This window comes from Streptomyces musisoli, assembly GCF_016741855.1.
Lineage (GTDB): Bacteria > Actinomycetota > Actinomycetes > Streptomycetales > Streptomycetaceae > Streptomyces > Streptomyces musisoli.
In genome coordinates, this window is the sequence record NZ_JAERRH010000017.1 from 1 (window position 1) to 57,671 (window position 57,671).

A 57,671-nucleotide genomic window follows, 5' to 3' on the forward strand; every position below is an offset into this window, starting at 1 on the left:
CGTCGTCCCGTGCCAGGAGGCGGCCCGGGACAGCGGCCTCGAAGCGGACCACGTGGGCGAGTGGCGGGACATCTACGACGCCCTGCCCATCGTTCCCCGGGAAGCCGCCTTCGGGCAGAACTTCGTGGGCTGGAACAGCAGTTACGACGCGAGCCCGATCCCGGTCGAGCAGATGCGGGAGTGGCGGGACGCCACCGTGGCCCGCATCCTGGCCCTGCGGCCCCGCCGGGTGCTGGAGGTCGGCGTCGGCACCGGCCTGCTGCTCTCGCAGATCGCACCGCACTGCGAGGCCTACTGGGCGACCGACTTCTCCGCCACCGCGATCGACGCGCTGGCCGGCCAGGTGGCGCGGGAGGAGCGGCTGGCCGGGCGTGTGGTGCTCCAGACCCGCCCGGCGCACGACACCGACGGGCTGCCGGCCGGGCGGTTCGACACCATCGTGCTGAACTCGGTGGTGCAGTACTTCCCGTCCGCCGACTACCTCGCGGACGTGATCGACCGGCTGATGCGGCTGCTCGCCCCCGGCGGCGCCCTCTTCGTCGGCGACGTCCGCAACCTGCGGCTGCTGCGCCCGCTGGCGACGGCCGTCCAGCTCCACCGGGCCGACGACGGTGCCGACCTGTCCTCGGTGCGCCGGGCCGTGGAGCAGGCCCTCCTGGTGGAGAAGGAACTCCTGGTCGACCCGGACTTCTTCACCGTCCTGCGCGACCGCGGCACCGTCGGGGCCGTGACCGTGGAGGTAAAGCGCGGCCGGCACCACAACGAGCTGACCCGCTACCGCTACGACGTCACCCTGCACGAGCGGTCGGCCGTCCCGGCGGCACCGGCCGCGGCGCGGGAGCTGGCCTGGGGCCGTGAGGTCGCCGGCCTCGCGGAGGTGCGCGAGCTGCTCGCCCGGCCCGGCGCGGACCCGGTGCGCATCACCGGGGTGCCGAACCGGCGCGTCGCCCGCGAGGCGGCGCTGGCCCGGGCGGTGCAGAACGGGGACGGCACGCTCGCCGAACTGCTGGACCGGCTGCACGGCCCGGACGGCGGCGACCTGCCCGACCCGGAGGACTTCCGTGCGCTCGGCGACGAACTCGGCCGCCGGGTGGACGTCACCTGGTCGGCCGGCGCACCCGACGCCCTGGACGTCGTCATCGGCGGCGCGCCGGGAGCGGCCCCGGTCGAGGCCTACCGGCCGCTGCGGCCGGCCGGCACCGCGCTGTCCTCGCTCACCAACCGCCCGACCGGAAGCCGCGCCACGGGCGCCCTCGTCGGCACGCTCCGCGACCGGCTGCGCGACCGGCTGCCCGACTACCTCGTGCCATCGGCCGTGGTCGTCCTGGACGCACTGCCGCTGACCCCCAGCGGCAAGGTCGACCGCCGCGCACTGCCCGCCCCCGACCTGGGCACGGCCGCGATCGGGCGGGCGCCGCGGACCCCGCAGGAACAACTGCTCGCCGACCTCTTCGCCGACGTGCTCGGGCTGCCCGGGGTCGGCGTCGAGGACAGCTTCTTCGACCTCGGCGGGCATTCCCTGCTGGCGACCCGGCTGGCCTCCCGGGTCCGGGCGGCCTTCGGCGCGGAGCTAGAGGTCCGCACGCTCTTCGAGCACCCGACCGTGGCGGCCCTGGCGGCCCGTCTCGACGGCGCGGTCACGCAGCGGCCCCCACTGACCGCCCGTCCGCGGCCCGTGGGGGCACCCCCGGACGGTGACGGGGGGAGGATCCCGCTGTCCTTCGCCCAGCAGCGCCTGTGGTTCCTGCACCGGATGGACGGGCCGAGCGCCACCTACAACATGCCGCTCGCGCTGCGCCTGGACGGCGAGCTGGACCGGTCGGCGCTGCATGCCGCGCTCGCCGACGTGGTCGCCCGGCACGAGAGCCTGCGGACGGTCCTGCGCGAGGCGGACGGGGTGCCGTACCAGCTCGTGCTGGGCGCGGACGAGGCCCGCCCCGAACTGCCCGTCGTCGACGTCGATGACACGAGGCTGCCCGGCCGGCTGGCGGAGGGGGCCCGGCGCGGCTTCGACCTGGCCGCCGAGCCACCGGTCCGCGCGGAGCTCCTCGCGCTCGCCCCCGACCGGCACGTGCTGCTGCTCGTGGTGCACCACATCGCGGCCGACGGCTGGTCGATGGGCCCGCTCTCCCGCGACCTGGCGACGGCCTACGCGGCCCGCTGCCGGGGCGAGGAACCGCAGTGGTCCCCGCTGCCGGTGCAGTACGCCGACTACACCCACTGGCAACGCGATCTGCTCGGCGACGCCGCCGACCCGGACAGCCTGTTCGCCCGGCAACTCGCCTACTGGCGCGCGGAGCTGACCGGGGTGCCGCAGCGGCTGCACCTGCCCACGGACCGGCCCCGGCCGGCCGTGGCCTCCCAGCTCGGCGGCAAGGTCGTCGTCCGGCTGGACGCCGAACTGCACCGGGCGCTGCGGGACCTGGCCACCGCGCGCGGCGCCAGTATGTTCATGGTGCTCCAGGCCGGCCTCGCCGCGCTGCTCACCCGGCTCGGCGCCGGCACCGACATCCCGATCGGCAGCCCCATCGCCGGGCGCACCGACCAGGCCCTGGACGACCTCGTCGGGTTCATGGTCAACACCCTGGTGCTGCGCACCGACACGAGCGGCGACCCCTGCTTCGACGAACTGCTCGGCCGGGTACGGCAGAAGGCCCTGTCCGCGTACGCCCACCAGGACGTGCCGTTCGAGTACCTGGTCGAGGTGGTCAACCCCGCCCGGTCGCTGTCGCACCACCCGCTGTTCCAGATCATGCTGGCCTTGCAGAACGCGCCGTTGGGCGAGTTCACGCTGCCGGGTCTGTCGACCGCCTACCTGGAGGCCCCGACCGGCACCGCGCGGGTCGACCTGACGTTCAGCCTGGCCGAGCAGTACCGGCCGGACGGCGGCCCCGACGGCATGGTCGGCGCGGTGGAGTACGCCACCGATCTGTTCGACCCGGCCACCGTGGAGTCGCTGTTCGACCGCTGGGCACGGCTGCTGCGCGCGGTGGTCGCCGACCCCGGCCGGCCGATCGGCCGGATCGACATCCTGTCCGGCGAGGAGCGCCACCGGCTGCTGTCCGAGTTCAACGACACCGCCGTGGAGCTGCCCGAGGCCGGGCTGCCGGAGCTGTTCGCCCGGCAGGCGCGAGCCACCCCCGATGCGGTGGCCGTCGTGGCGGGCGGCACCGAGCTGACCTACCGGGAACTCGACCTGCGGGCCAACCGCCTCGCCCGGGCGATGATCCGCCAGGGCGTGGTGCCGGAGACGCCGGTGGCGGTACTGCTGGAGCGCTCGGCCGACCTGGTCGTGGCGGTCCTGGCGATCATCAAGGCGGGCGGCGCCTACGTGCCCCTCGACTCGCGGTTCCCGCAGTCCCGCATCGACCTGATCCTCCAGGAGGTCGGGGCCTCGCTGGTCCTGACCGAGGACGTGCTGACCGCACTGATCCAGGCGGAGACCGACTCCTCGGACCCTGAAGTGCCTTGTCACCCGCAGCAGTTGGCGTACGTTATGTACACCTCCGGCTCGACCGGGCGCCCGAAGGGCGTGGCCGTCACCCACCGCGACGTGGTGGCCCACGCCCTGACCCCCTGCTGGCGCGACGGCGGACACGAGCGGGTGCTGCTGCACTCCCCCACCGCGTTCGACCTCTCGACGTACGAGCACTGGGTGCCCCTGCTCGGCGGCGGCCGGATCGTGGTCGCACCGCCCGGACGGCTCGACCTCGACCAGCTCCACCGGACGGTCGAAGAGCACCAGGTGACCGGGCTGTGGCTGACGGCCGGCCTGTTCCGCCTGGTCGCCGAGGAGCGGCCGGACCTGCTCGCGGGAGTCCGCGAGGTGTGGACCGGCGGTGACGTGGTCTCCCCGGCCGCCGTCGCCCGGGTGCAGGCGGCCTGCCCCGGCCTGCTGGTGGTCAACGGCTACGGCCCCACCGAGGCCACGACCCTGGCCACCTGCCACCCGGTGCACACCCTCTCCGAGCACGCCGCGACCGTGCCGATCGGCCGGCCGATGGCGAACATGCGCGCCTACGTGCTCGACGCCGCGCTGCGGCCGGTGCCGCCCGGCGTGGTCGGCGAGCTGTACCTCGCGGGGGTGGGCGTGGCCCGGGGCTACGCCGGCCGGCCCGGCCTGACCGTACAGCGGTTCACCGCCGACCCCTACGGGCCGCCCGGGAGCCGGATGTACCGCACGGGCGACCTGGCGTGGTGGACGGCCTGGGGGTCCGAGCGGCCGGAGGCCCAGGAAGGCGTGCTGGAGTTCGCCGGACGGGCCGACGACCAGGTCAAGCTGCGCGGCTTCAGGATCGAGCCCGGCGAGATCGAGGCGGTGCTCGCGAGCTGCCCGGGCGTCGCCCAGGCCGCCGTCGTCGTCCGCGAGGACCATGCGGACGACAAGCGGCTCGTCGCCTACCTGGTGCCCGCTCCCGAGGGGGCGCCCGAGGCGGTCGAGCTGTCCGACCGGATGCGCCGCGAACTGCCCGAGTACATGGTGCCGTCGGCGTTCGTCGCCCTGGACGCACTGCCGTTGACCGCCAACGGCAAGCTGGACCGGGCCGCCCTGCCGGCCCCCGACTACGGCGCGCCGGGCACCGGGCGCGGCCCCCGGACACCGCAGGAAGAGCTGCTGTGCGACCTCTTCGCCCAGGTGCTCGGCCGGGAACAGGTCCACATCGACGACAGCTTCTTCGACCTGGGCGGGCACTCGCTGCTCGCCGCCCGCCTGGTCTCCCGCGTCCGCGAGACCCTCGGCGTCGAGGTGGGCCTGCGCACGCTGTTCGAAGCGCCCACCGTGGCCGGGCTCACCGAACGCCTGGTCATGAACGATCCCGACGACGCGTTGGACGTGGTGCTGCCGCTGCGCACGACCGGGAGCAGGACACCGCTGTTCTGCATCCACCCCGGCGGCGGCATCAGCTGGTCGTACAGCGGGCTCCTGAACCACATCGGTGCCGAGTACCCGGTCTACGCCATCCAGGCGCGCGGCCTCGGCCGCCCCGAGCCCCGGCCGGAGTCCTTCGAGGAGATGGCGGCCGACTACGCCCACCAGATCCGCAAGATCCAGCCCGAGGGCCCGTACCTGCTGCTCGGCTGGTCCGCCGGCGGGCTGATCGCCCACGCGATCGCCTGCGAGCTGCAGGCGCAAGGCGAGCGGACGGCGCTGCTGGCGATCCTCGACGCCTACCCGGTGAAGGACGTGGCGTTCGAGGAGGTGCCCGTGCCCACCGAGCGGGACGTGCTCGTCGGTGTGCTCGACTGCGACCCGGACGAGCTGGGCGACCGGCCGCTGACCTATGCCGAGGTCGCCGACTTCCTGCGCGAGCGGGGCAGCGCGCTGGCCGGCCTGACGGGGCAGCAGATCGAGATCGTCGTCCAGATCATGATCAACAACGCGAGGCTGGCGGTCGACTTCGTCCCGGGCACGTTCGACGGAGACCTGCTGCTGTTCAACTCCACGATCGACCGGGACCGGGACGACGCCGGGCCCGGGACCTGGCGCCCGTACATCACCGGCCGCATCGAGTCGCACGAGATCACCACCCGGCACGACCGGATGACCCAGGCCGGCTCCCTCGCCCAGATCGGACCGGTTCTGGCCGCCAGGCTGGCCGAGGCCACCGGTGACACCCCGACCCGCAACCAGGAGGACTGATTCCCATGACCAACCCGTTCGAGGACCAGGACGGCACCTTCCTCGTGCTCGTCAACCACGAGAACCAGCACTCGCTGTGGCCGCAGTTCGCGGACGTCCCCGCCGGCTGGACCGTCGCCCATGGCCCCGGCACCCACGCCGCATGCCTGGAGTACGTCGAGCAGGCCTGGACCGACATGCGGCCCAAGAGCCTCGCCGACGCCATGGACGCCCAGCGGTAGCGCGACCGACGTGACCTCCACCGACACTCTGGGCGGGGCCCGCGGCGACGCGGGCCCCGCCCGGCCCGGCGACCTCGCCGCGGCGCTGCACACGCCCGAGGCCCGCCGGGACCCGTACCCGCTCTACGCCCGCATGCGCCGCGAGAGCCCGGTCCACCGCAGCGCCCAGGGCATCTGGTACCTCACCCGGTACGCCGACGTCGAGGCGGCCCTGGGCGACCTGCGGCTGTCCAACGACCGGGACCGGATGACCCGCGCCTACAGCGCGCTCGGCGGCGACCTCAAGGCCTTCAGCCGGCTCACCGACCGGCTGGGCCGGGTGATGAGCAACACCGACCCGCCGGACCACGCCCGGCTGCGCAAGCTGGCCAACCGCGCCTTCACCGCCCGGCGCGTCGAAGCCCTGCGCGGCGGCATCCAGCGGATCGTCGACCGGCTCGTCGACGAGGCGGTCGCGGCGGGGCCGTCCATGGATCTGATCGAGGCGGTCGCCTCCCCGCTGCCGCTGTCCGTCGTCTGCGAGCTGTTCGGCATCCCGCCCGACGACCGCCCGCAGGTCAAGAGCTGGTTCCGCCGCTTCGGACGGCTCTCCGAGGACATCGGCAAGTCCGAGGCGGCGATCGAGCAGTACGAGGAGTACCTCGCCCGGCTCGTCCGCATGCGCCGGGCCGACCCGGGCGACGACCTGGTCAGCGCCCTGGTCGCGACGCAGGCACAGGACGACCGGCTCACCGACTCCGAACTGCTGGCCACCTGCTTCGTGCTGATCACCGCGGGGGACGAGACGACCACCCACCTGGTCGGCAACGGCACGCTCGCCCTGCTGCGCCACCCCGACCAGCTGGCCCGGCTGCGTGCGGACCCGGCGCTGATCCGCACGGCCGTCGACGAACTCACCCGCTACGACACACCCACCCAGGCGATCGTCCGGGTCGCGGCCGAGGACGTCGGGATCGGCGGGCGGACGCTGCGCGAGGGCGAGCTGGCGTACCTGTTCCTCGCCGCGACCAACCGTGACCCCGAGCGCTTCGAGGACCCCGACCGGCTCGATCTGACCCGCTCCGGCAACCGGCACCTGAGCTTCGGCAACGGCCCGCACTTCTGCCTCGGCGCCCCGCTGGCCAGGCTCCAGGCGGAGGTGGCCATCGGCACGCTGGTCCGGCGGCTCCCGCACCTGCGGCTGGCCGACGGCGCGGTCCTCGACTGGCGGCCCAACCCCTTGCAACGACGGCTGAGCACCCTCCCGCTCACCTACTGACACCCGAACGAGACGAAGGAGAACCGACCATGGCCCGAGAGTTCGAGGTCCGCCGGGAGCAGGACCTGGCCGCCACGCCCGAGCAGGTCTGGCAGGCGGTCGCCACCGGCGCCGGCAACCTCGGCTGGCTGTACCCCATGGAGGTCGAGCCGCGCGTCGGCGGAAAGGTCACCCGGGCCGACGGCACCGTCGTGGCGTGGGAGCCGCCGCACCACTTCGCCGTGCGCGTGGCGCTGGACGACGGGTTCTCCAACACGCTCACCTACCGGATCGAGCCGCTCGACGACGCAACGACCCACCTGCGGATGGGAATCCACTGGGTGCACACGGGAGTCGTCGACGACTACTGGGACACCAAGGCGGACGCGGCCGAGAAGCACGTCGACTTCTACCAGCACGGCCTCGCCGAGTACCTGCGGCACTTCGCCGGCCGCCCCGCCGTCTACGTCAAGGCCGGCCGTGACGAGCGCACCGACGACCCCGCCGACTTCGCCGCCCTGCGCCGGCGCCTCGGCCTCGCCGACGACGCGGCCGTCGGCGACCGGTTGTCGCTCGACCTGCCGGGTGCGGACGGCGGCTCCGAGGAGGTGGTCGTGGACTGGCTCAGCCCCGACTTCGTCGGCCTGCGCGGCCCGGACGCCCTGTACCGGTTCTTCAACGGCAGCTCATGGAACTGGCCGATCTGGCTGGGCCACCACGTGTTCGCCGCGGACACGGACGAACAGCAGGTCACCAAGGCGTGGAGCGCCTGGCTCAACGGCGCCTGACCCGTCGTACGACACAACCGGAGGATCCCTGGTGGAAACACTGCTCTACGCCGCCGAACTCGTGCAGGACGGCGGTACCTACAAGCTCGTCGTGCAGGACGTGGTACGGGACACGGTCCAGGTCACCCCTGTCCCCAAGTCCGCGGTGGACAGGCTCCCGACGTTCCTGTCGGTGCTGAGTTCCAAGCTCGGCTCCGCGTCGGCACGCGGCCGCTGGTAGACCTCTTCCGGCGTCCCGAGGCCGGTGCCGTCCGGTGCGGCGGCTCCCGGACGGCACCGGCCTCGCGCCACGCCCCGCGTCAGCCCATGACGGTCCGGGAGGCGGCGCCCTCGGGCATGGGCCGTCTCCGGGAGAACGCGGCCAGGCCGACGACGAGTCCGGTGTGTTCGCCGGTGTACCGCAGCGGGTCGTGGTCGTGGTCGTGGCCGGCCTCGACGCGGTCGACCAGGGTGGCCAGGAACCGGCCCGCCAGAGGGGCGTTCTTGAACTGGTTGCCGCTCGTGCCCATCGCGACGTAGAAGCCGGGCAGGTCGGTGCGGTCGTAGAGGGGGGCCCAGTCGTCGGCGGCGTCGTAGACGCCGGCGATGCCGGTCGGCCGGTTCGGCACGCGCAGGAGCGGGAACCGGCGTGCGGCCCTCGTCACTTGGGTGTCGAACCCGGTGGGCGTCGGATGCGGGTTGCACCGGTCGGGGTCGTCGAGCCATTCCATCGGGTCGCAGGCGGGCAGCGTGCTGCCGATGAGGAAGTGCCCGCCGTGGGGACGCACATAGGTCCCGAGATCGACATCGGCCACGACCGGGCCGGGCGTGGTCCCGGCGCCGCCCGGGCCCGGCGCGGTGGCACCGCCCCCAGGCACCGGTGCCGCCACCTGGTGGACCTCCTGGCGCAGCGGGCGCACCCCGACGGTGAACTCGGCCCCGACCCCGGCCATCCGGTTGAACGCGCCCGACCACGGCCCGGCGGCGTTGACCACCACTGGTGCCGTGACCACGGTGCCGTCGGCGAGCCGGACGCCCGCCACCCGGCCGTCGCTGCGCAGGACTTCGACGACCGTGCGGTGGAACAGGAACCGCGCCCCGTTGCGGGCGGCGGCGTCCGCGAGATTCTGTGCCGCGAGCCGGGGATCGTCGACGAAGCCCGCGTCCGGCGTGAACAGCGCACCGAGTTCGCCTTCGGGGCCGGAGAAGAACGCCTCGTCCCGCAGGGACCTGGGCGGACCGTAGCGTCCCGCGTCGATGCCCGGGATCCTGCCGCGCAGCGTTGCGGCGTCCCAGCGCTCGTAGGGCACGCCGGCCCGCTCGAACAGGGCGATGACCTCCGGGGTCCCGGAGCCCGGCGCGTCGAGGAGCACCGCTCCGGTCCGCACGAACGCCGCCAGGCCGGGGCCGCGCACGGTGCCCAGGTGCTCCGCCCACCGCGTCCAGCAGTGCCGGGACTCCCAGGCGGTGGCGACACCCTCCCAGGTCGAGTAGTTGAAGCGGATGATCGCGCTCGAGGCGCTGGTGGAGCCGTGGCCGGCGCCGCCGGACTTGTCGACGGCCACGACCCGGCGGCCGGTGCGCGCCAGTTCCAGTGCCACCGCGGCACCGATCACACCGACCCCCACGACGACCGCGTCCGCGCCGGACGGAAGCGTGTCCGGTTCCCCTGCCGTCATGACGGGAGGCTCCCGGGGGTGCGCGGAGCCCGGTCGCCGTTCGCGCCCCGGTGCACGCCACCGGCGTGGGGCGAGCCGTCGTCGGCGCGGTACGGGAAGTGGCACGCGGCGCGGTGCGGCTGCCCGGCCGCCTCCTGCTGGGGGTCCCGTACGGCGCAGACCTCCCGGCCGGGACGCCGGTTCGGCCCGACGGGACACCGTGGATGGAAGCGGCATCCGGCCGGTGGCGACGCGGGGTCGGGCACCTCTGCGGGCAGGAGGGGTTCCCCGGCCGGCCGTCGTCCGGCGTGCAGGCTCGGGACGGCGGACAGCAGCGTCCGGGTGTACGGGTGCCGGGGGCTGCGCAGCAGGTTCTCGGTGGATGCGGTCTCGACGACCCGGCCGAGGTACATCACGGCGACGACGTCCGACACATGGCGGACGGCGGCGAGGTCATGGCTGATGAACAGCATGGCGAAGCCCATACGGCGCTGGAGGTCCCGGAGCATGGTGAGGAGTGCCGCCCGGACCGAGACGTCGAGAGCCGAGGTGACCTCGTCGGCGATGAGGACCGCCGGGTCGACGGCGAGCGCGCGGGCGACGGCCACGCGTTGGCGCTGGCCGCCCGAGAGCCGCCCCGGCACACGGTCGGCGCAGCCGGCGTCCAGGCCGACCAGTTCCAGCAGTCCGCCGATGCGCTGTTCGCGGCTGCGGCGGTCCAGCCGGACGAAGGCCCCCGCCGATTCGGCGAGCGACTGGCGGACGGTCATCCGCGGGTCCAGTGCCGTGTCCGGGTCCTGGAACACGAGTTGGACCTGCTGTCCCAGCCGGCGCCGGTCGGCCGCCCTGCGCCGCCGGTACTCCCGCCCGCCGACCGTGATCCGCCCGGCACTCGGGCTGTCCAGTCCGACGACCGCACGGGCCAGGGTGGACTTCCCCGAACCGGACTCGCCGACCAGGCCGACCGTCCGGCCCCCGGGAACCTCCAGTGACACTCCGTCCACCGCCGTGACCGGACCGAACGGCCCGTGGTGGCGGACGGTGACGTCGTGCAGCGCCAGCCCTGCCCCTTCCCTCACTTCTCCGCCTCTTCCTTCTCCACCACGTCGGTCTCCGTCACGTCGGTCTCCGTCATGCCGGTCTCCGCCGCTTCGGTCGCCGCCGCTTCGGTCACACGCTGTCCGCGGAACGGGGCCGGGGGCAGCGGTCCCCAGCAGGCGACCTCGTGCTCCGGGCCGAGCGGGGACAGCACGGGGCTCTCCACGGCACACCGGTCCAGCCGGTGCGGACAGCGGTCGTGGAACGGGCATCCCGGGGCCGTGGCGCACGGATCGGGCGGTCCCCCCTCGATGGTGCGCAGGGGACGGTCACGGTCCGCGGCCAGGTCGGGGACCGAGGCGACGAGCATCCGGGTGTAGGGATGCCGTGCGCCGGCCGCCAGCTCACGGGCGGGGAGGTTCTCCACGATCGTTCCCCCGTACATGACCAGGACCCGGTCGCAGGCGTCGGCCACCAGGGCGATGTCGTGGCTGATGAAGAGGATCGCGGTGGCGTCGTCGCGCCGGATACGGCGGAGCAGGTCCATGATCTGCCGCTGCACGGTGACGTCCAGGGCCGTCGTCGGCTCGTCCGCGACGATGAGGGCGGGCCGCATCATCGAGGCGGCGGCGATCGCCACGCGCTGGCGCTGACCGCCGGACAGCTGGAAGGGACGGGAGCGCAGCAGCCGGCGCCCGCCGGGCAGCGCGACCCGCTGGAGCGCGGCCAGGGCCTGCTCGACGGCCTGGGCCCGAGGGGTGCCGTGGTGTGCGCGCACGGCCTCCGTCATCTGCGTCCCGATGCGCAGCGACGGGTTGAAGGCCGACGCCGGGTTCTGGAAGATCATCGCCATTCCCGTCGCCAACCGCCGGCGTCGCTCTCCGCGTGACGACGACCCGGCGTCCGCGCCGAGGAACCGGTGGGTGCCCCAGGTCGCGCGGGCGCCGTCCGGCAGCAGGTCGGCGATGGCCAGCGCCGTCAGCGACTTGCCGGAGCCGGACTCGCCGACCAGGCCGACCATCTCACCGCGGCGCAGGGCGAGGGTGACACCGCGGACGGGCCGGACCACCCGGTCCGTCGCGGGCAGGACGACCCGCAGGTCCTCCACCTCCAGCACGTGGTCCGCGGCCGCCGGGCGGCCGGCGCGTGCCGGGTGTGCCGTGGGTTCCTCCGGCTGCCGTGGGCGGGCGCGTCGCGCGGCGGCTCCGGCCAGCACCTCGCCGAGCAGCTGGAACGCGACGGCGGCGAAGGCGATGGCGATGCCGGGTGCCACGGCGGGCAGCGGTTCGGTGTAGATGCGGTCCAGGCCCTGGCTCAGCAGGAGCCCCCAGTCGTACGAGGGGGGCTGCGCCCCCAGTCCGAGGAAGCTCAGTCCCGACAGGGCCACGAGCGCCGAGCCCGCGGCGACCGTGGTGTTGAGCACCAGCGGTTCGGCGATGTGGGGCAGGACGTGGCGCAGGAGGAGCCGGTGGCGGCGCAGTCCCAGCACCCGCGCCGCCGCCATGAAGTCGGTGCCGGCCACTGTGGCGGCGAGGGTCTGCGTGATCCGCGCGAAGCCCGGTGCGCAGGCGACGGCGAGTGCGCACACCGCCCCGTCCGCGCCCGCGCCGAAGAGGGCCGCGAAGAACATCGCGACGAGGAGCGCGGGGAAGGCCAGCAGGAGGTTGATCAGGGCTCCCAGCAGGCGGCGGGCGCGCCCGCCCACGACGGCGGTGAGCGCGCCGAGCGTGATCCCGGCCGCCGCCCCGAGGAGCGTGGCCGCGACGGCCGGCAGCAGGGAGGGCCAGGTCGCCGCGAGCAGCCGGGCGAGCAGGTCGCGGCCGAGGCGGTCCGTGCCGAGCAGGTGCTCCGCGGTGGGCCCCCGCAGCACCGCCGAGGGGTCCGGACGGTCGGCGGCCGTCCTCCACAGCACCGCCCCCGCGACGGCCGGTACGGCGAGCGTCCCGAGCATCACCAGGGTGGTCGCGCCCAGGGGCGAGGCCCAGCCCGACCGGGACGCGCCGGAGCGGCCGGCGGCACGCGGTGCGGCGGGGCGGAGGGAGGACGGCACCATCGGATCACGCCTTCCGGATGACCGATCGGGGGTCGAGCAGCGCGAGGGCCAGATCGACCAGGAAGTTCACCACGAGGACGGCCGAGCCCAGCACCAGGACCGACGCCTCGACGACGGCGTGGTCCTGCGCGGCCACGGACTGGGCCATCGCCGAACCGATGCCCGGCCAGGCGAACACCTTCTCGACCAGTACGGTTCCCGCGATCAGGGCCGGCAGGAGGTTCCCGGCGAGCGTCAGCGACGCGGTCAGCGTGTTCGGAACCACGTGCCGCAGGTGGAGCGGGACGGCGGGCAGCCGTTTCGCGCGGGCGGCACGCACATGGTCCGACGCGAGGACCTTGAGCGTCTCCACCCGTACGATCCGCAGCAGGACCGCGGTCGGGGCGAACGCGAGCGCGAGCACGGGCAGCACGTAGGACCGGGGACCGAGGTCGCCGGCCACCGGGAAGAGACGCAGGGCGACCGCCAGTTGCGCGGTGAGACCCGCCGCGAGCACGAAGTCCGGCACGCCCGCCATGACGGAGGTGGTGGCGGTGAACGCCAGCTCCACCCGGGGCCGCCGCCCCCCGCGTGTCCACACCGCGGCGAGCAGCCCCCCGGGAAGGGCGACGGCGAGTACGCAGACGAACGCCAGGACGGCCAGCAGCAAGGTGGCCGGCAGGCGTGCCCTGATCAGGTCGGCCACCGGCTCGCCGGTGACCAGGGAGACCCCGAGGTCCCCATGGGTCAGATGGCGCAGGTACTGCCGGTACTGGTCCGGCAGACCACGGTCCAGACCGAGTTCGTGCCGCTTCGCCGCCACCAGGTCCGGCGGGGCGTCCACGCCCAGCGCGGCCCGGACGGGGTCACCGGGCACCAGCCGGATCATCGCGAACGAAGCGGTGACGACGACGAAGAGGGAGACCGTCAGCCGCACCGCTCGCCGGCCGCAGAACACCGCCCACGGGTGGCGCCGGGCCAGGGCACCGAGCCGTGCGGACACGGTCGTCATGGGAGACCTCCTCGACGGGTGGCGGGCCGCGTGCGGCGGCCGCCGCTATCTGTGCAGGCGGATGCTGGTCGGGACGATCCGGCCGCCGGGCGCGACGGCGAAGGTCGTCCGGTAGCCGTACACCGTGCCCGTGCCGTCGGCGACGGGCAGCGCGTCGGCCGAGCGGAACAGCGCCGCGGCGGCCCTGTTCCAGTCCGCGCAGCCGGCCGTGCCCGGCGCGCGCAGCGCGAGGGCGACGGAGCGGTCGTACGCGCGGTTGGCGACGTGCGCGAAGTTCAGTCCCCGGGACGGCGGCGGGCCGGAGAAGTACGGGACGAGCTGCGCGGGCAGCGGCGGACCCGGCGAGCTGCCGACCACGGCGTCGAAGTCGCCGCTCTGGTACATGGCCTGCATCACCGCGTTGCGGCTCTCGCTGACGAGGTCGACGTCCGCGCCCAGTGCCTGCCAGGTGGCGGCCATCAGTTCGGCGACCGCGGGAAGGGTGGAGCCGAAGTCGGCGCTGCTGAGCAGCCGCAGCCGCAGCGGCCTGCCGTGCTTCACCAGCCTGCCGCGGGCGTCCTTCGTCCAGCCCGTGGTGTCCAGGGCCGTCACGGCGCCGTGCGCGGGCAGGTTCCCGCCCGCCACGTCGGCGTGGCAGACGGAGTCCGCGGCGGTCAGGTGGCTCGCGGGCGTTCCGTCGCCGCCGGTCGCCACGTTGGCGAGGCCCTTGCGGTCCAGGGCGCCCACCAGTGCCCGGCGCAGCACGGGATCGCTCAGGGGACGGCCGGGCCGTTCGTTGAAGAAGGTCAGCCCCACCACGGTCGGCACCCGGGCGGTGGCCAGGCCGTGGCCGGTCAGCCGCGCGCGGTCCGGGCCCGTCACCGAGGCGATGTTCACGCCGCCCGTGAGCAGCAGGTTCGCCACCGTGGACTCCTGCGGCACCACGGACACCACGATCCGCTCGGGCTGGCCCGCGGCCGAGTTGGTCGTTCCGCGCGGCCCCCACGTGTACCCCTTGCGCCGTGTGAAGAGGTACGGACCGCCCGAGGTGTAGCCGCTCAGCACGTACGGCCCGGTGCCCCGCGTGCTCCGGTCCAGGACGGCGGGGTCCGCGAGCCCGGCGGGGCAGACGACGGGCACCAGACCGATCGTCCGCTCGATGAAGCTGTACGGTGACGCCATCCGCACCGACACCGTCCGTGTCGCGTCGTCGGCCGACACCGTGAACGGCACACCGGGCAGTGCCGCCCGGGCGCCGACGAGCCGGTTGCGGGGATCGCTCGCATACCGCAGTGACCGGGCCACCCCGGAAGCCGTGAGGGCCGTGCCGTCGGAGCAGGTCACGCCCTTGCGCAGGGTGAAACGCGCGGAAGTGGCTCCGGCCCGCCACTTCCCGGCCAGGCCCGACACCACCCGCCCGTCCGGTGCCACGGTGACCAGCGAGTCGTAGGCGTAGGGAGCGAGGGCCGAGCCGAACTGGGCGTACGGATGGAAACTCGGGGTCTCGGAGGCGGTGGCGATCGTGACGGTGCCGCCTACGACGACAGGGGTGCGGGTCGATGACACGTCGCCGCCGCCGCAACCGGCCAGCACGGCTGACGCGAGAGCGGCGGACGCCACCGCGGCCGACCGGGCCCTGGGGAACGACACGGTTCGGCGGTGCATGGCGCTCATCGTGCCACCGGGAGCGACGGCGCCGGAGCGGCTCCCCCGGGCCGGACACGAACGGGCCGGACGATTTCCCCCGTCCGAGTGAGGCCGTCCGACGCGCGGTCGGCCGCCGTTCCTGATGCCGCGTCACTTCTGCCCGCACACTGGCACCATGGCGAACCACTCAGCGGACTCCCCGGACGGCTCGGCGGCGCGGGAGGTCGACCGGCTCGCGGCCTCGTACTGGGACTTCCTGCTCGCGCGCGAGCCGTCGCTGCGGAGCCGCCGCGGGCTGCCGGTCGAGTCGCTGCCGGGGGTGTCCGCCGCGGAGGCCGACGAGCGCGCCGGGTTCGCGGCAGGGGTGCTGAACCGGCTGGGTGCGCTGCGGCCCGCGGCGCTGCCGGGTCCCGCCGCCGACACCGCGGGCTTCCTCCGGGCGCTGGCCGAACAGGAAGCGGAGGCGGGACGGTTCCACTGGCTCACCCCCACCGCCACTCCGTACCAGCTGTTCCGCCTCCAGCAGTACGGTGACGCGGTATTCCGCCCGTTCCGCTTCGAGGACCGGGGCGACGCGGACCGGTACGTGTCCCTCGTACGGGATCTGGCCCGCTGCGTCGCGACGATCGGTGACAAGGCGGCCGGGCAGGCGGCACGGGGCTTCCGTGTCCCGGCCCCGGCGCTGCCCGGGGTGCGCACCACCCTCACCGGGCTGCGGGCATCGGTGACGCGGTACGTCCGGGCGGACGACGAGCGGCTCACCCTGCTCGACGCGGCGAGCCGGGGCCGTCTGCGCGACGCGGTGGCGGGGCTCGTGGCCGCCGAGCTGGAGCCGGCGTTCGACCGCCTGCTCGCCCTCGTGAGCGACCCGGACTACCTCGGGCGGGCACCGCGGGCCGTCGGATGGGCCCGCTACCCGGAGGGCGAGGCGGCCTACCGGGCCTTCGTCAGGACGTACACGTCCGGTGACACACCACCCGAGCGCCTCCACGAACTCGGCCGGGAACACTGCCGCGAACTCGGCGAGCGGATGCGGGAGATGCGCGGCACGCTCGGCTTCACGGGGTCGGAAGCGGAGTTCCGTGAACGGCTCGCGACCGAGCCCCGCCTGTACGCCGCCACCCCCCAGGAGGTGGAGGCCCGCTACCGCGGACACCTCGACCGCCTCACACCGCTGCTGCCGCGCTGGTTCGCGGTCCTGCCCCGCGCCCCCTACGGCGTGGCCCGGCTCGATCCGGCGCTGGAGGCGTCGATGACGTTCGGCTACTACGAACCGCCGACCGCCGCGCAGCCGGTGGGACGCTACCGCTACAACGCCTCCGACCTGGCGCACCGGTCACTGCTCGGTGCGGCCGCGCTGATCTACCACGAGCTGGCGCCCGGACATCACTTCCACCTCGCCCGGCAGGCGGAGAACACCGCGCTGCCCGACCTGCGGCGCGAACTGGTGGCCTTCAGCGGGTTCGAGGAGGGCTGGGCGGAGTACGCGGCGGGACTCGCCTGGGAGATGGGGCTGTACGACGACCCGTGGGACGCGTACGGACGCCTGGCCCATGAACGGTTCACCGCGCAGCGCCTCGTCGTCGACACCGGGCTCAACCTCGGGACCATGACGCTGGAGCAGGCACGCACCTTCATGCGCGCCCACGCGGCGGCCGAGTCCGAGGGGCAGATCACCACCGAGCTGCTGCGCTACGCGACCGACATGCCGGGACAGGCGCTGACGTACCGGGCGGGTCATGCGGAGTTCACGGCATTGCGGGCGGCGTGCGAACGCGGCGCCGGAGCCGCGTTCGACGTGCGCGCCTTCCACGAGACCGTGCTGGCCGGCGGCGCACTCCCGTTCCCCGCCCTGCGCCGGCGGCTGGCGCGAGAACTGCCCGCCCGGCCGGCGGTGGTCCGGAGTCCAGGCCGTGGTACATGACGTGCAGGCCGACCGGACCGGGCGTCGGGTGCCGGGCCTGGGCGGCCCCGGCAGGGTTCCGCCCCGGCCCGTCGGCCGCCCGCACGGCTGTGGCGGCGGGCGGGACCCGGCACCGCGCATGGCGCCGGCGGGGCTTTCGGGGGACGATGCTGGAGCCGGGTGCCGGGACGCGCGGTGTCCGCGGCGGCGACCACGAAAGCTGGGACGGAAGAGGGAACCATGCGACCGGGCACACGTGTCGCCGACGCGGCACTTCGGCTGCTCGGCCGGGACTGGGCCGGGCTGGCCATCGCCCTGCTGCCGGCCGCCGCGGGCGCCTGGTGCGTCACCCTCGGAACCGGCTGGCGCGTTCTCGGCGGCGTGCTGTGCGCCGTCGCCCTCGCGCTCGGTCTCGGGTCCCTCCGCCACCTCGTGCACGTGGCCCGGGTGAAGGTGCGGTATCCGCCACCCGGACGCATGGTCGACGTGGGCGGCCACCGCATGCACGTCCTCGCCGAGGGAGACGCCGGCCGGGGGCCCACCGTGGTCTGGATGCCGGGCGGCCACGCCGGCGGGTACGCCATGTACCGGCTGCACGCGCTGGCGCGGGAACGGACCCGCTCGGTCCTGGTGGACCGTCCGGGCTCCGGCTGGAGCGATCCGGGCCCGTTCCCGCGCACGACGGCGGCCGAAGCCGTCGAACTGCTCACGGCGCTGGAACGGGCCGGAGAGAAGGGGCCCTACGTCTTCGTGGGTCACTCGTTCGGGGGACTGCTCATGGCCAATGCCGCCAGGCGCCGCCCCGATCTGGTGGCCGGTCTGGTGCTGCTCGATCCCACTCCGCCCGATGTCGTCGCCTTCGGCCCTTCGCTCGCGTCCCTGCGGCATGCCGCCAGGGACCAGGGCGCCCTCGCGCTGCGCCACCTCTTCGGCCTCCACCCCCTCGTGCCGCGGAACGGGGCCAAGGCCCAGGACCCGACGCAGGTTCTCGCCCTCGTCGAGACCAGGACCAAGGCGAACAGCGCCGCGGCGTCGATCCTGCGCGAGCTGTCGCCCGGCGGTATCACCCGGGACGGCTGGCAGACGGTCGTACACGACGGCGAACTCGGCTCGCTGCCCCTCCTCCTGGTGGCACCCCGCGATCTGACCGGCGGCGGCCACATCTTCGACGCTGTCGACGACCCGGAGGAGAGCGCCCGGGTACGGCACTTCTTCCTCACCGTGCGAGACCGCTTCCTCGCCGCCTCCAGCGCGGCCCGCAGGGTCTACACCCCGGAGGGGACCGGCCACGACTTCCCGGACCGCGCACCCGAGTTCGTCGTCCAGGTGGTGGGCTCACTGCTGGACGGACACGGGCCGCGCGCCCCGGACCCGTCCTGAGCCCCCTCGGCAGCCCCGGTCCGCTCCGGCGCGCTCCCGCCCGAACGAATGAAAGGCGTCGGCGTCCCCAGGCGTGTCCGCCGGGGGCCGACTACGGTGTTTCCCGGTGGGGGCGAATTCCTGCCGGCGCCGCCGGCCCGGCGGTAGCGGCAGACGCGGCGGCGGCAACCGTGCCGTGTACTCAAGAGAGGGTTCCCCATGACCCCTGTACTTCCTCCCTTTCTCGTCGGCCTCGTCGCGGCCCCTCTCGTCAAGAGAGTGGTGAAACCGCTGGTGCGGGGCATCATCAAGACGTCGGTCGGCCTGACCCTCGAGGTCAGGCGCGCAGCCGTCGAGGCGAGCGAGGAGATCCAGGGCCTCACCGCCGAGGTGGCCGCCGAGAAGATGACGGGTTCGGCTCGCACGCGTCGTGTGAAGGCCGACGGTGAGGTGACGGCGCAGGGCGCCGCCGCCGGCTGAGAACCGGCGGTCCGGCCTTCCGCCGGGGCGTTTCACGACGCCGTGACGGGCCGCTCGGTGAGGGCCGCGGCGCGGGCAGCGAGACGGCTCTTCGGGAACACCGGCACCCACAAGGGCGGCGAGACGGCTCTCCAGGCACGCCGGCACCCGCAAGGGCGGCGAGACGGCTCTCTGGGAACGCCGGCACCCGCGGGGCGGCGAGACGGCTCTCCGGGAACGTCGGCACCCGCAGGTGGTAAGGGCGCGTGGTCCAGCCGAGACCGAGGTTGTGGCCCGCGTCCGGCTGGTGCTCGACGTGCACCAGCGGTGCGGCCGTGAAACGGGCGGCCGGATCGGCGACGGCCGCCTCGTCGTGCCGCCACCACGGCTCGCTCCGCGAACGTCAGCCGCACCGGGCCCCACGCCCGGACCGCACCCGCACCCGCGGTGCATAGCCAAGCCGGCCGATCCGAGCACACCGTCGCCGTTCACGCGCACCCGCCCTCGGTCGTGCCTGCCTCGTCCTGGGTTCCGGCGCGGGCCGGTGCCGCGTGTGCCGCGCCCCGGCACCGGCCCCGGTGATCAGCAGTGCCAGGAGGTCACCGGGCAGGACAGGCACGTGCCGGTGCCCGTGGAGGGCTTGCCCTCCACGGCGGGGGGTGTCCTCGGACACGACATCCAGGTCGAAGTCCAGGTCGAACTCGCTCTCGGCGCTGATGCCGGTCATACCGGGCCCTTCCCGAAGTGGCGGCCCTCCACCGCGCCGGTCGCACACGGCTGCCGGAGGGCCCCGACAGGACCTGTTTCAGGGGATCCCGCGGCGACCGCACGGCTGCGCGAGGCAGGCGAGGCGGCAGGGGCGCCCCGATCCGCGCGGCTGTAAGCAGCCTGCTGGGCAGGTGACAGCTGGGGTTCCCGCCCCGGTTCGCGCGGGTGTGCGCGCCGTGTGCGGGGCAGGCGATGCTGGGGAGCGGACAGGTCCGCGAGGAGCCAGGAGGCTCGGCCGGTGATAGCCGTCAATCCGATGGACAGCGCCGCGGTGCTGGCCGCCTTCGGCGCGCTGGGCGTCCTGGTGGTGATCTTCGCCGAGTCGGGTCTGCTGGTCTTCGGCTTCTTCCTGCCGGGCGACACGCTGCTGTTCCCGGCCGGCGTGCTGTGCGCGGGCACCGCCCAGCAGCCGCCCAGGCTGGCCCTGTGGCAGGTACTGCTGTGCGCGGCCGTCGGGGCGGTGGCGGGCGGTCAGGTGGGGTATCTGATCGGACGGCACGGCGGACGGGCGCTGCTGGCGCGCACGTCCAGCCGCCGGGTGCGGGACGCGGCGTCACGGGCGGAACGGCTGCTGGCCCGCTACGGCCACGGCAAGGCGCTGGTGATCGGGCGGTTCGTACCGTTGCTGCGGTCGGTCCTGCACCCGGTGGCGGGGGCCCTGGGCGTGCCCGGACGGCCCTTCACGCTCTGGCAGACCGTCGGCGGGGTGCTGTGGTCGCAGACGCTGGTCCTCGCCGGATACACCCTGGGGGCCTCCGTCCCGCACATCGACGACTATCTGCTGCCGCTGGTGGCCCTGGTCGTCGTCGTGTCGCTGCTCCCGCTGATCCCGGAGGCCCGCCGCGCCCACCGGGAGCGAAGGGACCGGCGAGAACGGCCGCAACGACAGGAACGGCGGGAACGGCCGCAAGCGCAGGAACGGCCGCGACAGCGGGAACGACGGGAACAGCCGAAAGCGCAGGAACGGCCGCAAGCGCAGGAACGGCCGCGACAGCGGGAACGACGGGAACAGCCGGAAGCGCAGGAACGGGCGGAACGGCGGGAAGGGCCGGATCAGGAACGGCGGGAAGGGCCGGATCGGGAACGGCGGGAGCGGCCGGATCGGCGGGACTCGTCGGACTGACCCCCGGCGCAGGGTGACGCACTCCAGCTGGCCGGCGCCCTGCCGGCCGGACTGGTGGTGGCCTCGTGGGTGTACGCCCTGCTGACGCGCCGCACCCGCGCCACCGGCTGAGCGTGCCCACGACCGCGCGGAGGTGCTCCGGGTCGTCCGGACGCGAACTCCCGGCACGCCACCCCAGTACCCCGGGCTCCGGGCCCTGGACTCTGGGCTCTGGGCTCCGGGCCCTGGGCCCGGGCTGCGGGCAATGGACTCTGGGCTGCGGGCTCCGGGATGCGGGCTGCGGGCTCCGGGCTCCGGGCTCCGGGCTCCGGGCTCCGGGCTCCGGGCTCCGGGCTACTCTGACCTCTCGTCCGTCGCAACCGACGACCGTTGGAGCCCCCTCATGCCCGTACGCCGTGTCGTGCCCAACATCCGTTCGAACGCCGCTCCGGAGAGCGCGGAGTTCTACGGCGTCCTCGGTCTGGAGGAGGTCATGGATCACGGCTGGATCCGGACGCTGGCCTCCGCCGAGAACCCCGCCGTCCAGCTCAGTCTCATGACCGAGGACCTGACCGCCCCCGTGGTCCCGGACCTGAGCATCGAGGTCGAGGACGTCGACGCGGCCTACGCGGCGATGCGGGGGCGCGGCGCGGAGATCGTGCATCCGCTGACCGACGAGGAGTGGGGCGTACGGCGGTTCTTCGTCCGGGATCCGAACGGCCGGGTGGTCAACGTGCTGGGCCATCGCTGAACGACGCCTTCTGGACGCCCTCCTGACCATCCGTGAGACTGGAGCGGATCCGAGCCCCGGCCGTCCAGGAGGGTGACATGGACGAGGAGATCCCGCGCGTCGAACTCACCCCGCGGGCCGCGGAGCTGCTGCGCCGCCTGCGCACCGAGCACGGCCCGCTGATGTTCCACCAGTCCGGCGGCTGCTGCGACGGCAGCGCCCCCATGTGCTACCCCGACGGCGAGTTCCGCACCGGCGGCTCGGACGTGCTGCTGGCGGAACTGGCCGTGGACGGTGTGCCGGAGCCCGTCACGTTCTGGATGTCGCGGAGCCAGTACCAGGCGTGGAGCCACACCCGGCTGATCGTGGACGTCGTGCCGGGCCGGGGCAGCGGCTTCTCGCTGGAGGCACCCGAGGGGGTGCGTTTTCTCACCCGTTCTCGCGTCGTAGACGCCTAGTCGGCCTGTCGGACCCCTGAGTCTGGTGCACTGCCCCCGTGCGAAGGGACAGTTGACGAGACATCAGGGGAGACGGTGACCAGACGCAGCAGGCGTTCGGCAGCGGGCAGAGCGGTTCTCACGGTTGCCACGGCGTTCGGTGTGCTGTCCGGTGCGACCCTGGCGGGTGCGGCACCGGCGGGCGCCGCACCGGTGGGCAAGCGGATCGCGCCGGGCGTCACCTACCGGCAGTTCGACATCGACGCGGCGGCGGGGACGGCCCACGCCCACCTGCTCACGGTGGACCTGGCCGATCCGCACGTCCGCGTCGACCTGCTCCACCCCGGCGCGGTGGCGGCCCGGGCGACCGTGTCCCGGCTGGCGGACTCGGCCGGGGCGCTCGCCGGGGTGAACGGTGACTTCTTCGACATCAGCGAGACGCAGCACCCGGGTGTGGAGGTCACCGGTGCGGCCGTCGGACCGGCCATGGCGGCCGGGCAGGTGCTCAAGGCCGCGGTGCCCAAGGGCCAGCGGTTCGGCCCGGCACTGCCCCCGGGCACGGACACCCTGGACGTGTTCGGCGTGGGCACCGACCGGCGGGCCCGGCTGGACCGCCTCTCCCTCGACGGGTCGGTCGGCGCGCCGGACGGACGGCTGCCCCTCAAGGGCCTCAACCAGTACGCGCTCCCGGTGAACTCCGTCGGCGCCTTCACCGCGCGCTGGGGCACCGCCTCCCGGGTGCGTGCCGTCTGCGGCACGGACACCCAGCGGTCGGCGCCGTGCAGCGACGACACGTACGAGGTGAAGGTGCGCGGCGGCCGGGTGGTGTCCGTCTCCGACGCCCCGGGCAGCGGCACCATTCCGGCCGACACCACGGTCCTGGTGGGCCGCGAGGACGGTGCGCGGCAGCTGCGCGAGCTGTCCGTCGGCGACCCGGTGGACGTCACGCACACCCTGGTGGCGGCCACGTCCAAGGTGCCGTACACGTTCGCGATCGGCGGCTTCCCGGTACTGCGCGGCGGCATCCCGCCGGCCGGCCTGGACGACGTCACCTCGGCCGTGCGCACGGTCGTGGGCACCAAGGACGACGGGCGGAAACTGCTGCTGCTGGCGCTGGACGGCGCCGCGGACTACCGCACCGGCCTGACCGTGGCGGAGGAGGCGGACGCCATGCGGTCGCTGGGTGCCTCCGACGCCTTCAACCTCGACGGCGGCGGCTCCACGGAGATGGTCACCCGGGACACGGGCGACACCGCCGTGACCGTACACAACCACCCCAGCGGCGGCGCAGAGCGCCCCGTGCCCAACGGCATCGGCGTCTTCCCGGCCGGATGAGCCGGGCGAGCAGGACGAGCCGGATGAGCCGGGCGAGCCGGATGCACCGGGCGCGCAGGGCGGGCCGGACGAGCCCGGTACGTGCCGGGTGCGTCAGGGCCGCAGGCTGCTCACCAGGTCGGCGGTCGCGTTGAGCCCGCTCTGGATGGTGGGCGCCATGCTCGTGCAGGCCAGATAGAAGCCGAGCATCGTGCACACCAGGGCATGGGAGATCTTCAGCGAGCAGTTGCGAACGAAGATCACGGCAAGGATCAGAAGCAGCAGCACCACAGAGATGGAAATGGCCATCGGGAACCTCCTCCGCCACGCCCCATGTGCGGCGTTCGGCCGCAAGTGTGGCGTAGCGGAGGGTTCGTCCGGGCGACTGACATGTCCTCCGATCGTGTGGTCTTACGCGGAGGGGTGGGCGTCCAGGAAGGCCTCCAGGCCTGCGAGGTCGTCGGTGTTGAGGTAGTCGACCCCGGCGGCGAGCAGCTCCGACCACAGCGCGTCCCGGGCCGGGCCCGCGCTGTCGGGGGTGGCCCAGAAGCGGACCTGCTGCCCGCGCGCGTGGGCGGCGCCGGTGATGCTCCGCAGCTTTCGCCGCTCGGCGTCCGGGAACGCCCCGTGGCCCGTCCAGCTGAAGTTCTGCGTCCAGTTGTCGCTGATCAGCGGGATGAAGGAGGCCGGCGCCGAGGTGCCGAGGTCGCCGAGCCGGCCGTCGTAGAAGGCGCGGCGCTCGGACTGGGCCTCCATCGGGACACGGGCCGCACGGTCGCCGGAGACGACCGCGGTGACCGGGCCGGGGTGGACGCGGCCGTGCGCGTACCGGGTGAAGAGGTGCGGGTGGCGGCGCAGGTGGCGGTCGAGTTCGAGGTAGGTCGAGGAGCCCTCGGTCTTGATGTCGACGAGCAGTTGCAGCGGCCTGCGCCACCCGCGGTAGACCGAGCCGTGGTGAGCCTTGACGCGGGCGGCGAGCGGTTCGAGGTAGAGGGATTCGAGGGTGCGGGACGGGTCGAGCTCGGAGGCGTCGTGACCGATGAGGAGCTGGTCGCCGACGAGGAAGATGTCGGCTTCGACGCTGCCGAAGCGGTGGCCGAGGGCGTCGAACAGGGGCCGCTGATGGTCGTAGTCGTTGTGGGCGTGGGCGCGCCACAGCGGGCTCGGGTGGCGCTGCCGTTCCCCGGCCGACGCCTGCTGCGCGGACAGGGTGAACGTGCCCGCGAGGGCGGCGCCGAGGGTGGTGAGGGCTCTGCGACGGGTGGTGAGGGCCATGCGCTGCCTCCCTGGGAGTGCCGGGTGGGACCGGGGAGAGTATGCGTGCACCCGGCACTCAAGAGGCCCTCTCGTACCGGGAGTTGGCATACCGTTCACCTCGCCTGCGCACCCGCGCGAAAAAGCCCGCCCCGGCGCGGGGCGGGCTTCGTCGTGATGCGTCAGGGGGCCTGGAGATCGGCCAGTGCGGCCAGCGCCGAGCGGTGCGCGCCGGCCGTGCCGTAGGCGATCGAGTCCGCCTTGGCCCGCTTCAGATACAGGTGTGCCGGGTGTTCCCAGGTCATGCCGATGCCGCCGTGCAGTTGCAGCGCCTCCTCGGCCGCGTGGACGGCGACGGGGGCGGCGTATGCCTGGGCGACGGCCACCGTGATGTCGGCGTCCTCGCCGAAGGCCAGCGCGTCCGCGGCGGCGCGGGCGGCGGCCCGGAGGCTGACGATCTCCAGCCACAGCTGGGCGAGCCGGTGCTTGAGCGCCTGGAAGCCGCCGACCGGCCGGTTGAACTGCTTGCGCTCCTTCAGGTACCGCACCGTCTCCGTCAGCGCCCAGTCGGCGACGCCGAGTTGCTCCGAGGCGAGCAGACCGGCGGCGGCGCGCAGGGCACGCCGTACGGCCGGTGCCGCGTCACCGACGCGGCGGCCGGCCGCGCCGGCGAGGGTGACGGTGGCGAGCGGGCGGGTGAGGTCCAGGGAGACCTGCGGGGTGACCGTCACGGCGTCGGCGGTGACCGCGTACAGGCCGCCGTCGTCGGCCGGGACGAGCAGCACGTCCGCGACGGCCGCGTCCGCGATGCCGGTCAGCTCCCCGTGCAGGACGCCGTTGTCGGCACGTACGGTCGCGAACGGGGCCTGCGGGGCCGAGTGCAGCCCGACCGCGAGGGCACCGATGGTCCGCCCGGCGGCCAGCCGGCCGAGCAGCTCCTCGTCGCCGCAGGCGAGCAGGGCCTCGGTGGCCACGACGGCGCTGGTGAGGTACGGCACGGGAGCGACCGCCCGCCCCAGCTCCTCCAGCACGACGGCGGCTTCGCGCGCGGACGCGCCCTGGCCGCCCTGTGCCTCGGGCACCAGCAGACCGGCCAGGCCCATCTCGGCGAGCAGCTTCCACAGCGCGCGGTCGTGCGGGGTGCCGGACTCGGTACGGGAGATCACGTCGGCCGGAGCGCAGTGGTCCGTGAGCAGGTCGCGGACGGCGGAGCGCAGTGCCTCTTCCTCCTCGGAGTACAGCAGATCCGTCATCGGGCCAGGTCCTTCCAGGCGACGTCCTTGTCGGTGCGCGGCTCTGCGGGCAGGCCCAGGACGCGCTCGGCGACGATGTTCAGCAGGACCTCGCTGGTCCCGCCCTCGATGCTGTTGCCCTTGGAGCGCAGATAGCGGTAGCCGGCGTCACGGCCCGTGAAGTCCACCAGCTCCGGGCGCCTCATCGTCCAGTCGTCGTACAGGAGGCCCTCCTCGCCCCGGAGTTCCACCTCCAGGCCGCTGATCTCCTGGTTGAGGCGGGCGAAGGCGAGCTTCATGCCGGCGCCCTCGGGGCCGGGCTGGCCGACGGCGAGCTGCTGGCGCAGGCGTTCGCCGGTGAACCGGGCGACCTCGGCCTCGACCCACAGCCGGAGCAGGCGCTGGTGCAGGTCGTGGGTGCGCAGCTCCGGACGCTCGCGCCAGGCCCTGGAGACCGGGCCGATCATGCCGCCCTCGCGGGGCAGCCGCATGCCGCCGATGGCGACGCGTTCGTTGTTGAGCGTGGTCTGCGCGACCCGCCAGCCGTCGCCGATCTCGCCGAGGCGGTGGGCGTCGGGGATGCGCACGCCGGTGAGGAAGACCTCGTTGAACTCGGCCTCGCCGGTGATCTGGCGCAGCGGCCGGACCTCGACGCCCGGGTCGGTCATGTCGCAGACGAAGTAGGTGATGCCCGCGTGCTTGGGCACGGCCGGGTCGGTGCGGGCGATGAGGATGGCCCAGCGGGCGATGTGGGCGCTGGAGGTCCACACCTTCTGCCCGTCGACGACCCAGTCCTCGCCCTCCCGTACGGCCCGGGTGCCGAGCGCGGCCAGGTCGGAGCCGGCGCCGGGCTCGCTGAACAGCTGGCACCAGACCTCCTCGCCCGTCCACAGGGGCCGCAGGAAGCGCCGTTTCTGTTCCTCGGTGCCGTACTTGAGGATCGTCGGCGCGGCCATGCCGAGGCCGATGCCGATGCGCCGGGGGTCGTTGTCGGGGGCGCCGGCCGCCTCCAGTTCGGCGTCCACGACGGCCTGGAGGGCGCGCGGGGCGCCCAGTCCGCCGAGCCCCTGCGGGTAGTGCACCCAGGCGAGGCCGGCGTCGAAGCGGGCCCGGAGGAAGTCCAGGCGGCCGGTGCTCCCGGGGGGATGCGCGGCCAGCAACTCGCGGGTGCGGCCGAGCAGTTCCGCGGCGTCGGTCATGCGGACTCCTCCATCACCACGGCGATCCGGCCGGTGGACCGGCCGTCCGCCACCCGCTGCACGGCCGCGGCGGCCCCGCTCAGCGGCACCCGCTCGCTCACCAGCGGCTTGACGGCGCCCCTGGCGGCCAGCTCGGTGAGCTGCTCGTGGCAGTGCTGGACGAGCTTCGGGTTCTTGGTGTTGTACAGGCCCCAGTGCAGGCCGACGATCGAGTAGTTCTTCACCAGGGCGTGGTTCAGGGCGGGGCTCGGGATGCTGCCGCTGGCGAAGCCGACGACGACGATCCGGCCCTCGAAGGCGACCAGCTTGGCGGACTGCGCGTAGGCCTCGCCGCCGACGGGGTCGTAGATCACGTCGGCGCCCCGGCCGCCGGTGGCCTCCTTCACGGCGGCGACGACGTCCTCGCGGCGCCGGTCGACGACCACGTCACAGCCCATCTCCCGGGCGACGGCGGCCTTGTCGGCGCCGCCCACGACGCCGATCACGGTGGCGCCGGCCGCCTTGCCGAGTTGTACGGCGGCGGTGCCCACGCCGCCGGCGGCGGCGTGCACGAGCAGGGTCTCCCCCGCCTCGAGGTGGGCGCGGCGGTGCAGACCGAACCAGCCGGTCTGGTAGCCGATGTGCAGCGCTGCGGCCTCGGCGTCGTCCAGCGACTCGGGCGCGGGGAGCAGGGCGCGGGCGTCGGCGAGGACGTACTCGGCGAAACCGCCGTACGGCAGTGCGGGGTTGGCGATCACCCGGCGGCCGTCCTCGGTCTCGCCGCAGATCTCCACGCCGGGCGTGAAGGGCAGTGGCGGGCGCACCTGGTACTGACCCCGGCACAGCAGCGCGTCCGGGAAGTTGACGTTGGCGGCGCGCACCCGGAGCAGCACCTGGCCTTCACCGGGCGTGGGGCGCTCCACCTCCGCGAGGCGCATCACCGCGCTCGGCTCGCCGTTCTCGTGCACTTGCCATGCCTGCATGCGGGGCCTCCACGGGGCTGTGCCTTGATGGGTCGCCTCAGGCGCGCCTCGGCCGGTCCCGGGAACGCGACCGTGCTCGGCCTTCGGGCTCGGCGCGCTCTCGCTCCCGGCACCGGTGCGCCCCTGTGGCTCAGGGGGTCGTCTGACCGGGTCCAAGGGCATACTAAGCGGTCGCTTGTAGATCAGGGAACAGTCCCCCGGTGTCACTTCCGCGACGTCGGCCGGGCCCGCACGTGCATCCGCTCCCCCTGCGGCCCGAACAGGCTGAGGAACTCCACCGGGCCCTCCCCCGTCGACCCGAACCAGTGCGGCACCCGGGTGTCGAACTCGGCGGCCTCCCCCGTCGACAGCACCACGTCGTGCTCGCCGAGGACCAGGCGCAGCCGGCCCGACAGGACGTAGAGCCACTCGTAGCCCTCGTGGGTCCGCGGCTCGGGCCGCTGCCTGCGCTGGGGTTCGAGCACCTTGTAGGCCTGGAGACCGCCGGGCTGGCGGGTCAGCGGCCAGTGGGTGCGCCCGCCCCGGACGATCGGCTCGGACCGCACCCGCGGGTCGCCCACCGGCGGCGCGCCGACCAGCTCGTCCAGCGGCACCTGGTGGGCCTGGGCGATCGGCAGCAGCAGTTCGAGGCTGGGTCTGCGCAGGCCGGACTCGAGCCGGGAGAGCGTGCTCACGGAAATGCCGGTGGCCTCGGAGAGCGCGGCCAGGGTCACCTCCCGCTCCTTGCGGATGCGGCGCAGCCGGGGTCCCACGTCCGCCAGTACGTCGTCTGTACTCATGGTCACTATTGCAGGAACGGCAAACGTGTTTGTCAATCCCGCAGCCCTCGGGCGACCGTCGCCCCCATGACCGACAACAACAGGTACGAAGTCGTCGTGGTCGGCGGCGGAGCCGCCGGCCTGTCCGCCGCGCTGGTACTGGGCCGGGCCCGGCGCCGCACCCTGGTCGTCGACGCGGGCGAGCCGCGCAACGCGCCGGCCGCGCACATGCAGGGGTATCTGTCCCGGGACGGCATGTCCCCGGCAAAGTTCCTGGCCGTGGGGCGCGAGGAGATCGCCCGGTACGGAGTGGAGCTGGTCCGGGACCGGGTGGTGGACGCGGCCCGGGACACGGACTTCACCGTGGTCCTCGCCGGCGGCCGGACCGTGCGGGCCCGGCAGCTGGTGATCGCCACCGGTCTGCGGGACGAGCTGCCGCCGGTCCCGGGGCTCGCCGAGCGGTTCGGCCGGGACGTGGTCCACTGCCCGTACTGCCACGGCTGGGAGGTGCGCGACCTGCCGACCGGCGTCCTCGCCGGCACCGCGCTCAGCGTGCACCAGGCGCTGATGGTCACCCAGTGGTCCAAGGACGTCCGGCTCTTCCTGAACGAGGTGGGCGAGTCGGAGCTGACGGAGGAGGACCGGCGCCGGCTGCGCGCCGCCGGGGTCGTGGTCGTACCCGGGGCGGTGGCGGAGCTGGTGGTCGCCGACGACCGGCTCACCGGGGTCCGGCTGGCCGACGGCACGGTGCACGACCGCGAGGTGCTGTACGCCGCCCCGCGCGCCGTCCCGAACAACGACCTGCTCGTCAGGCTGGGCGCGGAGCTGCGGGAGACACCGTTCGGCAGCTACCCGGTGATCGACGAACGGGGCCTGACGAGCGTGCCCGGGCTGTGGGCGGCGGGCAACGCGAGCGGCTTCGCCGAACAGGTGATCAACGCGGCCAGCCGCGGCTACCGCGCCGGTTCGGCGATCAACGCGGACCTGCTCTTCACCGCCCTCGACAAAAACGCCCCCTAGGCCCGGTCCCCCCGGACCACAAGGAACCGCGCGCCCAGCCACCCCCACCCGCACAACACAACGAACCGCACCACCCACACACACAGGGGCGCGGGGAACTGCGCGACCGGCCACCCCCCACCCGCACAACACAACCAACCGCACCACCCACACACACAGGGGCGCGGGGAACTGCGCGACCGGCCACCCCCCACCCGCACCCGCACCCGCACCCCGCACCCCGCACCCCACACATCCAACGACGCACCCAACGACGCATCCAACGACGCCCCCGCCCAGGACGACGCACCCGCGGCCGGAGATCGGCGCATCCGGCGGAGCCCTGAGGCACCATGGCTGCATGCTGCTGACCCGGCTCGCCCAGGTGTCCCGGGAGGTCGCCGCGACCGCGGCGCGGTCCCGCAAGACCGCGCTGCTCGCGGAGCTGTTCCGGGAAGCCGGGGCGGATGACGTGCCGATCGTCATCCCCTACCTGGCCGGGCGGCTGCCGCAGGGCCGGCTCGGGGTCGGCTGGAAGGTGCTCGGGCGCCCGGTGGAACCCGCCGCCGAGCCCGGCCTCACCGTCCACGAGGTCGACGCCCGGCTCACCGAGCTGGGCACGGTGTCGGGGCCCGGCTCCCAGGCGGAGCGGACCCGGATCGTCGGCGAGCTGATGGGCGCGGCCACCGAGGAGGAGCAGCGCTTCCTGCTCGGCCTGCTCACCGGTGAGGTCCGCCAGGGCGCCCTGGACGCGGTCGCGGTGGAGGGCCTCGCCCAGGCGACGGACGCGGACCCGGCGGACGTACGCCGGGCCGTGATGCTCGCGGGGTCGCTGCAGACGGTGGCCGAGGCCCTGCTCGGCGAGGGGCCCGCGGCGCTGGAGCGGTTCCGGCTCACCGTGGGCCGCCCGGTGCTGCCGATGCTGGCGCACAGCGCGTCCTCGGTCGCCGAGGCGGTCCGGAAGCTGGGCGCCTGCGCGGTGGAGGAGAAGCTGGACGGCATCCGGGTCCAGGTGCACCGCGAGGGCGACACCGTCCGGGTGCACACCCGCACCCTGGACGACATCACCGACCGGCTGCCCGAAGTGACCGCCGCCGCACTGGAGTTGCGTGGCGAGCGGTTCATCCTGGACGGGGAGGTGATCTCCTTCGACACCGCGGGCCGGCCGAGGTCCTTCCAGGAGACGGCGGGCCGGGTCGGGTCGCGCACCGACGTGGCGAGGGCGGCCGAGGGCACCCCGGTCTCCCCCGTCTTCTTCGACGCCCTCTCGGTCGACGGCCGTGACCTGCTCGACCTGCCGTTCGCCGAGCGGCACGCGGAGCTGGCCCGGCTGGTGCCCGAGCCGATGCGGGTGCGGCGCACGGTGACCGCGGGACCGCAGGACATCCCGGAGGCGGAGCGGTTCCTCGCCGACACCCTGGCCCGCGGCCACGAGGGCGTGGTGGTCAAGGCGCTCGACGCGGCCTACAGCGCGGGCCGGCGCGGCGCCGCCTGGCTCAAGGTCAAGCCCGTCCACACCCTCGACCTGGTGGTGCTGGCCGCCGAGTGGGGCCACGGCCGGCGCACCGGCAAGCTGTCCAACCTGCACCTCGGCGCCCGCAACCCGGACGGCACCTTCGCCATGCTCGGCAAGACCTTCAAGGGCATGACGGACGCGTTGCTCGCCTGGCAGACCGGCAGACTCCAGGAGCTGGCGGTCGAGGAGCACGGCTGGGGGGTGCGGGTCCGTCCCGAACTGGTCGTCGAGATCGCCTACGACGGGCTCCAGCGCTCCTCCCGCTACCCGGCCGGCGTCACCCTCCGCTTCGCCCGCGTCCTCCGCTACCGCGAGGACAAGCGCCCCGAGGAGGCCGATACCGTGGAGGCTCTGCTGGCGGCTCATCCGGAGGTCAGGCCGTGACGGTGCGGACGACGAAGCGCAGCGCGGGACTGCTGTTGTTCCGGCACACCGATGAGGGGCTGGAGGTATTGCTCGGCCATATGGGCGGCCCCTTCTTCGCGAAGAAGGACTCGGGGGCCTGGACCGTGCCGAAGGGCGAGTACGACCCGGAGGAGCCCGCCTGGGAGGCGGCCCGCCGGGAGTTCCGGGAGGAGCTGGGGCTGGCGCCGCCCGACGGGGAGGCCGTACCGCTCGGCGAGGTCGTGCAGGCCAACGGCAAGATCGTCACGGCCTGGGCGGTGGAGGGCGACCTCGACCCGGACCAGATCGAACCGGGCACCTTCACCATGGAGTGGCCGCCGCGGTCCGGCCGGACGCAGGAGTTCCCGGAGCTGGACCGGGTGGCGTGGTTCGGCCTGGACCGGGCCCGGGCGGTGATCATCGCGGCGCAGGCCGCGTTTCTCGACCGGCTGGCGGAGCACTCGGGCTGACCAGGGTCCTGTCGCGTTGCGACTTGCCGGGCCGCGCGCGAAGGTCGAGACAAGCCCGCTCCCAGGGAGGTCAGCCATGCCCATCGCGACGGTGAACCCGGCGAACGGCGAGACGCTCAAGACGTACGAGCCCATGGGCGAGGAGGAGCTGGAACGCCGGCTCCAGCTCGCCGAGGCCACCTTTCGCACGTACCGGACGACCTCGTTCGCCGACCGCGCCCAGCTGCTGAACAAGGCCGCCGACCTGCTGGACGATGACCAGCAGGAGATCGGCCGGGTCATGACCACCGAGATGGGCAAGCCGGTCAAACAGGCCCGCGCGGAGGCCGCCAAGTGCGCCAAGGCGATGCGCTGGTACGCGCGGAACGCCGAGCGGCTGCTGGCCGACGAGGAGCCCGCCGAGTCGGACGTACGGGATTCCGGCGCCTCCCGGGTGCGGGTGCGGTACCGCCCGCTCGGCCCGGTGCTCGCCGTGATGCCGTGGAACTTCCCCCTCTGGCAGGTCGTGCGGTTCGCCGCGCCCGCCCTCATGGCCGGCAACGTCGGCCTGCTCAAGCACGCCTCCAACGTCCCCCAGACCGCCCTCTACCTGGAGGACCTGTTCCACCGGGCGGGCTTGCCGGAGGGCTGCTTCCAGACGCTGCTGATCGGCTCCGGCGCGGTGGACGAGATCCTGCGCGACGAACGCGTGAAGGCGGCCACCCTGACCGGCAGCGAGCCCGCGGGCCGGGCGGTCGCCTCGGCCTCCGGAGAGATGATCAAGAAGACGGTACTGGAGCTGGGCGGCAGCGACCCCTATGTCGTCATGCCCTCCGCCGACCTGGACCGCGCGGCCGAGGTCGCGGTGACCGCCCGGGTGCAGAACAACGGTCAGTCCTGCATCGCCGCCAAGCGGTTCATCGTGCACACCGACGTCTACGACGCCTTCGCCGAGAAGTTCGTCGCGGGCATGGAGGCCCTCCGGCTCGGCGACCCGCTGGCGGAGGACACCGACGTCGGGCCGCTCGCCAGCGAGCAGGGCAGGAAGGACCTCGAGGAGCTGGTCGACGACGCCAGGCGGAGCGGCGCCCGGGTGCTGTGCGGCGGGCAGCGGCCGGACGGGCCGGGCTGGTACTACCCGCCGACCGTCCTCGCCGGCATCACCCGGGAGATGCGCATCCACCGCGAGGAGGCGTTCGGTCCGGTCGCCACGCTGTACCGGGCGGACGACCTGGACGAGGCGGTGCTGATCGCCAACGACTCGCTGTTCGGGCTGAGTTCGAACGTGTGGACGCGGGACGAGAAAGAGGTGGAACGGTTCGCGCGGGACCTGGAGGCCGGTTCCGTGTTCGTGAACGGGATGACCGCCTCCCATCCGGCGTTCCCGTTCGGCGGGGTGAAGCGGTCGGGGTACGGGCGTGAGCTGTCCGGGCACGGAATCCGGGAGTTCTGCAACATCACCACGGTTTGGCAGGGGGCGTGACCACTGCGCGGCTACCATCCCGTTTTGTGAACCGCGAAGTGACCCTGCCTCTGATCGTCGACGACCGCGGCGCCTTGCAGGTCGCGGCGGCCGACGTGAGTAAATTGCTGCGGACCGTCGGTGCGCGGTGGCTGCACCTCGTCGAGGCCGGGGAGCAGGGGCTGGACGAGGACACGGTCGCCGCTCTGACCATCGAGCTGGCGAAGCTGGCGGACCGCATCGACGTGGCGTGCATCGCACACAGCAGCGGGGCGCCGTAGCCCACGGCCCAGGGAGCCGTAGACCACGGCCCGGGAAGCCGTAGGCCCCGGCCCGGCAAGCCGCGGGCCACGCCCCGGGAAGCCGCAGACCCGCCCCGGGAAGCCGGGTCCAGGCGCAATGGCTTTCACCGGCCGAGGAGTTGGCCGTGAGGGCCGCTACGGCGTCCGGCGGGGAGGCCTTGAGGGACAGCCGGGCCGCGTACACCGGACAGGCCCGGCGGCCCGGACGGCGTACGCAGGACAGGCCCGGTGGCCCGGCCGCAGGCGGTACGCAGGACAGGCCCGGCGGCCCGGCCGCGGGGCGTACGCCGCGGACCGCTCCCGGCGTGATGCCGCACGCCCGGGCGAACGCGGTCCGGCGGCCCTCCGCCGGCTCCTCCCCCGCCGTCGGTGAGGCGAAGAAGGCGGCCGCGGGCCCGGGGCCGGGGCGGGCGTCCGGACGGCGTTCCCCAGCAGATCTTCGGCCATAACGGCGGACGTGGCGTTTTCCCTCGTCCGGCGGCAGAAATGGCGGTTCGGGCCCGACCCGGCGTCCCCGGTTCGGAGTAATCCAACGCGAGATCGTCGCCCTCCCGGGTGACGGTGGTTGCAGCACCCACAGAGGTGAACCCGCCTTCTGTGGGCGGAGGTCTTCCGGAACACGGAAAGCAGGGACGGTTCATGGCGACTTTGTGCAGGCCCACGGTGTCGGTCCCGGAGTACGTGATCACCATGGAGGAGACGCTGGAGCTGGCGCGCTCCCACCACGCGGACCACCCCCAACTGCCACTGGCCCTCAGGCTGATCGAGAACACCGGGGTCAGGACGAGACACATCGTCCAGCCCATCGAGGAAACCCTCAAGCACCCGGGCTTCGAGGAGCGCAACAAGCTCTACGAGGCCGAGGCCAAGGCCCGCGTCCCCGCCGTGATCCAGCGCGCGCTGGACGACGCCGAGCTGCTCACGAGCGACATCGACGTGATCATCTACGTGTCGTGCACGGGCTTCATGATGCCCTCGCTCACGGCGTGGCTGATCAACGAGATGGACTTCGAGAGCACCACCCGCCAGATGCCCATCGCCCAGCTGGGCTGCGCGGCCGGCGGTGCGGCGATCAACCGGGCGCACGACTTCTGCACGGCCTACCCGAACGCCAACGCCCTGATCGTGGCCTGCGAGTTCTGCTCGCTGTGCTACCAGCCGACCGACCTCGGCGTCGGCTCGCTGCTCTCCAACGGCCTGTTCGGCGACGGCATCGCCGCCGCCGTGGTGCGCGGACGCGGCGGCACGGGCGTCAGCCTGGAGCGCAACGGCTCCTACCTGATCCCGAAGACGGAGGACTGGATCGCGTACGACGTCCGGGCGACGGGCTTCCACTTCCTGCTGGACAAGCGGGTGCCCACGACCATGGAGCCACTCGCCCCGGCGCTGAAGGACCTGGCCGGCTTGCACGGCTGGGACGCGTCCGACCTGGACTTCTACATCATCCACGCGGGCGGCCCCCGAATACTCGACGACCTCAGCAAGTTCCTCCAGGTCGACCCGGAGGCGTTCCGGTTCAGCCGGGCCACGCTGACCGAGTACGGCAACATCGCCAGCGCCGTCGTCCTGGACGCGCTGCGCCGGCTGTTCGACGAGGGCGGCGCCCCGGAGCGGGCCCGCGGACTGCTCGCCGGGTTCGGCCCCGGCATCACCGCCGAGATGACGGTGGGCCGCTGGGTGGACTCGGACGGAGCCGCCGGATGACCGAGCGGACGACGCTGAGCGAGGTGCGGCCCCCGGTGCGGCACTGGCCGGCGGTCGACCTGCCCGGGTCCGAGTTCGACCCCGTGCTGGCGGAGCTGATGGCCGAGGGCCCGGTCACCCGCATCCAGCTGCCCAACGGCGAGGGCTGGGCGTGGCTGGTCACCCGGTACGACGATGTGCGCAGGGTGGCCAACGATCCCCGCTTCGGCCGTGAGGCGGTCATGGACAAGCAGGTCACCCGACTGGCCCCGCACTTCATCCCGGACCGGGGCGCGGTCGGGTTCCTCGATCCGCCCGACCACACCCGGCTGCGCCGCTCGGTGGCCCCCGCGTTCACCTCGAAGGGGGTGGAGCGGGTACGGGAGAAGGCGCGCGCCACGCTGGACGAGCTGGTCGACGACCTCCTCAGGGGCGGCCCGCCCGCGGATCTCACCAGTGCGGTGCTCGGCCCGTTCCCGATCGCGGTGATCTGCGAGCTGATGGGCGTCCCGGCCGGCGACCGGCACAGCATGCACCTGTGGACCCAGCTGATCCTGTCCTCCTCGCACGGCAAGGAGGTCAGCGAGCGGGCCAAGCGGGAGATGGCCGCGTACTTCTCCGATCTGATCGGGCTGCGCGAGAGCAGCAACGGCGAGGACGTCACCTCGCTGCTCGGCGCCGCGGTGGGCCGCAGCGAGGTCACGCTGGAGCAGGCCGTCGGCCTGGCCGTCCTCCTCCAGATCGGCGGCGAGGCGGTCACGGCCAACAGCGGGCAGCTGTTCTACCTGCTGCTGACCCGCCCGGGCCTGGCGGAGCGGCTGCGCGCGGAGCCGGAGATCCGGCCCCGGGCGATCGACGAACTCCTGCGCTACATCCCGCACCGCAACGCGGTCGGGCTGTCCCGTGTCGCCCTGGAGGACGTCGACATCGCGGGGATCCGCATCCGCGCGGGCGAGCCGGTCTACGTCTCCTACCTGGCCGCCAACCGCGACCCGGACGTCTTCCCCGACCCGGAGACGATCGACTTCTCCCGCAGCCCGACCCCGCACCTGGCGTTCGGCTTCGGCCCGCACTACTGCCCCGGCGGCATGCTGGCCCGGCTGGAGGAGGAACTCCTCACGGACGCCCTGCTCGACCGGGTGCCGGGTCTGCGACTGGCCGTACCTCCGGATCAGGTCTTCTTCAGGAAGGGCGCCTTGATCCGGGGCCCCGAAGCCCTTCCCGTGACCTGGTGAGGGGCCCATGACGACCGATGGACTGTACGTACCGCCGGGCCACGGCCGCGTCGTCGAGACGCCGGCCCAGCGGGTGACGTTCAAGGTCACCGGCACCCACTCGCGGATGGCCTCGACCTTCGAGGTGGAGGTCCCGCCGGGCTTCGACGTGGGCGCCCATGTGCACACGCGCAGCGAGGAGCTGTTCTACGTCCTCGACGGCGAACTGGACGTGCTCGCCTTCGAGCCGCGCATTCGCACACCGGACAACTGGCAGAGGTGGGAGTCGAGTTCGGGCAGCCGGGTGGTGCGGGCGACGCCGGGCACGGTCATCGTCGTGCCCCCGGGCTGCCCCCACGCCTTCGCGAACCCGACGGAGACGCCCGCGAGGATGTTCTTCCAGGCGAGTCCGCCGCCGGATCACGAGCTCTACTTCGAGGAGTTGCTGGAGATCCTGGGCAGCGGGGGCCCGCCGGACCAGGAGGCGATCGAGGCGCTGCGGGCCAAGTACGACATCGAGCAGCTCACCCCGCTGAGACACCGGTGAGCCCCTCCCGGCCCGAAGGGTGCGGGGCCGCATCGGCATGCGGCCCCGCCACCCGCGCGCGAGGAACCCGGCGCGATCACGCGGCCTTCGCCGCCCGCGCGAGAAGCCGGACGGCAGCATGCGGCCCCGCCGCCCGCACGCGACGAGCCGGGCGGAACCGGCGGTCCGCGCTACCCCCGCGCCTCTACGCCTCTACGCCTCTACGCCTCTACGGCCCTACGGCGCTAGGCGCTAGGCGCTAGGCGCTAGGCGCTAGGCGCTAGGCGCTACCGGATCGGCATCCCCGCCAGCGTGCGCGCGATCACGAGCCGCTGGATCTCGCTCGTGCCCTCGAAGATCGTGTAGATCGCGCTGTCCCGGTGCATCCGCTCGACCGGATAGTCCCGCGTGTACCCGTTGCCGCCGAGGATCTGGACGGCCTGCGCGGTCACCTTCTTCGCGGTCTCGCTCGCGAACAGCTTGGACATGGAGCCCTCGGCCGCGGTGAACGGCTTGCCGTTGACCGCCATCCACGAGGCACGCCACACCAGCAGGCGGGCGGCGTCGATCTGCGTCCGCATGTCGGCGAGCTGGAAGGCCACGCCCTGGTTGTCGATGATCGGCCGGCCGAACTGCTCCCGGGTCCTGGCGTAGTCGAGGGCGACCTCGTAGGCGGCACGAGCGGTACCGACGGCCATCGCACCGACGGCCGGCCGCGAAGCCTCGAACGTGGCCATCGCCGCGTTCTTCATGCGCTCGCCGCCGGTGGCCTTCGCCTTCTCCCGGGCGCGGGCCAGCCGCGCGTCCAGCTTCTCCTTGCCGCCGAGGAGGCAGGATCCGGGGACGCGGACGTTATCGAGGACGACCTCGGCGGTGTGCGAGGCGCGGATGCCGTGCTTCTTGAACTTCTGGCCCTGGGACAGGCCGGCCGTGCCCGGCGGGACGATGAAGGAGGCGTGGCCCTTGGAGCCCAGCTCCGGGTCGACGACGGCGACGACGACGTGGACGCCCGCGATGCCGCCGTTGGTGGCCCAGGTCTTCGTGCCGTTGATCACCCACTCGTCCTTGGCCTCGTCGTACACGGCACGCGTGCGCATGGAGGCGACGTCGGAGCCGGCGTCCGGTTCGGAGGAGCAGAACGCGGCGACCTTGACGTCGTTCTGGTCGCCGTACATCTGCGGGATCCAGGTGCCGATCTGTTCCTCGGTTCCGTTGGCGAGGACTCCCACGGCGGCCAGACCGGTGCCCACGATGGAGAGGGCGATGCCCGCGTCGCCCCAGAACAGCTCCTCCATGGCCATCGGGATACCGAGGCCGGTGGGGTCGAAGTACTGCTGCGCGTAGAAGTCGAGGGAGTAGATGCCGACCTTCGCCGCCTCCTGGATGACCGGCCAGGGAGTCTCCTCGCGCTCGTCCCACTCGGCCGCGGCCGGGCGGATCACGTCCGCGGCGAAGCCATGGAGCCAGTCCCGGACTTCCTTCTGTTCGTCGTTCAGCTCCATGGTGAACTCGGCCATGTCCCCTCCAGCGGCGGCAGTGCGATGTTACTAGCGGTAACAAGAGTCTGTTACCGACCGGTAAGAAAAGTCAACCGCTGGTGACGCGTCGGCATCCCGTTCGATGTCAGGGGCCCGGTCAGTGTTAGTTTGCGCAGGCGTCACCGAATCAGCACGGGTGGGGAGAGCACATGGACACCACGCAGCGGACCGATCAGCAGCGGTCCGCCGACCGCCGACGGCGCGAGCTGCTGGAGGCCGCCGACCGGGTGGTGCTGCGCGACGGCCCACAGGCGTCGATGAACGCCATCGCCGCGGAGGCGGGCATCACCAAGCCGATCCTCTACCGCCACTTCGGGGACAAGGGCGGACTGTACGCCGCCCTGGCCAAGCGGCACACCGACGCCCTGCTCGATTCGCTGCGGGCGGCGCTGGACGCCCCGGCGGACCGGCGCGAACGCGTCGAGTCCACCCTCGCCACCTATCTCGCGGCGATCGAGGCCCGGCCCCAGGTGTACCGGTTCCTGATGCACCCCGCGGAGGGCAGCACCGGCGGCGACCACGGGTTCGACGTCGGCAAGCACAGCGCCCCGCTGCTGCGCCGGATGGGCGAGGAGCTGGCCCAGGTCATCGAGGAGCGGGTGGACCTCGGGCCGGAGAGCCAGCAGCTGGCCCGCGTCTGGGGCCACGGCATCGTCGGGATGATGCACGCGGCGGGCGACTGGTGGCTGGGGGAACGGCCCTGCTCCCGCGCCGAACTGGTGCGGTCCCTCGCGGACCTGCTGTGGGGCCGGCTCGCGGCAGCGGGGGACAAGGTGGGTGGTCCGGGGTTCTGACGGACGCCTCTCCACCACGGGTGCGCGGAGGCCGGCCGCCCGGTCCCCCGCGCCTCTAGGCGGTACCACCCGTCCGGTGCCAGGGCGCCCGCCCGACCTGCCGGTCCAGTCTGCGCCTGCGCCAGCCCGTCAGGTGGTCCGCGTACACGCGGCCCTCCAGGTGGTCGCACTCGTGCTGAAGGCACCTGGCGAAGAAACCCGTGCCGTGCACGGTGACCGGCTCCCCCGTCACCGTGAACCCCTCGACGACCGCGTGGTCGTGGCGTTCGGTCCCCGCCTCCAGACCCGGCAGGGACAGACAGCCCTCCGGACCCCGGACCACCACGCCGTCCGTCTCCACCAGCCGCGGGTTCACCACGTGGCCGAGGTGACGCACGTCCTCGTCGTCGGGACAGTCGTAGACGAACACCCGCAAACCGACCCCGATCTGGTTCGCGGCCAGGCCCACCCCCTGCGCCGCGTACATCGTGGCGAACAGGTCCTCCACGAGGGCCGCCAGGTCGGGGCCGAAGTCGGTGACGTCCCGGCAGGGCTCGCGCAGGACCGCGTCGCCGAGCAGGGTCAGAGGCCGGACGCGCCCGCGGGCGCCCGGAATGGAACCGTGTCGCATGGCGGCAAGGGTACGGTTCGTTCAGCCCATGCCCGCCGCTCAAGGCGAGGGACCGGGATTCGGGTGTGCGAATGGATCTCGATAGGCTGAGGTTCACACCACGCTGCCGGATGGCCCCAGGCGCGGCGCGTACGCAAGGAGGATCGAGAACTGATGGCAGGCAACTCGGACCCGCTCTCGCCGCGGGCCAAGCTGGCCGTGACCGCGGGCAAGGCGGTCGCCGCGGCATCGCGCGCCGCGGGACGTGGCAGCGGGTCGGTGATCGGTGGCCGGGTCGCACTCAGACTCGACCCCGATCTGCTCGGGCGGCTCGCCCAGAACCTGGACGTCGTCCTGGTGTCCGCCACCAACGGCAAGACCACGACCACCCGGCTCATCGCGGAGGCGCTGCGCGCCGCGGGCCCGGTCGTGTCCAACGCGCTCGGCGCCAACATGCCGGCCGGCATCACGTCCGCGCTCGCGGGCGGCTCGGAGGCGAAGTTCGGCGTCATCGAGGTCGACGAGAAGTACCTGGCCGGAGTGGCCCGGGACACCGACCCCAAGTGCATCGCCCTGCTGAACCTCTCCCGCGACCAGCTGGACCGCGCCGCCGAGACCCGGATGCTCGCCGAGAACTGGCGCGAGGGTCTGGCCGGCACGAAGGCCGTCGTCGTCGCCAACTGCGACGACCCGCTGGTGGTCTGGGCCGCGTCCTCCTCCCCGAATGTGATCTGGGTCGCGGCCGGGCAGATGTGGAAGGACGACGCCTGGTCCTGCCCGTCGTGCGGCGGCGTCATGCAGCGCCCCGGCGACGACTGGTTCTGCGGCGAGTGCGGCTTCCGCCGGCCCACGCCGACCTGGGCGCTCTCCGGCGACCACGTGCTCGACCCGCACGGGTCCGCCTGGCCGATCCACCTGCAGCTGCCGGGCCGCGCCAACAAGGCGAACGCGGCCAGCTCCGCGGCCGTCGCCGCCGTCTTCGGGGTGCCGCCGCAGGTCGCCCTGGAGCGGATGTACCAGGTGCAGGCGGTCGCCGGCCGGTACGACGTCGTCCAGTTCGAGAACCGCGACCTCCGTCTGCTGCTGGCCAAGAACCCGGCCGGCTGGCTGGAGACGTTCTCCCTGATCGACCCGCCGCCCGCCCCGGTGATCCTCTCCGTGAACGCGCGCGGAGCCGACGGCACCGACACCTCCTGGCTGTGGGACGTCGACTACACCCGGCTGACCGGCCACCCGATCTTCGTGATCGGCGACCGGAAGCTGGACCTCGCCGTCCGTCTGGAGGTCGCGGGCCAGCACTTCCAGGTCTGCGACAACCTCGACCAGGCCGTGCAGATGTGCCCGCCGGGCCGGATCGAGGTCATCGCGAACTACACCGCGTTCCAGGACCTGCGCCGCCGCGTCGGCAACTGATCTTCGAAGGGCGATCACCTCATGAGCGACAACCAACTGCGGCTGGTGTGGATCTACCCGGACCTGCTGAGCACCTACGGCGACCAGGGCAACGCCCTCGTCGTGGAGCGGCGGGCCCGGCAGCGCGGCCTGGACGTGGCCCGGCTCGACGTGCGCAGCGACCAGCCGATCCCGACGTCCGGCGACATCTACCTGATCGGCGGCGGCGAGGACCGTCCGCAGCGGCTCGCGGCCGAACGGCTGCGCCGCGACGGGCACCTTCAGCGCGCGGTGGAGAACGGCGCGATCGTCTTCTCCGTCTGCGCCGGCTACCAGATCCTCGGCCACGAGTTCATCAACGACCTCGGCCAGCGCGAGCCGGGCCTCGGCCTGCTCGACGTGGTCTCGGTGCGCGGCGAGGGCGAGCGGTGCGTCGGCGACGTCCTCGGGGACATCGACCCGCAGCTCGGCCTGCCCCAGCTGACCGGCTTCGAGAACCACCAGGGCGTCACCCATCTCGGCCCCACCGCCCGCCCCTTCGCCCGCGTGCAGATCGGCAAGGGCAACGGCACCGGGGACGGCACGGAGGGCGCGTACAACGGGACCGTCTTCGGTACGTACATGCACGGGCCCGTCCTCGCCCGCAACCCGCTGATCGCCGATCTGCTGCTGAAGCTGGCGCTCGACGTCAACGCGCTGCCGCCGACCGACGACCGCTGGTACGAGGCGCTGCGCAACGAGCGCATCTCGGCGGCGCAGCAGCCCGCGTAACCCGCTGGGAGGGCTGTCCGGCAGCCCGTCCGACCGGTGCCGGAAAGGCTGTCGGCAGCCCGACGACCGACCGAGAAGGGCTGTCCGGCAGCCTTCGCAATCGGCTGGAGAAGGTCTGCACGGCAGCCTTGCCATGCGGCTGGAGAAGGTCTGCACGGCAGCCTGCGCGCCCCTCTTTCCGACGAGGTTCACGCGCGGTCCGGCGGCTTCCCGGCGGGCCCGACTGACGGCCCGTCCGCTCACATGTGCGGGCGCGTCCAGCAGGCGGACGCCCGCTACGGAGCCACCCCCTCACGCCGGTAGGGTGGCCGGGAATCCGCCGGACAACGTGGTCCGGTCTGACCGGCCCACGTTGAGAAGGTAATCCGGGCTATGCGCATTGGTGTCCTCACGTCCGGCGGCGACTGCCCCGGCCTGAACGCCGTCATCCGGTCCGTCGTGCACCGTGCCGTCGCCGACCACGGCGACGAGGTCATCGGCTTCCGGGACGGCTGGAAGGGCCTCCTGGAATGCGACTACATGAAGCTCGACCTCGACGCGGTGGGCGGCATCCTCGCCCGCGGCGGCACCATCCTCGGCTCCTCCCGCGTCCAGCCGTCCCACCTGCGCGACGGTGTGGAGCGGGCCAAGGGCCATGTGGCGGAACTCGGGCTCGACGCCATCATCCCCATCGGCGGTGAGGGCACGCTGAAGGCGGCCCGGCTGATGTCGGACAACGGTCTGCCCGTCGTCGGTGTGCCGAAGACCATCGACAACGACATCGCTGTCACGGACGTCACCTTCGGCTTCGACACGGCCGTGGGCGTGGCGACCGAGGCCCTGGACCGGCTCAAGACCACCGCCGAGTCGCACCAGCGGGTGCTGGTCGTCGAGGTCATGGGCCGTCATACCGGCTGGATCGCCCTGCACTCGGGCATGGCCGCCGGTGCGCACGCGATCGTCGTGCCCGAGCGGCCCTTCGACATCGACGAGCTGACCGCGGTGGTCGGCGAGCGGTTCGAGGCGGGCAAGCGGTTCGCGATCGTCGTCGCCGCCGAAGGGGCCAAGCCGCGCCCCGGCTCCATGGAGTTCGACGAGGGCGGCAAGGACGTCTACGGCCACGAGCGCTTCGCGGGCATCGCCCGGCAGCTGTCGATCGAGCTGGAGCAGCGGCTCGGCAAGGAGGCGCGGCCGGTGATCCTCGGGCACGTGCAGCGGGGCGGCACGCCGACCGCGTACGACCGGGTGCTGGCGACCCGCTTCGGGTGGCACGCGGTGGAGGCCGTGCACCGGGGCGAGTTCGGCATGATGACGGCCCTGCGCGGGACGGACATCGTGATGGTGTCGCTGGCGAAGGCCGTGGAGACGCTGAAGACGGTGCCGCAGGAGCGGTACGACGAGGCGGAGTGCGTGCTGTAGGAGGTTCGCCGCAGGAGGTGCCTGTCTCCGCCGGGTGCGGGTGACTTGTGGCTGGTCGCGCAGTCCCCCGCGCCCCCTTGCGGGGCGCGCCCCGGCCGACCCCCGTCGAAGGAGTGCCCGGGGGCGGTTCTACTCTTGGGGGCGGACAAGTCGCACAACCCCCATGAAACAGGAGCCGGCGGATGGATCACAGCGGGCACGGCATGACCACGGATCTGCCGCCGTTCACGCTGGCGCGAGGGCTTGAGTGGTCGGCCGACCCGTTCTTCCTCATCGCCTGCCTGGCAGGCCTGGCCCTGTACGGCTGGGGCGTGCTGCGACTGCGGCGGCGCGGCGACACCTGGCCGGTGAGCCGCACCGTTCTCTACGTCGTCGGGGTGCTCACCATCGCGCTGGTGATGTGCACCAGGCTGAACGACTACGGCATGGTCATGTTCAGCGTGCACATGGTGCAGCACATGGTGATCAGCATGCTGTCGCCGATCCTGATCCTGCTCGGCGCCCCGGTCACGCTGGCGCTGCGCGCGCTGCCGGCCTCCGGGCGGGGCCACAAGGGTCCCCGCGAGCTGCTGCTGATGCTGCTGCACAGCCGGTACATGCGGATCGTCACCCACCCGGCGTTCACCATCCCGCTGTTCATCGCGAGCCTGTACGCCCTCTACTTCACGCCGCTGTTCGACTTCCTGATGGGCTCCAGGGCCGGGCACCTCGCGATGATGGTGCACTTCCTCGCGGTCGGTGTCGTGTTCTTCTGGCCGATCATCGGCGTCGACCCCGGTCCGCACCGGCCGGGCCATCTGATGCGGATGCTGGAGCTGTTCGCGGGCATGCCGTTCCACGCGTTCTTCGGTATCGCGCTGATGATGGCGACGACACCGATGGTGGGCACCTTCGAGCACCCGCCCGCCTCTCTCGGCATCGACGCGCTCTCCGACCAGAACGCGGCCGGCGGCATCGCCTGGGCGTTCAGCGAGATCCCGTCGGTGCTGGTGCTGATCGCGCTGCTGTTCCAGTGGTACGGCTCCGAGCAGCGGCAGGCCAAGCGCAAGGACCGGGCCGCCGACCGGGACGGCGACAAGGAGCTGGAGGCCTACAACGCCTATCTGGCCTCGCTGAACACGCGCGAGGGCTGAGCCGCCGCGCCCCCGCGGGCCGGAGCCGTGTCGGTTCCGGCCCGCAGCCGTATCCCGTCCGGGCCGGAAACGGGGCACCATGGTCGTGGACGGACCATGAGGAGGGTGTCGCGATGCCCGGTTCCACGAACGGTTCCACCAAGACGATGGGTGCACTCACGGTCGGCGGGCTGGTCGTCGTGACCGCCTACACGGTCGCGCTCGGCAGCAACGGCTGGCTGTGGTTCGGCTGGGTGGTGCTGGGGCTGCTGACACTCGCGCTGGTCCTCACCCAGCCGTGAGCCGCGGCGCGCGCCCGGGGCTGGCTACAGTGCCCGCATGAACAGCAGGACGCCCTCGTTCGACGAGCTGGACCGCCGGATCATCACCGCGCTCATGGCGAACGCCCGGACCAGCTTCGCCGAGATCGGCGCGGCGATCGGGCTGTCGGCCACGGCGGTCAAGCGGCGCGTGGACCGGCTGCGGGAGACGGGGGTGATCACCGGGTTCACGGCGACGGTGCGGCCCTCGGCGCTCGGCTGGCGCACGGAGGCGTACGTCGAGGTGTACTGCGAGGGCGCGGCCCCGCCCCGGCGTCTGGCGGAGGTGGTCCGCAACCATCCGGAGATCGCGGCGGCCATGACGGTGACCGGCGGCGCCGACGCGCTGCTGCATGTGCGGGCCCGGGACGTGGAGCACTTCGAGGAGGTGCTGGAGCGGATCCGCGCCGAGCCGTTCATCCGGAAGACGATCAGCGTGATGGTTCTGTCCCACCTGCTCCCGGAAAGCCCGGAAGCGGGCGCCACCCACGCGGCCCCCTGATCCCCCGGAGACGCGCAGGAGTCGTGCGCGCCTCCCGGCGACAACGCAGCGATGCTGCGCATCTACGCAGCTCTTCTCGCTTGTCGCGCGTCTGCCTCCCTTCCTACCGTGGTGTCACCCCTCAGTGACACACAGGAAACCGGAGGAGACCCTCTGTGTCCGAACGTCGTGTGCCGCGTTCCCGGCGTTTTCTCGTCTGCGAACCCAGACATTTCGCCGTCCAGTACGCGATCAACCCCTGGATGCAACCCGACCGGCCGGTCGACGTCGACCTGGCCCAGGACCAGTGGCAGGCGCTGATGCGCGCCTACCGGGCCCATGGCCACACGGTCGACACCGTCGAGCCGGTGGCCGGCCTGCCGGACATGGTGTTCGCCGCCAACGCGGCGTTCGTCGTCGGCGGCCGGGTCTTCGGCTCCCTCTTCCACGCCCCGGAGCGACGCCCGGAGTCCGACCACTACGACACCTGGTTCAAGGCGGCGGGTTACGACGTGTACCGCCCCGAGTCGGTGACCGAGGGCGAGGGCGACCTGGTGTGGACGGGCCGGTACGTGCTCGCCGGCACCGGGTTTCGCACCACCCGTGAGGCGCACCGGGAGGCGCAGGAGTTCCTCGGCCACCCGGTGATCGGCCTGACGCTGGTGGACCCGTACTTCTACCACCTGGACACGGCGCTGTTCGTCCTCGACGACGACAACATCTGCTACTTCCCGGAGGCGTTCTCGCCGGGCAGCCAGGAGGCCCTCCAGCGCCTGTATCCGGACGCGGTGCTCGCCACCCGCGAGGACGCGCTGGCGTTCGGCCTGAACTCCGTCTCCGACGGCCGGCACGTCTTCATCGCGCCCCAGGCCGAGGCGCTGGCCGAGCGCCTCGCCGGCCACGGCTACGTCCCCGTCCCCGTCGACCTGTCCGAGTTCCACAAGGCCGGCGGCGGCATCAAGTGCTGCACCCAGGAGATCCGCTGATGACCGCACCCGCGCGCACCCGTACGTCCGACGACCTGATCCGCGCGGAGGAGCCGGTTCTCGCGCACAACTACCACCCGCTGCCCGTCGTCGTGGCCCGTGCCGAGGGCACCTGGGTGGAGGACGTCGAGGGCAACCGCTACCTCGACATGCTGGCCGGGTACTCGGCCCTCAACTTCGGGCACCGCCACCCGGCGCTGATCGAGGCCGCCCACCGCCAGCTCGACCAGCTGACGCTGACCTCCCGCGCCTTCCACAACGACCGGCTCGCGGAGTTCGCCGAGCGGCTGACGGAACTGACCGGCCTCGACATGGTGCTGCCGATGAACACCGGCGCGGAGGCGGTGGAGAGCGGCATCAAGGTGGCCCGCAAGTGGGCCTACGACGTGAAGGGCGTCCCGGCCGACCGGGCGACCATCGTGGTCGCGGCCGAGAACTTCCACGGCCGTACGACCACCATCGTCAGCTTCTCCACGGACGAGACGGCCCGGGCCGGGTTCGGTCCCTTCACGCCCGGCTTCCGGGTCGTGCCGTACAACGACCTGGCCGCGCTGGAGGAGGCGGTCGACGAGACGACGGCGGCCGTGCTGATCGAGCCCGTCCAGGGCGAGGCCGGTGTGATCATCCCGGACGACGGCTATCTCGCCGGGGTGCGGGAGCTGACCCGCCGCAAGGGCTGCCTGTTCATCGCCGACGAGATCCAGTCGGGCCTCGGCCGCACGGGCCGTACCCTCGCCGTCGAGCACGAGGACGTCGTCCCGGACATGCTGCTGCTCGGCAAGGCGCTGGGCGGCGGCATCGTGCCGGTGTCGGCGGTGGTGGCCCGGCGCGAGGTGCTGGGTGTGCTGCACCCGGGTGAGCACGGCTCGACGTTCGGCGGCAATCCGCTCGCCGCGGCGGTCGGCACGGCCGTGGTCGAGCTGCTGGAGACCGGTGAGTACCAGCGGCGGGCGGCCGAGCTGGGGGTGATCCTGCGGGACGGGCTGGGCGAGCTGGTCGGCCGGGGCGTGACCGGTTTCCGCGCGCGCGGGCTGTGGGCCGGTGTGGACGTCGACCCGGCCCTCGGCACCGGCCGCGCGATCAGCGAGCGCCTCATGCGCGAGGGGGTCCTGGTCAAGGACACCCACGGCTCGACGATCCGGCTGGCGCCGCCGCTGACCATCACGGCGGAGGAGCTGCGGTCGGCGCTGGCGGCCCTGGAGAAGGTGCTGGCCTGAGGAACGGGCGGGCGGGGGCCGGTGGCGGTACCCGGCCCCCGCCCGCCGTGCCGTCAGCTCGTGCCGAGGAGCTGCCTCATCTCCTTGATCTCGGCGTTCTGCGCGGTGACGATGTCGTCCGCCACGGCCTTGGCCGCGCCGCTGCGGCCCTTGTCCTTCTCGGTGGCGGCCATCTCGACGGCGCCCTGGTGGTGGCGGACCATCAGCGACAGGAACCGGGTGTCGAAGTCCTTGCCGGTGGCCTTCTTCAGGGCGGTCATGTCGGCGTCGCTCATCATCCCGGACATCCCGGAGTGGCCCGAGTGGTCCATGCCGGCCATGGGCACCTGCTCGCCCCATGCCGTCAGCCAGCCGGTCATGGTGCGGATCTCCGGGTCCTGCGCCTTCTCGATCCGGGCGGCGAGGTCCTTCACCTGCGCGGAGGAGGCCCGGCCGGCGGCGAGTCGGGCCATCTCCAGTGCCTGCCGGTGGTGCGGGACCATGCCCTGCGCGAAGGCGACGTCCTGGGCGTTGTGCGCGCCGGCCGACGAGCCCGGGGTGGCGGAGGAGCCGGCGGCGGAACGGTGGCCGGTGTGGCCGCTGCCGCCGCCGTCGCCGCAGGCGGCCAGGACGAGGGCACTGGTCACGGCGACCGCGGCGAGGCCGGCACGGCGCGTCAGGGTACGGGTGGTGGTCATGGTGGGAACTCCTGCTGTTCTGGGGGGATTTCGGGCACGCGTGGGACGGCCGCGGGGGGTGCCGGGCCGTAGGTGCCTCTAGATCCGCAGGAGCTGGAGTTCCGCCAGGGACGGTGGTGCGCGGGCGCCGTCCGGTGCCGCGTCCGCGCACGGGCGCTGCACGGCCTGCGGCACGGCGGCACCCGACAAGGCGGGGCTGGGCGCGGGCAGCTGCGGACCGTCGTTCACGGCGCCGGACGCACAGGTCGGATCGGCGTGGTGCAACCGGCCGCCGCCGCAGTGGCCGTCCCCGCCGGGGCAGTCGTCCATCGTGCCGAGCGCGACCGTGCCGTGCCCGGTACGGGCGTGCTCCGTGTGCGCCGCGTGCGCCGCCCCGCCGCCGGGCGCGAGGGCGTGCATGCCCAACAGCCCGACCAGTACCGCCAGTACGGACAGCGCGCGGTACCGCCGGAGCGGTCGCCGAAGGTGCTGTCCCGTGCTGTGCATCGGGGCCATCGTACGGGGCGGGTGGCGGCGGACGTCCTGAGGCCCGCGACGCGCCCCGGCGGACGTCCTCCGCAGCCGGGATCCCTCCCGGGCCGGTGGCCGCCGTGCAGTCGCCCGTCATGGTGGGGCGACCGGGACCGTGCCCAACCGCTTTTGCGGGGCCGCCGGCCGGCACGCGCGAAGGTGCCCTCCCGCAGGGCTGACGGGGGCTCGGGAAAGCCTCGCCGGCCCGGCGCGGAAGGCACCTTCGGGTTCTCGGTCAGGATCCGGACGGCGCCGCAGCGGTGCCGTCCGGCGGGCGGGTCACTGGCTCGACCGGCTCGGGCTCGGGTCATGGGCGGTGGCCGGCGCGACGGCCGGCTCGCCCTGCGGCGAGCGCTTGCGGGCCAGGACCAGGCTGGCGATCGTGGCGATCGCCATCGCGACGATGCCGACCAGGGCCGCCGTGGTGTAGGCGCTGTCGTTCGGGAAGATCCGGCCGGTGTCGGTGCCGGCGGACAGGACCAGGCCGCCGACGGCACTGCCCAGCGAGTACCCCACGCTGCGCGTGATGTAGTTGAAGCTCATCGCACTGGACGTCTCGCTCTTGGGCGTAACGGCCAGGATGACGCCGGGCATGGCGGCCGAGAAACTGCCGACGCCGAAGCCCAGCACGCTCATCGCCAGCAGCAGTTCGACCAGGTTCGACCGGGCCGTGGCGAAGAGGACGAACCCGCCGACGATGATGACGGCGCTGCCGGCCAGCAGGAACGGGGCGTCGATCCGCTTGAGCATCGGGGGCGTGAGCTTGCCGCCGACGAACCCCAGCACGGAGAACGGGACCAGGACCAGCCCGGCGACGAAGGTGGTGAGCCCGAAGCCGTAGCCGGCGCTGTGCGGCGTCTGCGCGTATCGGGTGATCAGCGTGAGCAGGATGTACATGCCGATCGCGCCGACGAACATGGCGAGGTTCGCCCCGGCGACCGCCGGGTGCCGCAGTGCCTTGAGGTCGATCAGCGGCGCCTTGCCGCGCAGCCCGGTGACGGTCCAGACGGCGAGCAGGACCGCGGCGACGACGGCCAGCACCACCGCCACGCCGAGGTCGTGGCTCCACAGGCTCCGCTCGCCGGCCAGGTACAGGACGAGGAACAGTCCACCCGCCAGGAGGAGCGCGCCCACCGTGTCCACGTGGGCGGAGCGGCCCGCGGGGGCCTCGGGGATGAAGCGCCAGGCGGCCAGGAAGGCGATGGTGGTGACGAACAGGCCGAGGCCGTAGGCGGCGCGCACCCCGCCCACCTCGGTGAGCAGGCCGGCGAGGGGGTAGCCGGCGCCGACCCCGATGATGGAGACCACCGAGACCAGGGAGATGGTGGCCGCGCTGCGCTCCTCGGGGAGGTGGTCGCGGGCCACGCCCATCATCAGCGCCGTCAGACCGAGCCCGATCCCCTGCCCGGCCCGGCCGACCAGCAGCCAGGCGAACGGCAGCGGCAGCACGGTGAGGGCACTTCCCACGACGGCGACCGCCAGCGTGCCGAGGATCGTGACGCGCCGGTGCGGGCCGGCGCCGAGCCGGCCGAGGATCGGCGTGGAGAGCGCGCCGGCCAGCAGAGCGATGGTCAGCGTCCACTGCGCGCTGTTGAGCGAGACGTGGAACGTGGTGGCCACGGTGGTGATGAGCGGCGCCCCGAGGCTGGCGACCGCCGCCACGACCAGAGCGACGAACACCAGGGAGGGGACCAGCATCCGCGGCTCGGACTGCTCCCGGGGAGTGCTCATCGGCCGGCCCCGGTGGTGCTGCGGCCGGCGAGGAGGGGCTGCGCGTCGGCGCGGGCCCGGGTGGGCACCGTCACCTGCCGGGAAGCCGGACGCGGCAGCGCCGTTAATGCGGGGTGGGTGGTCATGCTCAGGACCGTAGGGCCCGAGCAAGGCGTCGTCCAATACCTGATCGGGCTGATCTTGATAGCCAGAGCCTATCAACTTCCCTGGTCCACCAGCCTGTTGGGGGGGGGCGGCGGTCGCCCTGGCGAGGCGGTTCACACGCACCGCGCCGGACCGGTGCCCAAGTCCCCCGGGAGGGCGCACATCCGAGCCGACGGCCACCGCTCCGTTCGCCCGGCACGAGCGGTCCCCCGACCGATCGTACGCGAGGGACGCGGGAACGGCCCGCCAGCCGGGCTGACGGGCCGTCATGCGCGCGATCGGGGTCAGTAGGCGCCGTTCAGGAACGGGAGCACGTCCGCGGCGTCCGTGATGCCGGTGGGCGGGCCGTCGACCCGGGTGCCCGGGAGCGCGTTCTGGATGATCATCGGAGCGAGGGTCGGGGTGGTGTTGATCTCGATGAAGTGGTTGATGCCGAAGTTCTCCTGAAGGTCCGTCACGGACTCGATCAGGTTCGCGGGCTTGGTCCAGATGGCGAGTGACGCCCTCCTGACCGTGTCGGTCTCGACGATCGGCCGGCACTCGGTCGTGAAGTACAGCGGGGGCAGCACGGGGTCCACGGTGCGCTCCTCCTGGCGCGCGATCGCCTGGAGGGCCGCCGGCCGGAACAGCGGGGTGTGGATGGGGAGCAGGGCGTCGAGGCGCCGGCAGGAGACGCCGTTGCGCTCCGCGTGGCTCTGCAGCAGGTCCAGGTCGTCGAACCAGCCGCAGACCACCGTCTGGTTCGGAGCGTTGATCATGCCGACGTACAGGCCCTTCTCCGAGACCTGCCGGCACATCGCCCGAGCGGTCTGCTGGTCGACGGCGAGGGCGAGCATCCCGCCCCGCAGCGACATCCGCTTGGCCTCGACGAAGCCCCCGAGCAGGACGTCGATCGTCTCCGCCATCGTCATGAGGTCCGTGATCACGCTGCCGACGTTGAAGCCCGCGCCGTGGCCGAGAATGATGGACGGCTGGACCTTCAGCTCGAGCGACGCGTACACGGAGTACGGGACGAGCGTCGCCGCCACCAGGTTGTGGACGTATTCCGTCTCCAGGCTGGGAGCCGAGCCAAAGTCCCCGGCGGTGAGTCGGTCCGTGACGGGCGGATGGCCCAGTTCCGCGAGTTTCTGGTCGGTCAGTTCCAGGGCGTCGGCCACGCTCGCGTTCGTGTGGGCGAGCGTGCGCAGGATCCCCGGCGGATAGGGGTTGCTGAACGGCGGAAAGGCGAGGGCTGTGGTGAGCGGCATCTGTCTTCTCCCGGGATATCTGCCCGTTCGTAGTCACTGGGAGCGTGGGCGGCTCCCGTCGGGTGATCCGGAAAACGGATCCGGCCCGCCCGGCTGCCGGATCCGATTCCTGGATGACTGGTATGCGGTCGCGCTGCCGGTCCCGCGGCCCGTGCCGGGGTGCGGCCGGTTCGGCCGCACCCCGGCACGGGGTCGTCAGGACTGGCTGTCGGGGCGGAGGTGGTTGAGGACGGTGGTGGCGATGCCGGTCAGCGAGGCGGTCATCACCTCGGGGGCCGGGATCGCGCAACCGGTGTGGCGGCGGATGTGGCCGATGAGTTCGGTGGCGGTCAGGGAGTCGGCGCCGAGCTGGTCGATGCGGCGGCCGACGTCGACGCGCTCCGGCGTGGTGTGGAGACCGGAGGCCAGCCAGGCGGTGAGGGCCTCCAGCAGGATCGGGCGGGCCTCCTCGGCGCTGGCGGCGGCCCGCAGGCGCGGCAGCAGGCTGTCGTCGTCGCCGGCGTCCGCCGTGTGCACCAGCATCGCGGTGCGCGGCGCGGTGACCGCCGGGAGGAAGGCCATCAGCGCCTGCTCCCGGCCCCGGGACTCGGCGACCACCGCGGAGACCGTGGTGTCCGGGTCGTGGAGCAGCATGTCGAGCCGGTCCAGGGCCTGGGCCGAGGTCATGGGCAGGATGCCGTAGTCGCTCATCACCGAGGTGATCCCGGTGCGGAGCACGTAGCCGACGTCGGAGATGGCACCGAACTGCAGGACGGTGGCGGGCAGGCCGTCGTGCCGGCGCTGGTGCGCGATGTTCTCCAGCGCGAGGCTGGCCGCGGCGTAGGAGGCCTGCCGCCGGTTGCCCAGCAGCGCGGCGAAGGACGAGTACATGACGAAGAAGTCGAGGTCCAGCTTGCGGGCGTGGGCGTCGAGCAGGAGCGCTCCGGTGAGCTTGGGGTTGAGGACGGTGAGGTACCGCTCGGCGGACAGGTCGGTGATCTCGCCGTCGTCGAGGACCATGGCGGCGTGGATCACCCCGGCGAGCCGGCGTCCGCCCGCGTCGATGTCGCGGAACAGCTGGTCGACGGTCTCCGGGTCGGAGACGTCGACGGCGCGCGCCTCCACCTGGACGCCCTGGGCGTTCAGGCTGGTGACCAGGGCGGCGGCGTTCTCGTTGTCCGCGGTGCCGCGCCGGCTGACGAGCGTGAGGTGGCGCGCTCCCCGGCGGACCAGGTGCCGGGCGGTCTCGGCGCCGAAGCCGTCGAGACCGCCGGCGACGAGGTAGGTCGCCGTGGCGTCCAGCACCGGGGTGTCGGCGGCGCGGTCCAGCGGGACGCCGTCCTCGAGCTGGATGACCGTCTTGCCGGCCCCCTGGCCGGCCAGGACGCCGTCCATGGCCTCGTGGATCCGGTCCGCGGAGTAGACCGTGTGGGGCACCGTGCCGCACTCGCCGCTGTCGATCATCTTCTGCAGGTCCTGTAGGCAGCGGTCCACCCTGGCGGAGGGCTGCTCGAACCAGCTGACCACGTCGACGGCGTGCACGGTGGCGCCGCGCTCCAGGGACGGCATCTGCAGCGGCGCCGGGGCCGGCGCCACGTCGAAGAAGTGCCCACCCGGCGTCAGCAGGTCCAGCGCGCGCTGGCGCAGGTCCGGCGTGATGGCGCCGAGGTTGAGGATGACGTCGACGCCGCCCCCGGTGACCTGGCGGACCTCCTCGGCGAAGCCGGGGGCACCCGAGTCCACCACGTGGTCGATCCCCGGCAGGCTCAGCAGCGCGCGCAGCGCCGGCGTTGCGGCGCCGACGATGACGCGGCTCCCGGCGCGCCGGGCGAAGTCGATGGCCGCCAGCCCGGTCGCGTCGGACCCGCCCAGGATCAGGACGCTGTCCTCCGGTCCCAGGTCGGCCAGGTGGCCCAGGACATGGTGCGTGGTGAGCTGGGCGGTGAGCAGGGACGCCGCCGCGACGGAGGTGACCTGCTCGGGCAGCTTCACCACCCGGTCGGCGCGCAGGTTGATGTGCGAGGCCAGCCAGCCGCCGGCCGTGATCCCGGCGACCCGGTCGCCCGGGACGACGCCGGTGACGTCGTCCGCGACGGCGGTCACCACGCCCGCGCCCTCGCAGCCGAGGTGGACGTCGCCCGGACGCGCGCCGCGCGGCGGGAGCAGGCGCCCGGTGGTGAAGAGGGCGTCCCTGCCGTTGAGGGCCGCGGCCTGCACCCGCACGGTGATCTCCCCCGGCCCGGGGGCGGGGATGCCGCTGTCCTGCCAGACCAGCCGGGGCGGGGCGCCCGCCTCGCCGTGCACGGTCAGCGCGAACTGCGCGGTGCTGCCGTGGGCACGGGTCCGCCGGGTCTCCGGGACCGCCTGCACCCGCACGGCGAACCGGCCGTGCGCGGTGATCACGCACTCGTCCTCGTCGTCGGGGTGGGTGATCTCGTACGCCACGTGGCCGGCCGCCTGCTCCGCCGACCCCGCGGTCCCGCCGACGACGCGGATCCTGCGGACCGTCACCAGCGGCTGCTCGTTGGCCAGGCTGCGGGTGGCACCCCACAGGGCCGCACCGGTGTGCGTCATCGGGGCGTCCAGGCTGTCGGCGGTCGTCGACGCGACCAGCCACAGGGTGGGCTGGAGGTCACCGCCGGCCTGGGCGCAGGCACCGGCCAGGGCGCTCAGCTCCGCACAGGCCCGGGCGACCCGCGCGGTGATCTGCTCGGCCGTCGCCGGCTCGGTGTCGTCGGCGATCAGCACGACGTCGACCGGCCCGGCGGCCGGCAGCAGGGCCGCCCAGTCCGTCTGCGGCTGGAAGGCCGAGACCGCCACCTCACGGGCTCCCGTGGCGGTCAGGGCGGCTGCCACGAGGGCGCCCAGGCCCTCGGCCGAGCCGTTCCCGTTCTCGGTGATCAGCAGGCACGGGGAGGTCGCGGCGTCCGCCTCCTGCGCCCACGGGTCGCCGGCGGGTTCGGCGCCCGTGGCGCGCACCGCCGCGATCACCGAGGCGGGGACGCCCTCCACGTCCGGCTGCGCGCTCAGGAACGCGCTGGTGGAGAAGCCCGCCTGCTCCAGCACCGGGGCCCACTGATCGCGGGTCAGCGCCGCGCCGGCCGGCCGCAGTTCGGTGTCGGTGGAGTCCCAGAAGGAGTCCAGGATGCCGAACAGGGTCGCCACGTAGGCGTTGCTGTGCATCTCGAGGGCGACGAGTTGGCCGTTGTCGTCCAGCAGCGTGGCCGCGTGGCGCATGCCCCGGGTGATGTCGGTGGTCGTGTGCAGGGCGTTGCTCGCGATGACGAGGTCGAAGGAGCCCGCCACGAACCCCTGGTCGAGCGGGTCGACGCCCAGGTCGAGCGCGCGGTACTCCAGGAAGTTGAAGGCGGCGAAGCGGGCCTCGGCCTTGGGGAAGAACGCCGAGGAGACGTCGGTGTAGACGTAGTGCGTGCGGTCGGCCGGCAGGTGGGGCAGGATCCGGGCGGTGAAGCCGCCGGTGCCGGCGCCGATCTCGAGGATCCGCAGCGGCCGGTCGGCCGGCCAGTCGGCCAGGGCGGTGCTGAGGTACGCCACTGCGGCGTCCGACAGGTAGGTGAGCCCCGGGTCGTGGTTGTAGACCTGCGCGGCGATCGGACCGGACTCGCCGAACAGGACCTCCAGGCCCTCCGCCTCACCGGTGAGGACGCTGGGCAGGCTGCGGCCGACCCAGGCGGCGGCCTGCCACATCACGATCAGCTCGGGGAACTCGGCGAGCCAGCCCTCCAGGAGCTTCTCGGGAACCGGGGTGCCGCTCTGCTGCCAGCCGCCCTCCGGACGAGCGGTCACCAGCCCGTACCGGACCGCGATCGCCAGCATCGTCTCGACCATCTTGCACAGGCTCTCCCGGACGCCCGCGCTCCTCAGGTCGTCCATGGTGAAGGCCCGCTCGCCGGCCGGGCCGACGGGCTCGATCGCGCCCCGTGCCACCGCGGACTCCAGGATGCGGTCCACCGCGGCCGCCATGAACTGCGCGCTCAGCTGCCGGGACCGCTCCATGTGGCCGCTGTAGCCGGCCTCCCGGAACGCCTCGTCCAGCCGGGTGACGACCGGGGCGCAGTCCTCGATGACCCGGGCGGGCGCGGGCAGCGGGCTGGGGGTGCCGGACAGCGCGGTCATCCGCGGGCGGGCCCTGAGCACCTCGTTGTAGACCCGGGGCGCGGGCGAACCGGTGTTCTCGATCCGCCGCGCGTACACGTCCACCAGGTCGAGCAGGACCTTCCCGTCGGTGTCGCAGACGGTGATGTCGCACATGAGGCCGGTCTCGACCACGGCCGTCAGCCGCATGTGCGCCACGACGGTGGCGGGCAGCGGGCCCCAGACGCGGACGCTGCCCATCGACACCGGCAGGTGCGGGACGTAGGGCTGCGCGGAGCCGGTGACAGCGCGGGCGGACAGCGGCAGCATCGCCTGGAGGCAGCCGTCGAGCAGGACCACGCGGGCCTGGTGCTCGCTTTCGGCGAACCGGTCCGTGTGCAGCCGCGCCAGGCCTTCGCTGTCCTGGACGGCCAGCGTCTCCAGCGTCTGGAAGGCCGGCCCGTAGTGCAGCGAGACCGCGGTGCAGGCCTCGTAGTGGTCGGACATGTCGACGCTCTCGCTGATCCGCCCGGCGAGGGCGGCCAGGTCCAGCGGAGCGGGCCGGCCGTCGGCCAGGCCGCGCCAGCGCCCGGTCACGTGCTGGACGGCCTCGATGTCGTGCCCGGTGTGCCCGGCGACGACGAAGGTCCCGTCGGGGCGGACGGTGGTGGTGGTGCGCACCGGGGCCGCGCCGGGCTCGCTGGGCAGGACCAGCGACCGGGCGATGGCTATGTCGAGCAGTTCGACGGGGCCGCCGTGCACCTCGCGGGCCGCCGACAGCGCCATGTCGAGGAAGCCCGTGCCGGGCATGACGACGGCCTCGCCGACCTTGTGGTCACCGATCCAGGCCGCGCTCTGTTCCCGGCCCCAGGTCGGGTCGCCCGCGAGCAGGCGCCGGCCGAGCAGCGGGTTGGCCGCGGGCGGCTGCGGCGCCGGCGCGATCTCGTGGTCGGACCACCACGAGGGGTCGCCCAGCTGGAAGCGCTGGCGCTGCCACGCGTAGGCCGGCACGTCGACGACGCGACCGCCCCGGGGGAAGAACCGGTCCCAGTCCAGCTGCGCCCCGGCCGCGACCGCGCGCAGCACGGTGCCGCCCAGGGCCTGCGGGCCGGCGCTGATCCGGGTCAGCGTCGACGCGACCTCCACCGAAGCGCCCTCGTCGATGGCGATGCGGCGCACGTAGCCGCTGAGCGCCGGGTGGGGGCCGACCTCGACCAGGACGTCGCAGCCGTGCTCCTCGCCGACCAGCGCCGCGACCGCACCGGCGAACTGGACCGGCTCGCGCACGTTGCGCCACCAGTAGTCGGCGTCCATCTCCTGGTCCGCGACCGCGCGGCCGGTGACGGTGGAGATCAGCGGGATCTCGCCCGGACCGGCCGCGAGCTCGCCCAGGCCCTCCTTCAGCGGGCCGCGGACCGCGTCCATGGCCGGGCTGTGGAAGGGGTA

Annotated in this window: 47 protein-coding genes and 1 pseudogene (1 of these 48 running past the window's edge); 29 read left to right on the forward strand and 19 right to left on the reverse strand. The window is 73.3% G+C overall.

Annotated elements, in window-relative coordinates; translation table 11 throughout:
* From JK361_RS42455 to JK361_RS31375, 5 genes are all read left to right on the forward strand, one after another.
* A partial coding sequence (locus JK361_RS42455; protein WP_201824723.1) for a non-ribosomal peptide synthetase occupies positions 1 to 5,641 on the forward strand: 5,641 nt, incomplete at its 5' end.
* 5 nt (positions 5,642 to 5,646) lie between these two features.
* Positions 5,647 to 5,862, forward strand: a complete 216-nt coding sequence (locus JK361_RS31360) for an MbtH family protein (protein ID WP_201824725.1) — start codon at positions 5,647 to 5,649, stop codon at positions 5,860 to 5,862.
* A gap of 10 nt (positions 5,863 to 5,872) precedes the next feature.
* Positions 5,873 to 7,120 carry a cytochrome P450 gene (locus JK361_RS31365; RefSeq protein WP_201824727.1) on the forward strand — a complete coding sequence of 416 codons (1,248 nt, stop codon included), beginning with the start codon at positions 5,873 to 5,875 and terminating at the stop codon, positions 7,118 to 7,120.
* A gap of 29 nt (positions 7,121 to 7,149) precedes the next feature.
* Entirely contained in the window at positions 7,150 to 7,887 is a 738-nt protein-coding gene (locus JK361_RS31370) for an SRPBCC family protein (protein ID WP_201824741.1), read from the forward strand.
* A gap of 31 nt (positions 7,888 to 7,918) precedes the next feature.
* A complete protein-coding gene (locus JK361_RS31375) occupies positions 7,919 to 8,107 on the forward strand; it encodes a hypothetical protein (RefSeq protein ID WP_251092386.1) in 189 nt (62 codons plus the stop codon).
* Positions 8,108 to 8,186: 79 nt separating this feature from the next.
* On the opposite strand, the gene JK361_RS31380 is transcribed toward JK361_RS31375, so the two are convergent.
* From JK361_RS31380 to JK361_RS31400, 5 genes are read right to left on the reverse strand one after another with little or no spacing between them, the layout of a single operon-like run.
* Entirely contained in the window at positions 8,187 to 9,545 is a 1,359-nt protein-coding gene (locus JK361_RS31380; protein ID WP_201824743.1) for an NAD(P)/FAD-dependent oxidoreductase, read from the reverse strand.
* Complete coding sequence (locus tag JK361_RS31385) at positions 9,542 to 10,603, reverse strand: oligopeptide/dipeptide ABC transporter ATP-binding protein (protein WP_307787366.1); 1,062 nt, start codon at positions 10,601 to 10,603, stop codon at positions 9,542 to 9,544. The genes JK361_RS31380 and JK361_RS31385 overlap by 4 nt, the downstream gene beginning before the upstream one ends.
* The gene (locus tag JK361_RS31390) at positions 10,600 to 12,615 is read right to left on the reverse strand and encodes a dipeptide/oligopeptide/nickel ABC transporter permease/ATP-binding protein (protein ID WP_236053867.1); all 2,016 of its coding nucleotides are present in this window, start codon (positions 12,613 to 12,615) and stop codon (positions 10,600 to 10,602) included. The genes JK361_RS31385 and JK361_RS31390 overlap by 4 nt, the downstream gene beginning before the upstream one ends.
* A 4-nt stretch (positions 12,616 to 12,619) precedes the next feature.
* Positions 12,620 to 13,606 (reverse strand): ABC transporter permease, encoded by a 987-nt coding sequence (locus JK361_RS31395; RefSeq protein WP_201824745.1) that lies wholly within the window; start codon positions 13,604 to 13,606, stop codon positions 12,620 to 12,622.
* A gap of 45 nt (positions 13,607 to 13,651) precedes the next feature.
* A complete protein-coding gene (locus JK361_RS31400) occupies positions 13,652 to 15,250 on the reverse strand; it encodes an ABC transporter substrate-binding protein (protein WP_201824746.1) in 1,599 nt (532 codons plus the stop codon).
* 157 nt (positions 15,251 to 15,407) lie between these two features.
* On the opposite strand from JK361_RS31400, the gene JK361_RS31405 reads away from it, so the two are divergent.
* The 7 genes and pseudogenes from JK361_RS31405 (at position 15,408) to JK361_RS31435 (ending at position 23,325) form a co-directional block, all read left to right on the forward strand.
* On the forward strand, positions 15,408 to 17,156 hold the full coding sequence (locus JK361_RS31405; protein WP_201824748.1) for a DUF885 domain-containing protein: 1,749 nt from the start codon (positions 15,408 to 15,410) through the stop codon (positions 17,154 to 17,156).
* A 219-nt stretch (positions 17,157 to 17,375) separates the two neighbouring features.
* A complete protein-coding gene (locus tag JK361_RS31410) occupies positions 17,376 to 18,515 on the forward strand; it encodes an alpha/beta fold hydrolase (protein ID WP_201824750.1) in 1,140 nt (379 codons plus the stop codon).
* A gap of 198 nt (positions 18,516 to 18,713) precedes the next feature.
* Positions 18,714 to 18,974 carry a DUF5132 domain-containing protein gene (locus JK361_RS31415; RefSeq protein ID WP_201824752.1) on the forward strand — a complete coding sequence of 87 codons (261 nt, stop codon included), beginning with the start codon at positions 18,714 to 18,716 and terminating at the stop codon, positions 18,972 to 18,974.
* A gap of 985 nt (positions 18,975 to 19,959) precedes the next feature.
* Positions 19,960 to 20,598 (forward strand): annotated as a pseudogene (locus tag JK361_RS31420) (DedA family protein); the annotation flags it as partial.
* Positions 20,599 to 21,226: 628 nt separating this feature from the next.
* Entirely contained in the window at positions 21,227 to 21,574 is a 348-nt protein-coding gene (locus JK361_RS31425; RefSeq protein WP_201824760.1) for a VOC family protein, read from the forward strand.
* Positions 21,575 to 21,651: 77 nt separating this feature from the next.
* Positions 21,652 to 22,011, forward strand: a complete 360-nt coding sequence (locus JK361_RS31430; protein ID WP_201824762.1) for a DUF779 domain-containing protein — start codon at positions 21,652 to 21,654, stop codon at positions 22,009 to 22,011.
* Positions 22,012 to 22,086: 75 nt separating this feature from the next.
* Positions 22,087 to 23,325, forward strand: coding sequence for a phosphodiester glycosidase family protein (locus tag JK361_RS31435; protein ID WP_201824764.1), 1,239 nt, complete (start codon positions 22,087 to 22,089; stop codon positions 23,323 to 23,325).
* 93 nt (positions 23,326 to 23,418) lie between these two features.
* On the opposite strand, the gene JK361_RS31440 is transcribed toward JK361_RS31435, so the two are convergent.
* The 6 genes from JK361_RS31440 to JK361_RS31465 all read right to left on the reverse strand — a co-directional run bounded on the left by JK361_RS31440 (position 23,419) and on the right by JK361_RS31465 (position 28,730).
* Entirely contained in the window at positions 23,419 to 23,613 is a 195-nt protein-coding gene (locus tag JK361_RS31440; protein ID WP_201824766.1) for a hypothetical protein, read from the reverse strand.
* A 102-nt stretch (positions 23,614 to 23,715) separates the two neighbouring features.
* On the reverse strand, positions 23,716 to 24,579 hold the full coding sequence (locus JK361_RS31445) for a phosphatidylinositol-specific phospholipase C/glycerophosphodiester phosphodiesterase family protein (RefSeq protein ID WP_201824767.1): 864 nt from the start codon (positions 24,577 to 24,579) through the stop codon (positions 23,716 to 23,718).
* A gap of 161 nt (positions 24,580 to 24,740) precedes the next feature.
* A complete protein-coding gene (locus JK361_RS31450) occupies positions 24,741 to 25,811 on the reverse strand; it encodes an acyl-CoA dehydrogenase family protein (protein WP_201824769.1) in 1,071 nt (356 codons plus the stop codon).
* Positions 25,808 to 26,989 carry an acyl-CoA dehydrogenase family protein gene (locus tag JK361_RS31455; RefSeq protein WP_201824777.1) on the reverse strand — a complete coding sequence of 394 codons (1,182 nt, stop codon included), beginning with the start codon at positions 26,987 to 26,989 and terminating at the stop codon, positions 25,808 to 25,810. The genes JK361_RS31450 and JK361_RS31455 overlap by 4 nt, the downstream gene beginning before the upstream one ends.
* Entirely contained in the window at positions 26,986 to 27,951 is a 966-nt protein-coding gene (locus JK361_RS31460; RefSeq protein ID WP_201824779.1) for an NADPH:quinone oxidoreductase family protein, read from the reverse strand. The genes JK361_RS31455 and JK361_RS31460 overlap by 4 nt, the downstream gene beginning before the upstream one ends.
* Before the next feature lie 203 nt (positions 27,952 to 28,154).
* The gene (locus tag JK361_RS31465; protein ID WP_201824782.1) at positions 28,155 to 28,730 is read right to left on the reverse strand and encodes a helix-turn-helix domain-containing protein; all 576 of its coding nucleotides are present in this window, start codon (positions 28,728 to 28,730) and stop codon (positions 28,155 to 28,157) included.
* A gap of 66 nt (positions 28,731 to 28,796) precedes the next feature.
* Here JK361_RS31465 and JK361_RS31470 point away from each other — a divergent pair, with 66 nt between their 5' ends.
* From JK361_RS31470 to JK361_RS31505, 8 genes are all read left to right on the forward strand, one after another.
* Positions 28,797 to 29,729: an NAD(P)/FAD-dependent oxidoreductase gene (locus tag JK361_RS31470; protein WP_201824784.1), complete on the forward strand. Its 933-nt coding sequence runs from the start codon at positions 28,797 to 28,799 to the stop codon at positions 29,727 to 29,729.
* A 340-nt stretch (positions 29,730 to 30,069) separates the two neighbouring features.
* On the forward strand, positions 30,070 to 31,608 hold the full coding sequence (locus tag JK361_RS31475; protein ID WP_201824785.1) for an ATP-dependent DNA ligase: 1,539 nt from the start codon (positions 30,070 to 30,072) through the stop codon (positions 31,606 to 31,608).
* On the forward strand, positions 31,605 to 32,078 hold the full coding sequence (locus JK361_RS31480) for an NUDIX hydrolase (protein WP_201824787.1): 474 nt from the start codon (positions 31,605 to 31,607) through the stop codon (positions 32,076 to 32,078). The genes JK361_RS31475 and JK361_RS31480 overlap by 4 nt, the downstream gene beginning before the upstream one ends.
* Before the next feature lie 76 nt (positions 32,079 to 32,154).
* Complete coding sequence (locus JK361_RS31485) at positions 32,155 to 33,540, forward strand: NADP-dependent succinic semialdehyde dehydrogenase (protein WP_201824794.1); 1,386 nt, start codon at positions 32,155 to 32,157, stop codon at positions 33,538 to 33,540.
* 26 nt (positions 33,541 to 33,566) lie between these two features.
* The gene (locus JK361_RS31490) at positions 33,567 to 33,800 is read left to right on the forward strand and encodes a DUF6213 family protein (RefSeq protein ID WP_184962473.1); all 234 of its coding nucleotides are present in this window, start codon (positions 33,567 to 33,569) and stop codon (positions 33,798 to 33,800) included.
* A 660-nt stretch (positions 33,801 to 34,460) separates the two neighbouring features.
* The gene (locus JK361_RS31495) at positions 34,461 to 35,525 is read left to right on the forward strand and encodes a type III polyketide synthase (protein ID WP_201824796.1); all 1,065 of its coding nucleotides are present in this window, start codon (positions 34,461 to 34,463) and stop codon (positions 35,523 to 35,525) included.
* Positions 35,522 to 36,739, forward strand: a complete 1,218-nt coding sequence (locus JK361_RS31500; protein ID WP_201824797.1) for a cytochrome P450 — start codon at positions 35,522 to 35,524, stop codon at positions 36,737 to 36,739. The genes JK361_RS31495 and JK361_RS31500 overlap by 4 nt, the downstream gene beginning before the upstream one ends.
* 7 nt (positions 36,740 to 36,746) lie before the next feature.
* Complete coding sequence (locus JK361_RS31505; protein WP_201824799.1) at positions 36,747 to 37,265, forward strand: cupin domain-containing protein; 519 nt, start codon at positions 36,747 to 36,749, stop codon at positions 37,263 to 37,265.
* A 266-nt stretch (positions 37,266 to 37,531) separates the two neighbouring features.
* Here JK361_RS31505 and JK361_RS31510 read toward each other — a convergent pair whose 3' ends face one another.
* Complete coding sequence (locus JK361_RS31510; protein ID WP_201824806.1) at positions 37,532 to 38,761, reverse strand: acyl-CoA dehydrogenase family protein; 1,230 nt, start codon at positions 38,759 to 38,761, stop codon at positions 37,532 to 37,534.
* A 170-nt stretch (positions 38,762 to 38,931) separates the two neighbouring features.
* On the opposite strand from JK361_RS31510, the gene JK361_RS31515 reads away from it, so the two are divergent.
* Positions 38,932 to 39,576 carry a TetR/AcrR family transcriptional regulator gene (locus JK361_RS31515; RefSeq protein WP_201824809.1) on the forward strand — a complete coding sequence of 215 codons (645 nt, stop codon included), beginning with the start codon at positions 38,932 to 38,934 and terminating at the stop codon, positions 39,574 to 39,576.
* A gap of 55 nt (positions 39,577 to 39,631) precedes the next feature.
* Here JK361_RS31515 and def read toward each other — a convergent pair whose 3' ends face one another.
* Positions 39,632 to 40,186, reverse strand: a complete 555-nt coding sequence (def, locus tag JK361_RS31520) for a peptide deformylase (protein WP_201824811.1) — start codon at positions 40,184 to 40,186, stop codon at positions 39,632 to 39,634.
* 153 nt (positions 40,187 to 40,339) lie between these two features.
* Here def and JK361_RS31525 point away from each other — a divergent pair, with 153 nt between their 5' ends.
* The 8 genes from JK361_RS31525 to rocD all read left to right on the forward strand — a co-directional run bounded on the left by JK361_RS31525 (position 40,340) and on the right by rocD (position 47,842).
* Positions 40,340 to 41,578, forward strand: a complete 1,239-nt coding sequence (locus JK361_RS31525; protein ID WP_201824813.1) for a Mur ligase family protein — start codon at positions 40,340 to 40,342, stop codon at positions 41,576 to 41,578.
* Positions 41,579 to 41,599: 21 nt separating this feature from the next.
* Positions 41,600 to 42,328: a type 1 glutamine amidotransferase gene (locus JK361_RS31530; protein WP_201824815.1), complete on the forward strand. Its 729-nt coding sequence runs from the start codon at positions 41,600 to 41,602 to the stop codon at positions 42,326 to 42,328.
* Between the two features lie 372 nt (positions 42,329 to 42,700).
* Positions 42,701 to 43,726, forward strand: coding sequence for a 6-phosphofructokinase (locus JK361_RS31535; protein ID WP_201824817.1), 1,026 nt, complete (start codon positions 42,701 to 42,703; stop codon positions 43,724 to 43,726).
* Between the two features lie 182 nt (positions 43,727 to 43,908).
* Positions 43,909 to 44,859 (forward strand): cytochrome c oxidase assembly protein, encoded by a 951-nt coding sequence (locus tag JK361_RS31540; protein WP_201824819.1) that lies wholly within the window; start codon positions 43,909 to 43,911, stop codon positions 44,857 to 44,859.
* Between the two features lie 113 nt (positions 44,860 to 44,972).
* On the forward strand, positions 44,973 to 45,140 hold the full coding sequence (locus tag JK361_RS31545) for a hypothetical protein (RefSeq protein WP_201824821.1): 168 nt from the start codon (positions 44,973 to 44,975) through the stop codon (positions 45,138 to 45,140).
* A 37-nt stretch (positions 45,141 to 45,177) separates the two neighbouring features.
* Positions 45,178 to 45,660: an Lrp/AsnC family transcriptional regulator gene (locus JK361_RS31550; RefSeq protein WP_201824823.1), complete on the forward strand. Its 483-nt coding sequence runs from the start codon at positions 45,178 to 45,180 to the stop codon at positions 45,658 to 45,660.
* 155 nt (positions 45,661 to 45,815) lie between these two features.
* Entirely contained in the window at positions 45,816 to 46,625 is an 810-nt protein-coding gene (ddaH, locus tag JK361_RS31555; protein ID WP_201824825.1) for a dimethylargininase, read from the forward strand.
* Complete coding sequence (gene rocD / locus JK361_RS31560; protein WP_201824827.1) at positions 46,625 to 47,842, forward strand: ornithine--oxo-acid transaminase; 1,218 nt, start codon at positions 46,625 to 46,627, stop codon at positions 47,840 to 47,842. The genes ddaH and rocD overlap by 1 nt, the downstream gene beginning before the upstream one ends.
* A 53-nt stretch (positions 47,843 to 47,895) precedes the next feature.
* Here rocD and JK361_RS31565 read toward each other — a convergent pair whose 3' ends face one another.
* From JK361_RS31565 to JK361_RS31585, 6 genes are all read right to left on the reverse strand, one after another.
* Positions 47,896 to 48,519, reverse strand: coding sequence for a DUF305 domain-containing protein (locus JK361_RS31565; protein ID WP_201824829.1), 624 nt, complete (start codon positions 48,517 to 48,519; stop codon positions 47,896 to 47,898).
* 78 nt (positions 48,520 to 48,597) lie between these two features.
* Positions 48,598 to 49,005, reverse strand: coding sequence for a DUF6153 family protein (locus tag JK361_RS31570; protein WP_201824830.1), 408 nt, complete (start codon positions 49,003 to 49,005; stop codon positions 48,598 to 48,600).
* A 303-nt stretch (positions 49,006 to 49,308) separates the two neighbouring features.
* Complete coding sequence (locus JK361_RS31575) at positions 49,309 to 50,760, reverse strand: MFS transporter (protein ID WP_201824832.1); 1,452 nt, start codon at positions 50,758 to 50,760, stop codon at positions 49,309 to 49,311.
* Positions 50,757 to 50,885, reverse strand: a complete 129-nt coding sequence (locus JK361_RS42225; protein WP_262418492.1) for a hypothetical protein — start codon at positions 50,883 to 50,885, stop codon at positions 50,757 to 50,759. The genes JK361_RS31575 and JK361_RS42225 overlap by 4 nt, the downstream gene beginning before the upstream one ends.
* 303 nt (positions 50,886 to 51,188) lie before the next feature.
* A complete protein-coding gene (locus JK361_RS31580; protein WP_201824834.1) occupies positions 51,189 to 52,151 on the reverse strand; it encodes a hypothetical protein in 963 nt (320 codons plus the stop codon).
* Positions 52,152 to 52,346: 195 nt separating this feature from the next.
* Positions 52,347 to 57,671, reverse strand: partial view of a type I polyketide synthase gene (locus JK361_RS31585; RefSeq protein WP_201824836.1) — the 3' portion only. It continues 2,208 nt past the right edge of the window; only the last 5,325 of its 7,533 coding nucleotides appear in the window; its start codon lies off the right edge, out of view — the gene reads right to left on this strand; its stop codon occupies positions 52,347 to 52,349.

Bases quoted from the DNA above. Each gene is read 5' to 3' on its own strand.
- JK361_RS31360 (WP_201824725.1), top strand. From the start codon at position 5,647: ATGACCAACCCGTTCGAGGACCAGGACGGCACCTTCCTCGTGCTCGTC.
- JK361_RS31370 (WP_201824741.1), top strand. From the start codon at position 7,150: ATGGCCCGAGAGTTCGAGGTCCGCCGGGAGCAGGACCTGGCCGCCACG.
- JK361_RS31380 (WP_201824743.1), bottom strand. From the start codon at position 9,545: ATGACGGCAGGGGAACCGGACACGCTTCCGTCCGGCGCGGACGCGGTC.
- JK361_RS31390 (WP_236053867.1), bottom strand. From the start codon at position 12,615: ATGGTGCCGTCCTCCCTCCGCCCCGCCGCACCGCGTGCCGCCGGCCGC.
- JK361_RS31395 (WP_201824745.1), bottom strand. From the start codon at position 13,606: ATGACGACCGTGTCCGCACGGCTCGGTGCCCTGGCCCGGCGCCACCCG.
- JK361_RS31400 (WP_201824746.1), bottom strand. From the start codon at position 15,250: ATGCACCGCCGAACCGTGTCGTTCCCCAGGGCCCGGTCGGCCGCGGTG.
- JK361_RS31405 (WP_201824748.1), top strand. From the start codon at position 15,408: ATGGCGAACCACTCAGCGGACTCCCCGGACGGCTCGGCGGCGCGGGAG.
- JK361_RS31410 (WP_201824750.1), top strand. From the start codon at position 17,376: ATGCGACCGGGCACACGTGTCGCCGACGCGGCACTTCGGCTGCTCGGC.
- JK361_RS31415 (WP_201824752.1), top strand. From the start codon at position 18,714: ATGACCCCTGTACTTCCTCCCTTTCTCGTCGGCCTCGTCGCGGCCCCT.
- JK361_RS31425 (WP_201824760.1), top strand. From the start codon at position 21,227: ATGCCCGTACGCCGTGTCGTGCCCAACATCCGTTCGAACGCCGCTCCG.
- JK361_RS31430 (WP_201824762.1), top strand. From the start codon at position 21,652: ATGGACGAGGAGATCCCGCGCGTCGAACTCACCCCGCGGGCCGCGGAG.
- JK361_RS31440 (WP_201824766.1), bottom strand. From the start codon at position 23,613: ATGGCCATTTCCATCTCTGTGGTGCTGCTGCTTCTGATCCTTGCCGTG.
- JK361_RS31445 (WP_201824767.1), bottom strand. From the start codon at position 24,579: ATGGCCCTCACCACCCGTCGCAGAGCCCTCACCACCCTCGGCGCCGCC.
- JK361_RS31450 (WP_201824769.1), bottom strand. From the start codon at position 25,811: ATGACGGATCTGCTGTACTCCGAGGAGGAAGAGGCACTGCGCTCCGCC.
- JK361_RS31455 (WP_201824777.1), bottom strand. From the start codon at position 26,989: ATGACCGACGCCGCGGAACTGCTCGGCCGCACCCGCGAGTTGCTGGCC.
- JK361_RS31460 (WP_201824779.1), bottom strand. From the start codon at position 27,951: ATGCAGGCATGGCAAGTGCACGAGAACGGCGAGCCGAGCGCGGTGATG.
- JK361_RS31465 (WP_201824782.1), bottom strand. From the start codon at position 28,730: ATGAGTACAGACGACGTACTGGCGGACGTGGGACCCCGGCTGCGCCGC.
- JK361_RS31470 (WP_201824784.1), top strand. From the start codon at position 28,797: ATGACCGACAACAACAGGTACGAAGTCGTCGTGGTCGGCGGCGGAGCC.
- JK361_RS31475 (WP_201824785.1), top strand. From the start codon at position 30,070: ATGCTGCTGACCCGGCTCGCCCAGGTGTCCCGGGAGGTCGCCGCGACC.
- JK361_RS31485 (WP_201824794.1), top strand. From the start codon at position 32,155: ATGCCCATCGCGACGGTGAACCCGGCGAACGGCGAGACGCTCAAGACG.
- JK361_RS31495 (WP_201824796.1), top strand. From the start codon at position 34,461: ATGGCGACTTTGTGCAGGCCCACGGTGTCGGTCCCGGAGTACGTGATC.
- JK361_RS31500 (WP_201824797.1), top strand. From the start codon at position 35,522: ATGACCGAGCGGACGACGCTGAGCGAGGTGCGGCCCCCGGTGCGGCAC.
- JK361_RS31505 (WP_201824799.1), top strand. From the start codon at position 36,747: ATGACGACCGATGGACTGTACGTACCGCCGGGCCACGGCCGCGTCGTC.
- JK361_RS31510 (WP_201824806.1), bottom strand. From the start codon at position 38,761: ATGGCCGAGTTCACCATGGAGCTGAACGACGAACAGAAGGAAGTCCGG.
- JK361_RS31515 (WP_201824809.1), top strand. From the start codon at position 38,932: ATGGACACCACGCAGCGGACCGATCAGCAGCGGTCCGCCGACCGCCGA.
- def (WP_201824811.1), bottom strand. From the start codon at position 40,186: ATGCGACACGGTTCCATTCCGGGCGCCCGCGGGCGCGTCCGGCCTCTG.
- JK361_RS31525 (WP_201824813.1), top strand. From the start codon at position 40,340: ATGGCAGGCAACTCGGACCCGCTCTCGCCGCGGGCCAAGCTGGCCGTG.
- JK361_RS31530 (WP_201824815.1), top strand. From the start codon at position 41,600: ATGAGCGACAACCAACTGCGGCTGGTGTGGATCTACCCGGACCTGCTG.
- JK361_RS31535 (WP_201824817.1), top strand. From the start codon at position 42,701: ATGCGCATTGGTGTCCTCACGTCCGGCGGCGACTGCCCCGGCCTGAAC.
- JK361_RS31540 (WP_201824819.1), top strand. From the start codon at position 43,909: ATGGATCACAGCGGGCACGGCATGACCACGGATCTGCCGCCGTTCACG.
- JK361_RS31545 (WP_201824821.1), top strand. From the start codon at position 44,973: ATGCCCGGTTCCACGAACGGTTCCACCAAGACGATGGGTGCACTCACG.
- JK361_RS31550 (WP_201824823.1), top strand. From the start codon at position 45,178: ATGAACAGCAGGACGCCCTCGTTCGACGAGCTGGACCGCCGGATCATC.
- rocD (WP_201824827.1), top strand. From the start codon at position 46,625: ATGACCGCACCCGCGCGCACCCGTACGTCCGACGACCTGATCCGCGCG.
- JK361_RS31565 (WP_201824829.1), bottom strand. From the start codon at position 48,519: ATGACCACCACCCGTACCCTGACGCGCCGTGCCGGCCTCGCCGCGGTC.
- JK361_RS31570 (WP_201824830.1), bottom strand. From the start codon at position 49,005: ATGCACAGCACGGGACAGCACCTTCGGCGACCGCTCCGGCGGTACCGC.
- JK361_RS31575 (WP_201824832.1), bottom strand. From the start codon at position 50,760: ATGAGCACTCCCCGGGAGCAGTCCGAGCCGCGGATGCTGGTCCCCTCC.
- JK361_RS42225 (WP_262418492.1), bottom strand. From the start codon at position 50,885: ATGACCACCCACCCCGCATTAACGGCGCTGCCGCGTCCGGCTTCCCGG.
- JK361_RS31580 (WP_201824834.1), bottom strand. From the start codon at position 52,151: ATGCCGCTCACCACAGCCCTCGCCTTTCCGCCGTTCAGCAACCCCTAT.